Origin of the sequence: Wolbachia endosymbiont (group A) of Acrocera orbiculus, assembly GCF_947250015.1 — a bacterium.
In the GTDB taxonomy this organism is placed as follows: domain Bacteria; phylum Pseudomonadota; class Alphaproteobacteria; order Rickettsiales; family Anaplasmataceae; genus Wolbachia; species Wolbachia pipientis.
Window position 1 is genome coordinate 1,153,428 of record NZ_OX366272.1, and the last position, 57,671, is coordinate 1,211,098.

The window sequence follows — 57,671 nt, forward strand, 5'->3', positions numbered from 1 at the left end:
GAACAATTAGAAAAAGATTTCAGAAAAAATAATATTTTAAAAGATTCTTTAAATTTAGAACAAAGTGAAAAGAGTCAAGGAAAAGATAGATCGCACGAAGTGAGTTTGGAAGGTAGAAAGCAAAAGGAAAGTACTTTTGAGCTGCGAAAAGAAGAACAGCCGAAAGAAAAATTAGGTGGTAATCGCATGAGGCAAATAAAGCGACCAACAACAGCACCTCCGGCTGCTCCAGATTTGAGGAAGGTACGCTTTAAATCAGAAATATCCTCAGATGGAGAAAGCAAGGCAAAGTCTACATCTTCTTTACTAAAAGGAGCTAATAGTTTTAGTATGCCTGATGCTAAGGAAAATCCTTCTGAGGATTCAGGCTATGAAAGTTCATTAGATCAGGGGTCTGAATATGAAGACATATCAAATTATCAAGAGAAAAAGCAAAAGGAAAATCCTTTATATGAGCAGAGAGAAGATTTAGGCTATGAAAGTTCATTAAATGAAGAGTCTGTATACAAAGAGATATCAAATTATCAAGAGAAGAAGAGTAAAATTTTAATAGAAAATTCGCAGAGTTCAAAATCGCCCAAAGAAGAGCCAATTTATGCAACAGTTTCTAAAGAACATATAGAAGCAAAAAGAGAACGTAAGCAGAAACAACAACCTCAATCCCTCGTACCACCAAAACCACCGCAAGTGCCAAAAAAAATGTTTACTACTGGTCAAGAAGTTAGACAAGAATCGAAAGTGGTAATCAAAGATAAACCTGCAGTACCGCCAAAGCCTAAAAATCTAAGCCGTGCTAATCAAAAAGTAAGCACAGAGCCAAAAGTAGTAGGAGTAATTCTTAAAAAATCAGCTGAAAGAGTACCACTAAAATCTGAAAATCAAGACAATAGGAAATCAGCACAAAAAGCTGCTGGTAAGGCGATACCAAAAGTAGCAGCAGCTACTATGAAAGGAGGAGCTAATCGCGAGATGGGCAGTAAAGTAAAGGCATTAAAAGAAAAATTTGAGCAAAATCAAGCAAAAGGAAATGCTAATGTACAGCTTGCTGAAAGCAAAACCACTCCAGCAGCACAAGCGGATATCGGTGTGAAGAAAAAACAATCTCATTCATTTCTAACAGAGAATAAAAGATCTGCAACGAAACACGTAACAGCAAAATCTGATCCAAAATCTCATGTCAGCAAAAATTCCCTTCTCACGCATGCAAATGTAAAGGAAATGGTTGCACAAATTGAGAAAGGAAAAGGAGGAAGATAGTAACATTTGGGAAAAAAACATATGTGTCAAGTCAAGAGATTGTGAGCAAATTTAGGAAATTATAGCTAAACTGAATTAGATTTACCGACAATTTGAAAAACCGTCATTCCGCTAACTATAGTATTTTCAAAAGCGAATGATAAAGGTATAATATGTTTTTTTAAAGTAGGGAAAGCAATGGTATATAGTGTAGATTTAAGGGAAAAAGCAGTGTCTTTGGTAGAAAAAGGAAAGTCAAAGGTTGAAGTTGCAGAGGTTTTTGAGATAGGGATAGCAACACTATATAGATGGCTAAAAAAGAAAGCTACTGGCCAAGGTCTCAAAGCGGTAAAAAGTACTGGTTTTATTCGAAAAATAGATCCAGAAATACTCAAAGAATATGTCAAAAAACACCCAGATCACACACTAGCAGAAATGAAACAAAACCTTGGCTTTGGGATAAGTGCAATTTGGTATAGATTAAGACAGCTAAAAATAACCTTTAAAAAAAGTCACATTCTATCAAGAGCGCAATCAAGAAGATAGGCAGCAATTTATCGATAAAGTCTCAAAAATAGACCACTGTAGCATTTTATATATAGATGAAGCAGGAGTTGATAATAGACTATACCGAGAATATGCACGAGCTCCAAGAGGAGAAAAAATATATGCTGATGTTCCAGGAAAAAAGCGGGAAAGAGTGAGTATAATAGGTGGATGAGAAGTTTATTGCACCAATGACCTTCACAGGAGGGTGTAATAAAGATATATTTAATGTATGGTTAGAGCGAAGATTACTTCCACAATTACAGCGTGATACAACCATAGTTATGGATAATGCTACATTCCATAAAACTCCCAAAACAAAGTCATTAATAGAGTCTTTTGGCTGTCATTTGCTTTATCTTCCAACATATTCACCTGATCTAAATCCGATAGAGCATTGTTGGCACACCATCAAAAGTTGCCTCAGACCTCTAATGCATCAATGTACAGACTTACACCTTTTAGTTGGTAATACCATTTTAGACGTTTATCATTCGTTTTAGAAAATACTATAGTTGAAATAGCACAGTTACTCACCCCATAAATTTGGTGCTCTCTTTCAATCAAAGGTGTCTTGCTGCTTGAAATGTTTTCTTTGTAAAAATTTGGCTTATCTTTATATCATCTCATTCAAACAGCATTAACATAACTTATGCCTTTTTTAGATGTAGAAATTTTCTAGGAATTGTCTTTTTGAATTCTATGGTATTTTGTTTAACATTGAAACAAGAGGCCAGTGTCACGCACTGGCATGACACCCATTTGTTCCTATAGTTGTCTTTTCTCGTCTACCTTATTTTGCCACTCTGCTGAACAGATACATAAAGAAAGTGGAAAATTGGACATTCTCAACTCGGCTCCTGCAGATTAAAAATTAAGTTGAATAAAAATTGGATTTGACGCAGTTTTTTCCCATAGTTTAAGAAATTAAAAGTTTAACGATTAGAATTATAATTACAAACCACAATAAAAAATAGACTTTTCCATTTGATTTATTTTTAATTTGGATGTTTTCTAATTTTTTATCAGCTATTAGGTTTAATTTTTCTATAAGGCTAAATATCCCTTGGATTGTTTTTACAGGATAAGAACTTCTAATTTTTTCCCTATACCCTATTTTACTTTCATGTTGACTGCTTATCCACGCTTCAACTACTTTCCACATATTGATTTCTGGGTAGATCTTTCTACATGTCCCTTCCAGTAAAATCATAGTTTTCTGCAGCAATAACAATTGTGTTTGAACTTTCATATCAAAATCACCAGTTATTTTTAATAGCTGAGCAAGTAAACTAGCAAATGAAATCTTCTGTATAGGCTGCCCAATAATGGGTTCACCTATTGCCCTGCAAGCTGTGACAAAATTTCTATGCTGTGATGAAACGTAACCAGCTTTAAAGTGCATTTTTGCAACGTGATCATAATCCCGATTTAAAAAGCCTTTGAGTATCTCTATAACGTAATAGCATGTCTCACGATCTATTCTACCCATGATTCCACAATCCAGAGCAATAATATTGTTATTACTATCAACCATTAGATTTCCAGGATGCATATCAGCATGAAAAAAACAATCCCTGTATACCTGATTACAAAACGATTCTATAAGATTGATAGCTATTTGCTTATGATTATTCAGTTTTTCAACTTCGTATATTGGCGTTGCTTCTATCCATTCTAATGTTAAAACCTTTTTTGCAGTTCTATTCCAATCTATTTCAGGTACATAAAAACCTCTGTCATTTTTTGTGTTTTTCTTTAGTTCCGAAGAGTGAGCAGCTTCAAAACGTAGATCTAACTCTAATCGGCAAATTTCAGCAAAAGTTTTAACTAATTCAATTGGCCTCAGCCTTTTTGATTGTTCGCTAAATTTTTCTGCAATTTCTGCAAGCCAAGAAAGCATTTTTATATCTCTTGAGAATGTTTTCTCAATATTTGGCCTTAAAACCTTCACAGCAACTTCCTTACCCTCAGTTGTAACCGCTCTATGCACCTGAGAAATCGATGCTGCTGCAATTGGCTTTTCAGAAAAGCTTGAAAAAATGTCGCTCAATTTACAATTAAACTCACTTTCTATAGTTTTAACTGCTATTTTATGTGAAAATGATGGCAATCTATCACATATCAATAACAAGTTATTTGTTATATCTTCATTTAAAACATCAGTACGTGATGAGATAGACTGCCCAAACTTAATGAACACCGGACCTAATTTTTCAAGAGCACACTTTAGCTTGTGGCCTTGTATTTTATTTATTGATTTTTTTGATGGTGGAAGTAAATAAGGTAATATATTGTAACGCGTCAGCACCTTAGTTATGTGCAGAAGACGCAAAATATTTTGAATCATTTCGCTGTGTAACTGCTAAATATTTCATTTAGGGTTCTATTTTTCATAATCTCATCAGGCTTGCCTTGGCAATAGATAGTATTATTTATACAAATTATGTAATCTGAGGATGGTAGAGCAGAGTTAAGATCATGAGAAGTCATAAGAATCGATACCAATCGTTTTTTTGCTATTTTATTTATAATATCATAAAATTTAGCCCGCGCGTTAATATCCATTGCACTAACTGGTTCATCTAGAATGATCAAGTCAGGCTCTGCAATTAAACAACGTGCAAGTAGCAATAATTGTGTTTGCCCTGCAGAAATTTCTAACACTTGATTCTTCAAAATGTTACCGATACCAACCAACTCTATCGTTTCTGTAATAATGGATTGATTTTTCTTTAGTCTTTTCAAGGAGCTATTTAAAAGGAAATATTCAACTGTTATTGGCATCAAATTACTAATACTAAAATTTTGCGGCATATAGCCAATTTTTATGTTGTCAGCAAATACGATATTACCGGTACAGCTTTTATTTATGCCAGCAATTGCTTTCACTAAAGAGGTTTTACCTCCACCATTTGGACCAAGTATTGTAATTATGTCTCCTCTTTCCATGAACATATTGATATTGTCAAGGATTCTTTTACCATCATATGTGAGAGCAAGATTTTCTATTTTTAGAACACGATTATTGACATTATTCAATTTATTGACAAAATTTAACTTCTTCTCAACGTTTATATGAGACATTTACTGACTTTTTTTCTATTACTTTCATTTACACTATACTATAATATCGCCTTTTCATCCAATTTAAAAGTTGTAGCTACAATCAAACCTATCCACTCACTTGTAGCTTCTATTACAGAAGGGATTTTAGAACCGGAATTGCTTGGCTATGCAACATCTGCGCATAATTATATATTAAAGCCATCTGATGCGAGTAATTTAGAATCAAGTGACGTTATATTTTATGTTGACGATAACTTAGAGACGTTTGTTCAAACTTTCGCCAAAAATAATAAAGAACTAGTGCAATTGTCAAAGGCAATCAACCTACTTCCTACTCGGCCACATTCATTTTCTAGAAAAATTACTCACATTAAAGATGAAAAAGATTTACACATTTGGCTGAGTCCCGAAAATGCAAAGAGCATGATACTTTCTGTAAGTGCAACATTGTCTAACATAGATAAAGAAAATTCCCATCGATACAACTCTAATGCAACAAAAGCTATAAAAAAAATAGACCAAGAAGTAAAAGAAATCATGAAAGAACTGAATGATTTTAAAAATCAAAAATATATCGTCACTCACGATGCTTATCAATATTTTGAAAAATATTTTGGTTTAAATCACCCAAGCGCCATTCTTTCCATAGAAGAGGATTCTTACATAGGTATGAGGAGTTTAATGAAGCTAAAAAAGATAATGAAGGAAGAAAACGTTAAATGTATATTTGCTCATTCACAGGAAGACAGCATAAAGCCTAATGCTCTTTCTAATGACGCAAAAATGGTAGTTCTTGATCCTATTGGATCAGACATAGAGCCTGGAAAAGATGCATATCTAGCTATAATCAATAACATTGCACAAAATTTTAAGTCTTGTTTTGTTGAGTAATAAGTTCCCTTTTAGCTTACTGTTTTATTGTTCTGCATTTATTTGTCCTTTACATATTATGCAGGTTTAGAATTATGCTTTATTCTTACGTTTATGTCTTGGCCCAATACAATCAATAAGTTAAGCAAGTATTCTAAGGAGAACCCTTCGATTTTTGACCTATTGATTTGAGATACTTTAGGTTGATCTCTCTTTAGAGCGTTTGCTGCTTTTTTCTGTGTTGTGTACTTCTTACTTATTAATTGTGCAATGACCTTTATTAATTTCAGTTTTGTATCTTTCACATCCCCCAACTCTACTATTATAGGATAACTTAATTGTAAATTTTGCATAATAATAAAATCCCTTATAAAAAAATTACTTTAGTTTTTCTTCTTTAAATAACACATGCCTTCTGACTACTGGGTCATACTTCCTAAACTCCAGTTTTTTGGTAAGCTTTTTTGGATTACGCTTTTTTACATAAAAATAACCTGTTGATTTTTCTTCACCAGTTTTTGTTGTCTTGATTGCAGTGCTAACTAACTTAACGAGCAAAGAAGCATTTTTTTTCGCCATACTTATAATGATATAATAAATTCTATGCGAGTTTATTACGCAAAACACTAAAAGTCAACCGAATAATGCAGATCGTAAAATTCTTGACAATCAACAGTGCATTAAGTAGCATGAAGTTAACTTCAGAATGAAAAGCAAACGGTAAATAAGTGGTAAATAGTGGTAAAAGGTTATTATTGATAGAAAATTCCACCTGTTCTAATGAGGTAAGAGTTGCCTTGTCAGTTAATAATAAGGTTGTAGAATTTGAACAAGAATTCAAGGAAAAAAAACAATTAAGAGGTAATATATACGTTGCTTATATAAAGCGTATAGAGCCTTCTTTGCAAGCCGTATTTATCGAATATGAAAAAAATAAGCAAGGTTTTTTGTCTTTTTCCGAGATATCTCTAGATTACTTCAATATTCCAGAAAAAGAAAAGGAAACTATCTTTGAGAGCTACTCAAATGACGATTATACAGAAAAAGGGAACGATACCATAGCAAATGTCTCTTCAGATTCTGCAGCTAGTAAGAATGTCAACGAGTCAGGTAGTGGTTTTGTAAGAGAGGTACCTTTATATAAAAAATACAAATTACAAGATGTTATTTCAGTAAATCAAAAAGTATTGGTTCAGCTAACTAAAGAGGAACGAGGCAATAAAGGAGCTTCATTTACAACATACATAACTTTAGTGGGTAGATACTGTGTTTTCATGCCAAATTCCATGAGTAAAGGTGGAGTGTCTCGCAGAATTGAAGATGCTAATGTCAGAAAGCAGTTAAAGGAGATACTGAGTTCAATAAACTTGCCAAAAAGGTCAGGTTTAATAGTAAGAACTGTTGGTTCAGGAAAAAATAAGAAAGAAATTGAGCAGGATTACAATTACTTATCCTCATTATGGCAGAGCATTCAAAAAAATGCCTTCTCTGTAAACGTTCCATCATTAATTTACAATGAAGCAGATGTAATTATGAGATCTGTTCGTGATTTTTGTAGCGATGGTATAGAAGTTATAGTGTCTGGAAAGGAAGCTTTTGAGGCAGTTAGGCAATATGCTAACAATGCACTAAAAGGTAGTAAGTTGCGCTATAGATTGTATAGAGGTTATGCTCCGATCTTTACTTACTACGGAATCGAAGATCAAATTTCTGAGTTATATAGCAATAGAGTAGAATTGCCATCTGGTGGGTCTTTGATAATAACTTTAACTGAGGCGTTTGTTTCGATAGACGTGAATTCAGGAAAGATGACAGGAGAAGATAGCATAGAAGAAACAGCTTATAGAACCAACATGGAAGCAGTACCTGAAATATCAAGACAGGTGAATCTTAGGGGCCTATCAGGATTAATAGTAGTCGATTTTATTGATATGTTGAAATATCAGTATTGCAGAGCTGTTGAGTCTGCTATAAAGCAAGCGTTTAAAGATGATAAAGCTAAAGTTCAATTTAGCTACATAAATGACTTTGGTTTAATGGTATTTTCAAGACAAAGAATTAAACCAAACATACAAGAAATTAATACTACAGAGTGTTTACACTGCAAAGGTACTGGAAGAGTAAAATCAAACGAAGTAATTGTTTCATCAATACTAAGGGATTTACAATATATTGCTAACAAGAATCGAAATAAGTCTTTTGATTTAGTAGCACACAGTGCAGTTATAGCGCACATTTTTAATAACAAACGCAATACAGTTTCTACAATCGAAAAAGAGTTTAATATTACATTGAACGTTAGTATTGATAACAGTTTAGATATAAATACATTTGTTTTAAAACAAGGAGATGATGTTAATTTAAACGGTTATAAGCCATTACAGAACTCTGGATACCAAATTGGGGATAGCAGCAATGAAGAAGCTGATAATTCAAATAAACTACGAGGCAATTTTTGGCTGACTAAGTGGCTTTCGCGCCTTTTAAGTTCTAATAACTAATTAGAAACCTAAATTGGGCTTGTAATTAATGAGCCCTATACTTATATATTCTTATATAAGATAATATTTACAATGGGGTACTCATTATGGGAAGAGCAATAGGCATAGATCTCGGAACAACAAATTCTTGTGTTGCAATAATGCAGGGCAAGGATACAAAGGTAATAGAAAATAAAGAAGGGGCAAGAACTACTCCATCTATAGTTGCATTGACTTCTTCAGGAGAAAGGTTGATTGGTGCTCCAGCAAAAAGGCAAGCAACCACCAATGCAAGTAATACCTTTTTTGCTACTAAGAGATTAATAGGCCGTCAATATAGTGATCCTGAGATGAAAAATCTAAGTGTACCATACAAAGTATTTGCAGCAAAAAGTGGTGATGCATGGGTTAAAACAACTGATAATAAAGAATATTCTCCTAGTCAAATTGGTGCATTTATACTACAAAACATGAAAGAGGCAGCAGAAGCTTATCTTGGAGAGGAAGTAAAAGATGCTGTGATAACAGTGCCAGCATACTTCAACGACTCTCAACGTCAAGCAACAAAAGATGCAGGAAAAATTGCCGGATTAAATGTACTCAGAATAGTAAATGAACCGACTGCTGCAGCACTTGCTTATGGTCTTGATAAGAAACATGGGCACACAATAGTAGTATATGACCTTGGTGGTGGTACATTTGACGTTTCAATACTTGAAATAGGTGATGGAGTTTTCGAAGTGAAAGCAACAAACGGTGATACCCATCTTGGAGGTGAAGACTTTGATAATGGAGTAGTGAGTTATTTACTAGATGAATTCAAGAAAAGTAATGGCATTGATTTGAAAAATGATCCAATGGCTATGCAAAGAATCAAAGAAGCTGCTGAAAAAGCGAAAATTGAATTATCAAGTGCAATGGAAACGGAAATAAATCTACCGTTTATTACAGCTGATGCAAGTGGTCCAAAACACTTAAATATGAAATTAACGAGAGCAAAACTTGAAAGCTTAGTGAATGATTTAATCGAAAGAACTATGGCTCCTTGTAAAAAAGCTCTTGAGGATGCTGGTTTATCTGCTAGTCAAATTGGCGAAGTGGTTCTTGTTGGTGGCATGACTCGTATGCCAAAAGTCATAGAGAAAGTTAAAGAATTCTTTGGCAAAGATCCACATAGAGGAGTTAACCCTGATGAAGTTGTAGCAATTGGAGCTGCAATACAGGCGGGGATCATTCAAGGTGATGTAAGAGATGTGTTACTACTTGATGTGACCCCACTTTCTCTTGGTATTGAAACTCTAGGAGGAGTATTCACTCCACTTATTGAGCGTAATACTACAATTCCTACTAAAAAATCTCAGGTGTTTTCAACTGCAGAAGATAACCAAACAGCTGTTACAATTAAGGTGCATCAGGGTGAAAGAAAACTGGCAGTTGATAATAAGCTACTCGGTCAGTTTAGTTTGGAAGGGATACCTCCTGCTCCGCGCGGAAGGCCACAAATTGAAGTGACATTTGATATAGATGCAAATGGAATAGCACACGTTTCTGCAAAAGATAAAGCTACTGGAAAAGAGCAAAAAATACGCATTCAATCTTCAGGTGGTTTATCTGATGATGAAATAAATCGCATGGTAAAAGAAGCTGAAGAAAAAGCGCAAGAAGATGAAAAGCGCAAAAAGTTTATTGAAGTGAAGAATCAAGCGGATAGCTTAGTCCATTCTACAGAAAAGTCTCTGACAGAGTATGGTGATAAAGTTTCACCAGAAGATAGATCTGCTATTGAAAATGCAGTTAACGAATTAAAAGAAGTTAGTAAATCTGATAACATTGATGACGCTGATTCAATACAGCAGAAAGTCACTAATCTTTCTCAATTATCTATGAAACTTGGAGAAGCTATGTATCAAGCATCTCAACAAAATAGTGCTGAAAATGGCTTTTCATCAGAAGGAAATCCAAATGATAAAGAGGAAAAAGTAGTAGATTCTGATTATCAAGACATAGATAATAAAGAAGAGAATAAGTAATTGCGATTGTCATCCAAGTAGCTGATACTGGGATGACAAGAGGAGCATATTGTTGCTTAAAGAAACCATTATGGATATTATTAAAACAATAGAAGAAAAGATACGCGATTCGATAGATGTAATTGATATCAACATTATCGATGAATCAGCAAAGCATGCTGATCATTATTTTGCTTCATCTTCAACATTACCTTCGCACATTAAATTAATATTAATATCTGACGGCTTTATTGGAATGAGCGTTCTAAAAAGACACAAGTTGATTTATGAGTTATTGAAGGGTGAGATAGAGCTAATACATGCAATTTCTCTTCACTTGTATACGCAAGATGAGTACAATTTAAAAAATAAATAATAAAAATGTGAAGGAAGAGTCTATATTAGTTAAAGCAGGAAGAAAATTTAATGACTATAAAGGTTCCATGAACCCGCCAGTTTATCATTCTTCTACCATATTATTCCCTACTTACAAGGACTACTTAAATGCAGCAAATGGAGAAAGTATATACGATGTAATCAATGATGGTGTTGCAAGGGATTATAGCTACAGTAATGTTGGTACTCCTACTGTTCATTATCTTTCAAATGCACTGGCTGAAATTGAAGGGAGTGGACAAGCGCTTATTTATCCTTCCGGACTATTTGCACTTACTTTTGCTATTCTAACTTTCGCTAAAGCAGGCTCGCACGTTTTAATTCAAGATAATAGTTATTATAGGCTTAGGAGGTTTGCAGAAAATGAGCTACCAAAAAGAGGAACAGAAGTAACTTTTTATGATCCAACACAGGATATAACTGATTTAATTCAGAGTAATACTTCATTGATAATGATCGAGACTCCTGGTTCTGTAACGTTTGAGATTTCGAATATAGAGCATATAGTAAAAGTTGCTAAAGAACGTGGAATTGTAACCGTTTGTGACAATTCATGGGCCACTCCTTTGTTATTTAAGCCGCTTGATTATGGAGTTGATGTTGCACTATATGCGGTGACAAAGTATCTAGCCGGTCACTCAGATTTAGTGATGGGAGCTATGGTTGCTGAAGGTGAAACTTTTAAATTGCTTTATGAGAGCTATAAAAATTATGGAGTAACCATTCAATCGCACGACTGCTACCTTGCACATAGGGGACTAAGAACACTGCATGCACGTATGGCAAGGCACCAAAATACAGCAATGGAAGTGGCAAAGTGGCTAGAAAAACATTCAAAAATCAAAAAAGTTTTGTATCCAGCACTTCCCTCCCATCCTCAACACGAATTATGGAAAAGTTACTTCAAAGGAGCAAGTAGCGTATTCAGTATAATACTGGATAGAGAATATTCATGTGAAGAACTAAGCTGCATGGTTGATCATATGAAAATTTTTAGTATTGGTGCTTCTTGGGGAGGGTGCGACAGTTTGATATTACCAATAGATCGTAGATCTATGTCAAGATCTGTAATGAATTCAGATTATGGTGGAAGTTTCATGCGGATATTTTGTGGACTAGAAGATTCTGAGGATTTGATCTCTGATTTAAATGCTGCACTAGCAAGACTGCCATGTTTGAATATCAAAGCTGGCAGATGAAACTGAGAGAATTACTGCATAACATTATTGATGTTAACTTTGATATTGAAATCAAGGGCGTTACATGTAATCCCAAGAGAGTCAAGGAAGGTTATCTTTTTGTTTGTGTGTCAGAAAGGAGTAAAGAATACGCAACATGCGATACTGGAATCCATATCCTTCCTACTGAATCACAGTGTTACGTACACAACTGTGTAGACGTTGTGATACAAGGGGCCAAGAAAGATGTCATCCCAGTGCTTGACTACTTGGATCCAGAAAATTTAATTGCAAATGAGCACACTAGGCAATTGTATAATAAAAACTGGATTCCAGTGTCACGCACTGGAATGACAGATACTTCGAGCTTTGCAGTGCTTGAACACCCAAACCCTCAAGAAATATACAGCGAAATAGTCAGCAGGTTTTATCAATTCAAACAGCCCAAATATGTTGCTGCTGTAACTGGTACAAATGGTAAAACTTCAGTAGTAGAATTTTGCCGCCAGATCTGGCAAAACTCTGGCTATAATGCTGCGTCTATTGGAACACTTGGAACATGCATCAATAATGGCAGAAAAGGTAATAGCAACAGCCTTACCACTCCAGGTGCAGAAGACCTTTACGCAACATTGCGTGGTATAAGTGTAGAACACTTAGTGTTGGAATCATCAAGTCATGGGATTGATCAATACAGAATCCATGGATTAAAGTTGAGTGCTGCAGCTTTTACTAATTTCTCGCAAGATCATTTAGATTACCATAAAAGTCTTGGTGGATATTTAGAAACTAAAAAAAGGTTATTTTACGAAGTATTACCAGAAGGAAAAACAGCGATTTTAAATGCGGATATAGATGAATACGGCGCATTGCTTAAAATAGCTGAAAAACGCAGTAATAAAGTTGTGACTTATGGAAAAAAAGGCTCTGATATTACTTTATTAGAGCAAACATCAACCCCTAATGGTCAACATCTTACAGTAAAAATTGATAACCAAATTTACAATACATTTTTCCCAGTTTTAGGAAAATTTCAAGCATATAATCTGCTATGTGCAATTGGTATATCTGGATTAAATTACAGAGAAATATGCGTAGAAAAACTCGTTTCTCCACCAGGAAGAATGGAAAAAGTGCAACCTTTTGCATTCGTGGATTACGCTCATACTCCAAGTGCGCTTAAACAAGCCCTATTGTCTTTAAAATGGCATATCAACAAAAAAATAATTCTAGTTTTTGGATGCGGTGGAAATCGCGATCAGACGAAACGTTCAGAAATGGGCAAAATAGCACAAATGTATGCAGATAAAGTAATAATTACAGATGATAATTCGCGTGATGAAGATCCGGCAAAAATTCGCCACGATATTTTGCTACATTGCCCTGATGCACTGGAGATAGGAGGTAGGAGAGAAGCTACAGAGAAAGGCGTAGATATTGCCTATAACGAGGGTATGATTCTGCTAGTTGCAGGAAAGGGAAATGAGAAATTTCAAATTATAGGCAACCAAACTTTTGAATTTAGCGATGTTGAGGTTATTAAAAATCATGCCTTAACATACTGATTTTCGCAATGGGCTTACCTCCGCTAATGTGCGAATATTGAAGCAAAAGTGATGTCATGCCAGTGCGTGACACTGGGATGGCTTTGTTGCATCACACTTTATGAGATGGTGATTTATGGTAAATTCATGTAACTATCTCAAATTTAGCCATACCAATATCAGTGAATTTATTAAGCAAATAGCATTTGATTAGCAGTTCTTTTTCTCGATTTATCTCAGATTTATTCCTAAAACTAAATCCGAATATTTGCTTTAATCTTGAGAAAAACCCTTCAATATAAGATCTTTTCCCATAATTTACTTCTTTTTTCCATTCTTTCATGCCATCTTCACCGTATAATTTTATTAACCTAATAGCAGCATTCCTGTCAGACATATAATCTATTTCTGGATGTTCTGCCGCATTGTTTATTGGTGGAATTTTTGTCTTTATATCATATTTGTTACACAACTTATAAAACTTGTGCCTATCACATGCTCTATCTGCATATAGTGCTTTTATGGCATGCTGAAAATCAACTTCTTTTAGCAAATCACAAGCTCCATAGTGATCAGAGTAGACACCGTTACTGTATTTTACAGCTATGGCTTTTTTGTTGTTTATATTCAACATTACGTGCAATTTTCTCGTTTGCTCATAGCCACGATATTTTCTGTCAGTGCTATTTTCCTTGCTGTGACCAGGAGTGTTGTTGTATATACTAATTCCTGTACTGTCTATAGCAATTTCGATATCTTCCATATTATTTTTATCAATTCTGCAATCATTTATCTTAATATTAAGTTTCTTAAACCTTCTTGATGCTTGTGAATAGCTGATAACTGCCAAATCTCTTCCTATTTGTTGCAAATACCCTTTTATAAACCCGACTGTTTGTCTTAAACCAATTCTAAAGAAACTGACGATTATATGCACCAAAATCACAACTTTATCACTATAAATATAGTTGCCGCCCTGCATTTTTGGACAATTCTCGTACCAATTTTCTATGGCGTCATTGATATAACAAAAAATGCTTCCTCTTTCTTGGAGAAATTTGTTATATTCATGGCAGTTACTGACTCTCATTTTTTGTGGCATATTTTTTCTTCAACAGTTAAATGGCTATTTATAATGAATTTTGTCAGTAACTGCCAGTTCTTTTCACTTGAGCGATGCAACAAAGCCATCCCAGTGTCACGCACTGGGATGATAAGAAGAGGGTACTTGAATAAGAGGCATTGCCCTCCTGGTAGACTCAAATTGCAATGTTCGTGTAGTTATGGATTCATTCGCGGTATCTCATCCGCTAACAAGCAGCGGAATGACGAGGTCTTTCGATAGTAAATCTTACCTATGTTAGCTATACCAAAAAATCAAGAGTAAAAAAGTCGTGTAACTCTATTTATTCATTAATAAAATCTTTGTCTTCTCCTAAAAATTAGTTAAAATGTAGGATATTTTGTGTTATTAAGTTAGCACTTGACTTAACTTTAGTTGTTACTTAGACTGCTAAAGTGGAATTTTAATTTTTTTTACGAGGACAATTATGCATTATAAAAAGTTTTTTTCAGCAGCCGCTTTAGCAACGTTGCTAAGTTTATCAAACTCTGCTTTTTCAGATCCTGTTGGTCCAATAAGTGATGAAGAAACTAGCTACTACGTTCGTTTGCAATACAACGGTGAAATTTTACCTCTTTTCACAAAAGTTGATGGTATTACCTATAAGAAAGACAATAGTGATTACAGTCCATTAAAAGCGTCTTTTATAGCTGGTGGTGGTGCGTTTGGTTACAAAATGGACGACATCAGGGTTGATGTTGAAGGAGTTTATTCATACCTAAACAAAAATGATGTTACAGATGCAAAATTTACGCCAGGTACTATTGCAGACAGTTTAACAGCAATTTCAGGACTAGTTAACGTTTATTACGATATAGCAATTGAAGATATGCCTATCACTCCATATATTGGTGTTGGTGTTGGTGCAGCGTATATTAGCACTCCTTTGAAAGACGCTGTGAATGATCAAAAAAGTAAATTTGGTTTTGCTGGTCAAGTAAAAGCTGGTGTTAGTTATGATGTAACTCCGGAAGTCAAACTTTATGCTGGAGCTCGTTATTTCGGTTCTTTTGGTGCTCATTTTGATAAAGATGCTGCTGCAGGCAAAGACAAAGGGGAACTCAAAGTTCTTTACAGCACTGTTGGTGCAGAAGCTGGAGTAGCGTTTAATTTCTAGTCTATCTCAGTCTTGTTATCCCAGTGGGGTTTTTCTTGTCATCCAAGTAGCATGACACTGGGATCTAGAAAAAAGAAATGTGGATTCCAGTGTCAAGGCACTGGAATAACACTATTTGCTATGTGTTTAAGCTGTAACGTTTACCATTGTACTGGTAGAATATCATCTAAAGTTACATAATGTTATCCAATTAGCTAACACTGCGGCCTACTGTCTCCAAGAAATTAGATGAAAAATTTGTACTTTTTTCAAATCAAAGCTTGAATTTTTGCTGGAAAATCAATATATTATATGCATGAAGTTTTAATTTAAGTTGTTATGTTGACCCCAATGGCAAGCTTATGTGTCGATAGCAGAACCAATCTCATGCAATATATTGCTAGGGTGCAAAAATTTCCTATGCTGTCTCAAGAGGAAGAGGTACGATTAGCAAAAAATTGGAACCAATATAAGGATGTTTCTTCTGCTCATAAATTGATTACCAGCCATTTGAATTTGGTAGTGAAAATTGCAATGAAATTCAAAAATTATGGACTATTGTTGATGGACCTGGTCATGGAAGGAAATATGGGTTTAATGCATGCAGTGAAAAAGTTTAATCCTGATTTAGGGTTTCGTTTTTCAACTTATGCGGTGTGGTGGATTGAAGCTTCAATAAAAGACTTTATATTGAAATCTTGGTCGTTTGTGAAAATAGGCACAACGCAAGCACAAAGAAGATTGTTTTTTAGTTTACGTAAAATAAAAAAAAGAATTTTACAGTATACAAACAGGGAAACCTTAAATAATGAAGAAATAAAAGCAATATCTAATGAGCTTTCTGTATCCGAAGGAGACGTTCTGCAGATGAATTACCGTATGGCTTGTAAGGATCAGTCGCTAAACGATTGCATAAAAATAGGTGATGACTCTAAAAGGGAGCTACAAGATATGATCCCATGTAACTTGGTTAGTCAAGAAGTAACCTATCAGAATCATGAAGAAAAAGAATTAAAAGAAACAATTTTAAACAATGCACTAGCGAGCCTCAACGAAAGGGCAAGAGACATTTTTATCAGTAGATATTTGTCTGAAAACATTCAAACTCTGGATGAACTTAGTAAAAAATATTGTGTTTCAAGAGAAAGAATAAGGCAGTTGGCTGAGCAGGCGATGGCTAAGGTAAAACAATATATACAATCTGAAAGTTTGAAATTTGGTTTGCATGCGTAGTTTTTTTATATTTCTAATATTTTTTTCGATAGGCGCTTTTGCATCGGTTAGTGATGTACAATTGAAGGAAAAATATAAAGATTGGCTCGTGTATACTGCATTGGAAGATGGAGAGAAAGTATGTTATATTGTATCCTATCCTAAAAAAAAAAGCGAATATTATACAACCAATCGCAAGCCGTATGTAATGGTTAGTTATGTTGATAAAAAAGCAGATGAGGTAAGCGTTACCTCTGGTTTTCAGTATGATAAGGAGCCTGTAGCTCTCAATATCGACAAAAAAATTAAATATACACTGCCCATAATACAGGGAAGTTTTGCGTGGGCAGAGCATACAAAAATAGATCAAGATCTCATTCTAAAAATGAAGCAGGGATTATCAATGGTAGTTAATGGAAAAACAAAAACAGTGACCATTGATGATACTTATTCCCTACTTGGTTTTCAAAAAGCGTATCAAAAAATGCATGATTTATGCCATACAAAGTAAATTATTGTAACAGAATAGGTAATTTTCCAGTTGTAGTATAAAACAGACTGCCCTTTCGATAAATAGCACTTTACTTTATATGGGATGTGGATATCATTTAAAATATATTTTTGAGAGTTAGCAATGTCAGAGGTTGCAGGTGTAGATACAGAAATCAAAAAGCAAAATTCTGTGTGCGAGCAGATGCGTTTTAGCGTGAGCCGCACAAGTCTTTTAAATACATTATCCAGAGTAAGTGGAGTGGTTGAAAGGCGTAATGCAATAGATGTTTTGGCGTGTATAAATATCAAAGCACAACACGGCAGCATAAAATTAATGGCAACTGATCTTGACATTTCAATGTTTGCCTCACTTGCTGCAACCGTATTAACAGAAGGAGAAGTAAAAATTTCAGCGCATACTTTACATGACATAGTGAAGAAGTTACCCGCTGATTTGGATGTCAATTTTGAAGTAAACAACCAAGGAAAATTATTGATGTCTTGCGGAAATGCAAACTTTTCTTTACCGAATGTAGTTTCAAGCAGCTTTCCTGCTCTTGAAGAAGACAATTATAAACATGATTTTACTCTACTAAATACAGACCTGATAGACTTATTAACTAAAACAAAATTTGCTGTATCACTAGATGATACAAGGTATAATTTAAATGGAATATATCTACATACAGATGAGCAATTTCTGTACTGCGTTGCAACTGATGGCCATCGTTTATCATGTATAAAGAGGCCAAAGCCTGGGAACATCAATGGCGAATTTGGTGTGATCATTCCACGTAAAACTGTTATGGAGCTGTTAAAAATATTGGACGATTGTAATGAAATTAAAGTAAAACTCTCAGACAGAAAAATCAAGTTTACATGCGGTGAATATATTCTAATATCAAAATTAATAGATGGAACTTTTCCAAATTATAAAGCAGTTATTCCAGCATCTCAAGATAAGCATATGATTATTGAAAGTAAAAAACTTTCAGACGTTATAGATCGAGTTTCCGTTGTTGTATCTGATAAAGTAAAATCTATTAAATTCTCACTACAAGAAAAGCTGCTAACTCTGCATTCAAACTCCCAAGAGTGCAGTGATGCAACTGAATCCATAGAAGTGGACTACAATGAAGCCCCTATAGAAATAGGGTTCAACTCGCGTTATTTACTTGATGTTCTATCCTGCATAAAAAATAAATGTAAGTTTAGCTTAGCCGATGGTAATAGTGCTACAATTATCACTGATGAAGACGATTCAAGTGCATTATATGTAGTAATGCCAATGAGAACTTAAACTCGTCATCTTGCTGCTTGTTAGCGGAATCTGGAGATACCGTGGCGGTATGGCACTTATTTCACTAGCTTTTATTAAATTAGTAATCTATCTTTACCAAATATAAGCCAAAAGGTGGTGCAGTATAGCTCTTTCGATAAAAGTCCGGATGTGATAGGATAAGGATAGATGATGATAAGGAGGTTGAATGCCAGCAGCATATAGTTATGATTTAAGAAAAAAAGCAATGGAAGCGCTAGACGAAGGAGAAAGCAGAGAAACAGTGGCAGCAAGATTTAAGATTGGACGAACTACTTTATGGGAGTGGCAGCAAAGAAGAAAAGAAACAGGAGACTTTCAATCAAAAAAACTTGGAAATGGGGGTTACAATCACAAAATTACCGACTGGGATACCTTTGCCAAATTTGCCAGAGAACACGGAGGAAAGACTCTATCGGAAATGGCTAAACTTTGGAACAACGTTAGTATCCAAACGATCTATCGAGCCCTTAAAAAAATTGGATTTACGCGCAAAAAAAGACATATGGATACAAGGAAAGAAACGAAGAAAAACGTGCTGAATTTTTGAAAATTATAGCGACAAAAGAACCTAAAAACTTAGTGTATATAGATGAGTCTGGCATTGATAACACCGAAGACTACCCCTACGGATATTGCCAGAAAGGACGGCGGTTTTATGCCTTAAAATCTGGAAAGAAAACTCAACGAATCAGTATGGTTGCAGCCTTAAGTGGAAGAAAGATAGTTGTTCCGTTAACCTTTGAAGGCCACTGTATAGCATTTCTCATAATAGTCCAAACAGGTCATAGGAAGGCAGAATCAACAGCACGAAGAAAGGATTCGAATAGAGGAATGTTTTTCCTGGCTCTGTTTTTTATAGCAAACCAATGATGCTCAATTTTGTTGAAATCTGGAGAATAAGGCGGCAGATACAAAATTTCTGCACCAACCCCTTTAGCAAGCTCGATAATCTTATCAGACTTATGAAAAGTAGCATTGTCAAGAATGACAGTCTGTCCAGGTTCCAAGATCGGTGTCAAAAATTGCTCAAACCATCCATTAAAAACATCCATATTACAGTGGCCTTCAAAGGTTAACGGAACAACTATCTTTCTTCCACTTAAGGCTGCAACCATACTGATTCGTTGAGTTTTCTTTCCAGATTTTAAGGCATAAAACCGCCGTCCTTTCTGGCAATATCCGTAGGGGTAGTCTTCGGTGTTATCAATGCCAGACTCATCTATATACACTAAGTTTTTAGGTTCTTTTGTCGCTATAATTTTCAAAAATTCAGCACGTTTTTCTTCGTTTCTTTCCTTGTATCCATATGTCTTTTTTTGCGCGTAAATCCAATTTTTTTAAGGGCTCGATAGATCGTTTGGATACTAACGTTGTTCCAAAGTTTAGCCATTTCCGATAGAGTCTTTCCTCCGTGTTCTCTGGCAAATTTGGCAAAGGTATCCCAGTCGGTAATTTTGTGATTGTAACCCCCATTTCCAAGTTTTTTTGATTGAAAGTCTCCTGTTTCTTTTCTTCTTTGCTGCCACTCCCATAAAGTAGTTCGTCCAATCTTAAATCTTGCTGCCACTGTTTCTCTGCTTTCTCCTTCGTCTAGCGCTTCCATTGCTTTTTTTCTTAAATCATAACTATATGCTGCTGGCATTCAACCTCCTTATCATCATCTATCCTTATCCTATCACATCCGGACTTTTATCGAAAGAGCTATAACTTTCTCACCACTAAAATTAAATATAGCATTTTCTATCTTCTCCTGGATTGAGTTAGCAGAGTGTTGCTGTTTTTGCCAACCAGAGAAATTACTACCATTATATTCTACCGTTATTTTGTATCGCACTGCATTACATCAAGCTCTATCTAAAATAGTCATTTTCTATCTTAACATAATTTATGGTCAAGCCTACAGTGCTGCCACTCCCATAAAGTAGTTCGTCCAATCTTAAATCTTGCTGCCACTGCTTCTCTGCTTTCTCCTTCGTCTAGCGCCTCCATTGCTTTTTTTCTTAAATCATAACTATATGCTGCTGGCATTCAACCTCCTTATCATTATCTATCCTTATCACATCCGGACTTCTATGAAAAGAGCTATAAATCGTGAAAAAGAACTGCTCATTAAGTGCTGTTTGCTTAATAAATTTACTGACATTGGTATGGCTAAATTCGAAATGGCTACATGAATTTATCGTAAATTATTACCGTATAAGGTACGATGCGACAAAGCCATCCCAGTGTCAGCTACTCGGATGACACCGTCATAAAGGAACCAGTGTTAGCTACTTGGATGACAACCATTGTGCTTGAGGCAAAATTGACTATCACTTCTTTTTATAGAGCTTGCTCCAAACTTTGTTGTTAGTTAATACAAAAAACACTGTTAAAATTATAAAATACGCCACTACTTTTAATCCAAGTTTATGCCGGCGCTCTAATTCTGGCTCTGCTGCCCATTGTAAAAAATTTATCACATCATACGCCATATTTTCAACTGTGGCTTGCCTTGCACCATCATATTCCACCATTCCTTCAGAAAGTGGTGGCGCCATAGCTAATCTGCCTGTTGGAAAATACGAATTAAAATATAAATCATTTTCATCGTGTTCGCCGTTTTGATAGCCTGTTAACAATGAATAGACATAATTTGCACCATCATGCCTTGCTTTAATAATTAATGATAAGTCTGGTGGGACTGCACCATTGTTGCTTGCTGCAGCTGCTTCTTTTGTATCAAAAGGCGCAATAAAATAATCCGAAGGTACTCCAGGTCTGTCAAACATTTCACCCAAATCATTCAGACCATCTTTAACTTGATAAGAAGCTGCTATTTGTTTTACATCTTCTTCAGAAAAACCGACATCTTGCAAATTACGAAATGCTACCCTATTCATTGAATGACAAGCAGCACAGACTTCTTTATACACTTTATAGCCACGCTGAATTGACTCTCTATCGAAAGATCCGACAATTCCATCAAATTTCCAGTCTATTTTCTTATTTGGTGATGATTTAAATTCTTCTGCAGATATAAGACTAGATAGAAATAACATGCAGAAGATTGCAAATACATTAGATCCCATGCATAACCACTGTTTTAGTAAATTTCGAATTGATGTCATGCAAGTAGCTGACACTGGAATCCAGCTTATTTCATCACTGACATTATGGTTATCATGCACTCCTAGAATCTGTTGTCCATTGCATGATTTGTAAGTATTTTTATACCTGGATCCCAGTGTCAAGCACTGGGATGACAACGGAAGATAGTGGAATGACACTGTGTGTTGTATACAACGTTCATACAATTGTGTACATGATGCTGGAATCCATTTATTTTTTTTCTGGATCCCAGTGTCAAGCACTGGGATGACAGAAGAGAGCTCTGGGATGACAGAGAATTTTGTAAGAGATCTGCTTTGAATTGACATCACCTCATCTCCGGCACAGAATCACTTAAGGTTTTTGGTGGTTGTTTTGGCTTTTCATACTTACTAAGCAGTGGTAAAACTATCACAAAGTATGCAAAGTAATAAAGAGTAGATAGCCTACTCATAGTGATGTAAGGCTCTTTTACCTCTTGTCCTCCAAGCCAGGCAAGAAGTACAAAATTTATTGCAAAAACCCAAAAAAATTTCTTAAACACCGGGCGATAAGCACCACTTTTAACTTTTGATTTATCAAGCCAAGGTAACAAAAACCACACTAAAATAGACGCAAACATGGTAAGCACACCAGTAAGTTTATCTGGAATTGAACGTAGCATTGCATAAAAAGGTAAAAAATACCACTCTGGCACTATATGTACCGGAGTGACCATAGAATCAGCTTCTATATAATTGTCTGGATGCCCAAGATAATTGGGAGCATAGAAAACAAATGCGAACAAAACTACAAAAAACAGACCAAAAGTTATGCAATCCTTGACTATATAATAAGGATAGAGAGGGATGGTATCCTTATCTGATTTTACCTCCACTCCACTTGGGTTACCAGAGCCAAACCTATGCAGAGCTGTCACATGAAGCATAGCTAAAGCAATAATAACAAAAGGCAGAAGATAATGCAGAGCGAAAAAACGGTTAAGTGTTGGGTTATCCACTGAAAAACCACCCCATAACCATATAACTATTTTATTGCCAATTAAAGGTATAGCAGAAAATAAGTTGGTTATAACTGTTGCACCCCAGAAACTCATTTGTCCCCAAGGCAATACATATCCCATAAAGGCAGTTGCCATCATTGCAAAAAATATAAATATTCCAATAAACCACACCATCTCTCTCGGTCTTTTATAAGATCCGTAATATAATCCACGCATTATATGAACATAGACTACCATAAAGAAGAGCGATGCTCCAACAGCGTGAGTGTAGCGTATTAACCACCCGTAATTCACATCTCGCATTATGCGCTCTACACTATTAAACGCATAATCAACATGCGGAGTGTAGTGCATAGCAAGAAATATACCTGTTATTATTTGTAAAATCAGCGCTATACCAGCCAAAGAGCCAAAGTTCCAAGCATAATTTAAGTTTTTTGGCACTTGGTAAGAAGCAGTGTGTCTTAGAAAAGAAAATATAGGCAATCTATATTCTATCCATCCTAATATGCCTTTTTCTTCTTTTATTGTTTCTTTTTTGTTATCTTCCTGCATAACTTAAACCTTTCTGAACACATGTCCATTGCTACTTTTATCTTATTTTTTTATTGTAGCAACTTATCCTTTACGCACAAATAAAAACTTTAAAGCAATATTAATTACCTCTTCAGCAACCTGTCACGTGCTGCGTTTAATTTTTGTGCAAAATATTCCGAGCCTCCTTTATCTGGGTGAACTAATTTCATTAAATTTTGATATGCTTTATTGATTTCATTTTGGTTCGCTCCAGAATCTATTCCTAGCACTTTAAATGCTCCATCTCTGAACATGTTACTACTACCAGACTAGTATGATTTTGTCTTGTAAATTTATTCAACAACCCTATTCTAACTATATAATGAAAAATTATCTACAAAGTGTTTATGAAGATGGTATGAAAATCCAACTATCTAAAGTCAACAAATATTTATTAGTTTTACTGATTACTGTCTCAGCATTTCTCATATCTGGGCAAGTATCCAGTTCAAGCAATATCGAGAATGATTTTCAAGATTTACAAGAAAAATTACCATTATTGAAAGATCAGGATTTGTTATTTTTAGATCCAGCTTCAGCTTTAAATTATGGTGATAGGGCAGGTAAAAAAGTGTTAATGGTTATAGTTCACCATACTGAAACATCAACACTAAAAGGTACAAAAGATACGCTGAATGCTAGAGGATTGTCAGTTCATTTTATTGTCGATAGGGATGGCAGCATCACCTTAATGGTTCCATTAGAGAAAGAAGCATGGCATGCTGGTATTAGTTATGCAAGAGTTAAGGTAGATAGTAAGCTTGAAGAGTTACGGAAGCTTAACAACTATTCTGTAGGTATTGAAATTGTAAACACAGGACTTGAGCTTTTTCCGGAAGAGCAAATGAGATCTGTTAAAGAGCTGATTTTATACCTTATGGAGCGTTTTAAAATTAAAAGGGATATGATATTTAGTCATTCTGAAATAGGAACTATAGTGTATGATCCAGAGCTTGGCTATACAATGCGTAAACCAGATCCACACAAATTGTTTGATTGGGAGTTATTAGAGAAAAATGAAATTGGATTGCACATAAGTGACAGAATAAACCCTAAAGATGCTAAACACAAAATGGGCAAAACATTGTATAAAGCAGGTGATAGAAATGAAGGTATTTTGAAATTAAAACAAAGGCTGAACAGATTTTTCTATAAGATAGAACCTTGGAATGATAAGAAAGGTAATGTAATTTTTCCTGATAATAATGCTGATTACTCAGATGAGTTTGATGAGAATTTTGTATGGGTTATTTATCAGTTTTCAATACATAATTTACCAAGAGAAATTAGAAAAGATCTACCTCTTAAACTAGAACAAGCAGATATATTTCCTGAATTCTTTAGTGAATATAGTCATGGCATTTCTTCTAGTTATCTAACCTTTAGTGAAAAAATTAAATCGACTCTACAACCATGTTTAAGCAAAGTAGATTATGAGAATTTATTATCTTCTCTTGCACAATATGAGAATAACATTTCTCCTGATGCATCTACCACTTTAATGTACAAAATTAAGTTATACTATGATTCTTATTTAAGATATCGCATATGGTCTTCACTCTATAAACCATTTAAGCTTAATGTATTGGAAGAGTTAGAGATTTTAAAGAGTGGAGTGTTATCTTTAAAATCACTAGATAGCTCTAAAGCTGCAGAAGTTTCCAGTTTAATTGATAGCTTTAAAGTAGATATTTCTTTAGAATTTCAGGGTTTTGAAAAACAGTGGTTTCAGGAGTTTAAGAATGCTTGGAGACAAGAATTTATACCTTCCCTGGAAGAACAGATAACATGGACTGCACTACATGAAGCAATATTGGAGTATTTAGAAAAAGCAAAGGAAGAAATTCGTTAAACGAAAACTTTTTTTAAGATCACTTTTTTAACAATTTATCACGTGCCGCATTTAGCTTTTGCGCAAAATATTCCGAGCCTCCCTTATCTGGGTGAACTAATTTCATTAAATTTTGATATGCTTTATTGATTTCATTTTGACTTGCCTCAGGATTCAGCCCCAGTATCTTTAATGCTTCATCCTTGGACATGTTATCACCAGTGTAATTTTCAGTATAACTTCTACTGCTACTAAATTCGTTCAAAAACTTACTCAATATAGAGTTCATCATGAAACTCATATTATTTTTTTTTGTCAGGAAAAGAAAAAATATAACAACGCTAGGCAAGACAAATGTAATTACTATGAATACTAAAAAAAGAAAAAAGATGAATGACATGTATATTTTTTTATCATTTTATGATTAAATAGTAACAATTATAATTGTCATGGTAAATAACATGTTCATCCAGATTGAAGAAACACCAAACCCAAATACGCTAAAATTCCTTCCTGGATTTGAAATTTTAAACGAAGGAGAAACGGCTGATTTTTCAAATGCAAATGAGATAAAAAATTCTAAACTAGCAGCAAATCTTTTTCAAATAGAACATGTGGTAAGAGTGTTTTTTGGTCATGATTTTATTTCAGTAACAAAATTGGGTGGAATTAATTGGGATACATTAAAAGTAGAAATTTTAACTACAATCATGGATCACTTTACTTCAGGTGGAAAAGCACTAGATAAAGAAGGAGTAAATGATAATAATATACCGGATGAAGAATTTTTTGATAAAAATGATATAGAAATTGTAAATAGAATAAAAGAATTAATGGAAAGTTATATCAAACCTGCAGTTGCTCAAGATGGTGGCGATATCAAATTTCGTGGCTATAAAGACGGGATAGTTTATGTTGAGCTACAAGGAGCTTGCTCTGGATGCCCAAGTGCTGCAATTACTTTAAAGCAAGGAGTGCAGAATATGCTGAGCTACCACATACCAGAGGTTGCAGGTATAGAGACCACACTATGACTAATCAAACGGTTAGAGGAACAAAAGATCTCCTGTTTGATGAATGGTACAAGTTTAAACACATAGAGCAAACAGCAAGCAGAATCTCAAGTCTATATGGCTTTTTGCCTGCTCAAACTCCAATATTTGAATATACGGAAGTTTTCACAAAGACTTTAGGTGATAGCTCAGACATCATCACTAAAGAGATGTACACCTTTAATGATAAAGGGGGAAAGAGCATAACTTTACGTCCTGAGTTCACTGCAGCAGTTGTCAGGCTACTCATTGAAAAAAAACTGCAAACGCCGATAAAATTATTTTCAACAGGGCCTGCATTTCGTTACGAAAGACCGCAAAAGGGAAGACAGAGGCAATTTCATCAGATAAATTTTGAGGTTTTTGGTGTAGAAGATTCAAAAGCCGATGTTGAATTGATATCACTCGCTCAGCACTTACTAACTGAATTTGGCATCAATAAAAATGTAAAGCTGGCAATCAACTCTCTGGGTGATAGTGAAACAATAACTAAGTATAGAGAAGCTTTGATCTTATACTTTACAAAGTATCAAAATGATCTATCAGAAGATAGCAAAAATAGGTTGATCAAAAACCCACTCAGAATACTGGATTCCAAGGACGAGAAAGATAAATCAATAATTTCTGATGCGCCCAAAATCAGCAATTATTATACGAAAGAGTCCTCAGATTTCTTTGAACAAATACTAAATGGATTAACAATTCTTGATATACCTTATACCGTAAACAATAAACTAGTTCGAGGTTTGGATTATTATTGCCACACAGTGTTTGAGTTTGTTACAGAGGATTTAGGTGCACAAGGGGCAGTTTTTGCCGGTGGAAGATACGATAATTTAGTATCTTCAGTAGGTGGAAAACACACTCCAGCAATAGGATTTGCAGGGGGTATTGAGCGCATAATGGAGTTAATCAATTATTCTCCGAAAGAAGAGCGACCTATTTACCTAATTCCAATCGGTAGAGAGGTTGAAGAATATACCCTAACACTTGCGAATGAATTGCGCAGAAATGGTTTATATGTAATCTATGAATATAGCGGAACGCTCAGAACCCGAATGAAAAAAGCAAATCAAGCAAATGCTAAAGCTGCTTTAATCTTTGGCGATGAAGAATTGAGTAGTAAAACTTTAAAGATTAAAAACATGGATACAGGTGAAGAAAAAATAATTGCTCGCGATAACACAATAGGAAATATCTATTAGGAGCAATGCAAATGTTTTTCTCAGTCAGCTATAGAAGAAAATTCGTCTGCACAAGAATTTTTCATAGTATTCAATGTATCATAATCTGTAAAATCTAATTTTACCGGTGTAATAGTAATAAATCCTTCTTTTATTTTATTTATACTACCACTGCCTGAGTGCTCTCGAGACCAATTTAAGCTAAAAGAGCCATTCGAATTTTCAGTAAAAGTTAAATCCCCATCAATGTTATATTCACCTTGTTCAGCAAATTCTACTCCTTTTACTTTTTCCGTAGCAGGAAAATTTACACTCATCACTATGTTTTTAGGCCAACCAACCTTAACTAGCTTGGCAATAACCTTTGGTGCAAAAACCTTTGTATTGTGCCAGTCTATTTTATCATGATAAACTTGGCTTAGCGCAATAGAAGGTATAGACCTTGCAGCACCTTCCATTACAGCACCAATTGTTCCTGAATAACAAATATCGTCCCCGACATTTGATCCAATATTTACTCCGGACAATATTAAGTCTGGTTTTTTATTCATAACTTTATTTAGCGCAATAATGACACAATCTGCAGGAGTACCAGACACACTAAATTCCCTTTCACTATGTTGTTTTATTCCAATAGATTGTTTCACTGGATAATCAAGAGATCTTGCAGCTCCGCTTCTATCAGTATCTGGTGCCACTATCCATATTTCTGGCGCAAAATTCCGTGCAATCTCTTTGAGTAATTTTATTCCTTCACTTCCAAAGCCATCATCGTTTGTTATCAATATTATCATATACAATACTCAGCTATACAGTTCCAAATTATGTAAACCACTGGCTGTAAATAAACTCATGAGGCTTTAAGTTTCTTTGCATAACTGTGGACTGTAACAAAGAACCTGCTGTAAATCAATAGATTTCTTGCACAGGCCATAACTGTCATTACAATAGAAACGAAAAAACTTGCTTGACAAACTCCGCCAGCCCCCTTATCATAAACACTGAAGCTATTTATTTATCTTCTCTGTACAGATTAAATGACAAAAAAACTCACGTATCTGGCGTCTCATGTTTAATTTTTTGCACTATGTGCACCTTATGTCTTTATCAAACTTCTACCTACATAAGCTGAAACGCGCTTATAAAGCGTTTAAAACATAAAAAAACGCCAACTTAAAAAATGGATAGTGAATAACTAGCTACCCTAGGGTTTCTTTTGCCTTTTTCTCTGTTTAGTAAATTTCTTAAACATTTATAGCTAAGGTTAGTTGCATTTAAAAGCAGCTGAGTCGCGGTTATTAAGCGTTTAGAATAAAAAAACGCCATACTTGAAAGTATAATGTAAGTAATTAGCCAACTACGGGGCTTCTTTTGCCTTTTTTTCTGTTTAGTAAATTTCTTAAATATTTATAGCTAAACGACAACCGTCATCCCGCTGCTTGTTAGCGGGATCTAGAGATACCGCGAATGAATCGCGGTATGACGTAGGACTGCTGTCATTCCAGTCTGGAATCCAAAAAAAAGGATGATGTCATCCCAGTGCCCTGACTACTTGGATCCAGTTTTCTTTACAAATTCACAAAAAGTGCTTCATTCTATAACGCAAAACCCATACTCACCAAACCCAATGCATTACTTGCAATTAAGTTTCCTGGATCCAAGTAGTCAAGCTACTCGGATGACACCCTTTTGGATGGAGACCAGTGTCAGCTACTTGCATGACACCATTCTTTTTCCTGGATCCAAGTAGTCAGGGCACTAGGATGACAAGAGAAAGAGGCTACTGGGATGACAGCTACCCTGACAATCGTCATCCCACTACGTGTTAGCGGGATCTAGAGATACCACGGCGGTATGACGGTTCGCAGCGGTATAGTAACTCGTCATCCCGCTGCTTGTTAGCGGGATCTCTTGTTAGCGGCTGAGATACCGCGAATGAATCGCGGTATGACGTGTTGAAACAATCCGATAAGGTAAGCCTCGTCATCCCGCTACGTGTTAGCGGGATCTAGAGATACCGCGGCGGTATGACGTGTTGCTTGGGTCAGCTATAGTATTTCTTAAAATTAATAATAAATTTCTTGGCTAGCAAGAAGCTGTAAATTTTTTTGCGAGACCTAAGCCGGCTTTTGATATAGCTAAAGGTAAGGTCACTTACTTTCTGCTTAGCATATCCATCAAATCAGATTCTTTGAGTTTACTATGGTCAACTTTACTGAACTTATTTACCATAGAGCTCATTTGATTATACTGCTTAATCAGAAGATTAACGTCAGTTACACTTGTTCCGGACCCCTTAGAAATTCTAAGTCTTCTTTTGCCATTTAAAATATCTGGATTTTGCCTTTCTTTTTCAGTCATTGAGTTTATGATGGCTATATATTTTTTCACTTTATTGTCATCTGGCACACTGCTACTTAGCTTTTTTGTAAATGAACTAGGAATGAATTTCATTATGTTGCTAATGCCATCCATTTTACTCAGAGTTTTTAACATTCCCACTAGGTCGTTTAGGTCGAATTTACCTTTTTTCACTTTCTTTTGTAACTTATCAATTTCTTCCTGACCAACAATCTCAGCAGCTTTTTCAACCAATGATACAACATCACCCATGCTAAGTATCCTTTTTGCAATTCTATCGGGATAAAAATCATCGAGGTCACTTAATTTTTCACCACAAGCAATAAATTTAATTGGACAATTGGTGATCATTCTCATAGAAAGAGCAGCACCACCACGTGCATCACCATCAATACGGGTGAGAATAATACCGGTTACACCTATTATCTCATTGAATGATTTGGCAATGTTGACCGCATCCTGGCCTATCATTGCGTCGGCTACTAAAATAACTTCTGCAGGTGAAGCTATTTCCTTTACGGCTTTCAACTCATTCATCATATTATTGTCAATATGAAGCCTGCCTGCAGTGTCTAGTATTAATACATCATAATTATCGTTCTTTGCTATTGCTATTGCCCTTTTTGTAATTGTAATGGGCTTCTCATCTATTACTACAGGTAAAGTTTGCACATCTATTTGTTTACCTAGCACTTCAAGTTGTTTCTGGGCAGCAGGCCTATAAATGTCTAAAGAGGCAAGCATCACTTTTTTCTTTTGCTTTTTTAGCTTGAAAGCAAGCTTTCCTGAGGTAGTTGTTTTACCTGCACCTTGTAAGCCCACCATCATAATTACAGCAGGGGGTTTAACTGCTAGATTTAAGTCACTTTTCTCTGATCCGAGAACTGCAACTAAATTATCCTGCACAATTTTAATTATCATTTGTGCTGGAGAAACACTTTTTATGACTTTTTCCCCAATTACTTTATCTTTAATGTCGTTGATGAATTTTTTTGCAACTTCAAGTGAAACGTCAGCTTCAATTAAGGCTATGCGCATTTCACGCATGGCAAGATTAAAATCATCTTCAGAAATGATTGACTTTCCTCTCAGTTTACTAAATACAGAATTTAAACTTTCAGTTAACGATTTAAACATAATAGCATTAGTAGAATACTCATTAAAAAGAGAGAAGAAGCTGAAACAAAACTCACTGAGTTATAACTCAGCACTTCTTTAAGTTTAGTAATATTATTAAAGTATAAACCAACAAGTGGATTAGTCAAGTTTTGCACTACGCTGGCAAACATTTCTCTAGTTTTAGAGACTAACTGATTGAACAACAAGACAATATAGGGTATGAAAGCTCTAAAAATCCAATCAACATCCATTTTAAAATTTACTCTCGGGTAAAATAACTTGCGTAAAGGAATAAACAATAAAGTGGTACATAGTAACAAATTAAATTGCGACAAAATATTTTTTGTGTTGTACACAAAATCGAAAATCGAAGGTTTATTGTAAATAGGTAAGTAAGGATTGCCAGCGATTACGCATATAAATGCTAAAATAATCATAGTCATTTTGCCTCCTCTCTCTGCTAAAGGTTTTGACTTACTTTTTGCAATAAATAAGTAATAAAGAAACTTTAGCCCCACGCTTAAATGAAGCAGCAAATTTAGAAGCTTATATAAATTTTTATACCCTTTTAAGGCAACAGTGTTCATTTCAATTTCAGCTGTGATATATGATTTACTGATAAATCCAACGGTTCCAGGAAATGCAGCCATTGTAAGTATTGCGATTATAGCACACATGCCTTCCACTGACATCAGTTTACCCACTCCATTAAAACTAATTGTTTTTGTTTGTGAAATAATCGAATTACTGACCACAAACAATAATGATTGATAAACAAGAGAGAAGATTATATGCAGTATCAAAATTGGTATTGCTTTTTCCGAAGGACTGAGCAAACTTCCTGCAATAATCAGCAAGCCCATTTGTCCTACAACGTTATAGCATAAAAATCTGCAAATATTTTGCTCAAGAGAAGCAAATATAATGCTGTAAATTGCAGTGATGGCGCCTACAAGCGCTAATATTTCAGTACAATCTTGCCATAGGTTATAAGTGTGTAAAAGCATCACTAAAAAAGAGACTTTAGTGGTAAATAAAGAGAGATATGTGGTGCCATGTAGCGATGCAGCAGGATATGCATCAACAACCCAAAATGAAAAAGGAAAACAAGCGCAGTTTATCAATAAACCCAAAATTATCAGGTTAGTGCTTTGAAGTGCCAATCCTGCTATTAATATAACTCCAACGAAAAAGTGTACACAAGCGTACCTTATTGCAGGTCCACTATCTCTACAGCTAGCTGCGATAATAAAAAATGCACTGATGGTCATTAATTCACAGAATATTATAACCAATATCATATGTTCAGATAAAACTGCATAAAGTGAACTAATAGTGTAAGCAGCAAAAGATAGCATCTCTGAAAAAGTCAAATTTTGTGCTGGTAGAACAGCTAAAAATGCAACTGATAAAAAAGATATTAGTATGGTACGAAAAGATAAATCAAAATCTAGAATTGGGAGAGACCAATTTACTGCAATGCTCAAATTTTCAGGTAATTTTAGGACTATAACTATTAATACAGTCAGTAGAAGTAACAGTGACGATTTATAAAGTTGCACAATAATTAAAACCAATATGGTTTATGCTATCTCAATATATGAATAAAATCAATTTGCATATTAACCACTAATTAAACTAATTATCATATAATTATATCAGAGTTTAGAGGGTATAGAGAAACCGGTCAGATTAGGTTTTTAATCTAATCTGACCGATAGCTTTAATAGTGAGGTAAGCTTTAATATAGCACTCCTAATTCATAACGCTACACTCGTGCATAATTTATTTTTAATTTGTGCACGAGCGTTAGTAAGTTATTTACTTTTTGAAATAAAATTTGGCATCACTTTAATATTGAGACTTAGTAAACCTCAGTAGGTCTGCCAGTTGGGCCCATAAGAATTATTTGCTCGCCTTCTCTTAAGTGTCTGCATAAATTAGTGGAGCCGCCGATTTCCAGCACAATAGTGGAAATAATTCCTTTTTTTTTGTCTACTTCAGTGCCGGTTACGGCTATACCTTCCATAGCAAGGTTTGTATTATTGGCTTTTCTGCCATTGGTTTCAAAATTTTGCAATCTAAAGAATTGCCCAGGCTTAAAATTCTTTGCCGCAAGTGGTGCTTTGATCACTATTTCCACAACTTTGTCTGTTAAATATTGAACTTTTATAACCTTTGCAGTGAATTGCTCTTTGATTCTATTAAATAATTCTTTATTAGCCAGGTCTTCAACACTTGACCACGCATTTTTTTTCTGGCCCACAACATCACACACTGGAATGACAGAAACGAAGCTATTAACTCCACTCAAAAGCTGAGAAATAATAGGGTAGCCGTTCTTAGCACTTGCCATAGCTTTCACGACGCTGCCACTATACGAAGGGTGAAGATCACCAAAAAAGCTGATTGTTTTATTGCCTTGCTTATACACTAATATTCTATCTTTATTTTGCATTTTAGGAGAAAATATTGGGTCTATTTCTTTTCCCAATGAATTCAATTGAGTAAAATACCCATTACTTAATTTAAAATGCTTTTCATCTTCTGTTGCAATAACCGTATTTGGCTCAGTACCTGCTGCTATAAAAATAGAACGTGCTTTTATACGTTTGATTTCGCCGGATTTTGTGTCTATCAGTTTTATTGACTCAGCATGGTTATATTTATCCGTCACAACTTCAACTGGCTCTAAGTTTTCAATAAAGTAAATTCCTTCTGACAGTGCATTTTGCACCTCTTCGCTATTTAATCGATAACTCGGTGAATCTTTTAGCTCTTTTCTATATATAACTTTCACTCCCCCGAGGCTCTGCATTAACTCTAATATTTTTATTTCTCTATTCTCTTTTTTTGCTAACTTTTGCTTTTCTCGGATCAATTGTGCGTGCGATATAAACTCATTCGCAATTTCGCGCTCTTCTTCTGTCCAATCTTTTTCAACACAGTCCTTTCCATACTTATCAACTAATATCTCATAACGAAGAAGAAATTTTTCTACTTGAATTGGATAATACGCTAAAGCTTCAGTGGCAGTGTCAATCGCAGTAAGCCCAGCCCCTATTACAACTATCGGCATACGAACTTGCAGATTTGCTATAGAATCAAATTTAAGAGCGCCAGTCAGTTGTAACGACATAAGAAAGTCAGATGCCATACGCACTCCACGAGCTAGTATATTCTTTATTTTGATCATTCGTGGCTTGCCAGAGCCAAGTGCTAGGGCGATGTGATCAAAACCCGAGTTGAACGCGTCATCAACATTAATCGTGCCACCAAAACGAATGCCTCCATAAAGTGCGAAATGCTCACGTCTTTCCAGCAGTAATCTAATAATCTTTAAGTAATTCTTATCCCACCGAGAAGTAATACCATATTCTGCCACCCCACCAAACCCTCCTGCCGTGCGTTCACTCAATTTTTCGTGTTTGAAATCTTTAATTAGCTGGAAATTATCGATCAAAGGTTCAATCTTTAGTCCATCAATGGTGATAACGTTATGCCCATCGTTCAACAAATGATGAGCTAAATTAAAACCAGCAGGACCAAGGCCTACAACTAGAACGTTTTTTCCGGTGTTTTCTCTTGGCAATGAACGCTGAAAATTTAAAGGATTCCAACGGCTGAGCAGAGAATATATTTCAAATCCGTACGGTAAACTGAGCACATCATCCAGAATCCTTGTTTCAATTGCTGGCACATTTACGGGTTCTTGTTTTTGATATATGCACGAATTCATGCAGTCATTGCATATTCTGTGCCCAGTGGCTGCACATAGCGGATTATCTATCATCACAATTGCAAGACTTGCTATGCTGTACCCTTCGCTTTTCACCAGATTCATTTCTGATATTTTCTGCTCTAGTGGGCAGCCGTGCAGTTCAACTTTTAGTGGAGATTGTTTAAAAGTATTGTCGTTATTAATTAGCCCCTTTGAGCAGCTGTCCTTACTTTGCTTATGACAAAATATGCAGTAGTGAGCATTATCTAGTGCTTTATTCAAACTCACCTTTTTGCTTGTTAGATCAAAACCGTATCGTCTTTTTACTTCATTTGAATACAGCACTTCAACTTTGTCCACTTCCTTTTTAGAAAATGGTATGAGGTTTTCGTGGTCGATTTTTTTATGAATACTGAATAATATACTCTGTTTATTTTTTACTCTCCACACTGCATATTGTGCTGCAAGTTCTATTTCTTCTTTGTGATTTTCTTTATCTTCAAACCAATGCATCACCTGCTCAGCAAAATTTTTTTCTGTTGTTGGCAAAGTGAGAAAATGACTTAGTTTGTTAGTAATATCTATATTCGCCACATTAGTGTATTTCTTCAATGCATAGCGTTGGACAAATAATCTTTTGCACTTATATATTACAGCAAAGTCGTTGTGCTTTTTCTTTAGCTCCTCTATTTCTTTTTCAATGTTGAAAAGTTTTGCAATAAATTCATCAAGTAAGTACGAAAGGTCTATAATGAGCTGGCTATCTGTCATCCAAGTAGCTGACCGTCCTTCTTGTTTTCTAGATCCCAGTGTCAAGCACTGGGATGACGGGGGGTGACACTGGGATGATGGGAAGTGACACTGGGATGACATCGAAGAAGAAGCTGCTTTTTCTCTTGCTTCAATTAATGAACAAAACAAGCTCTCATCACATGATTTAATATAATTCAAAAATGTCTCATCTAATTTTATTAATCCATTGCGAGTATATAGATTCGAAAATGAGATTTTGAAATTCAGCTTCATTGCTATACTATAAAGTGTACATGCTGTTTCTTACAGATGAAGATTTTATTTATTTTGCAATACTGCTGAGATTGTTGCTTCTGCAACTTTTTCTTCGCTAACAGATGCAATACACCTAAATTTGTGTACACCTAAACACACACTTTGAATGGTAGCTTGAAGAATCAATGTGTCCCCTGGAGTAACTAGCTTTCTGAATTTTGCATTTTCAATGGATCTCAAGTAAACAACTTTATTTTCTATTGTTTCTTTACCTAGAACACATATAGCAGATGCCTGAGCTAGAGATTCAATTATCAAGACTCCTGGCATTATCGGATGACCAGGGAAGTGGCCAATAAAAAATGGCTCATTGAAAGTCACATTTTTGATTGCTTTTATACTTTTACCAGGATCACACTCTATAACTCTATCTACTAAGAGAAACGGATAAGAATGTGGTAATATTTTTATAATATCACTGATATTAAATTGCATAAGCCTACTCAATGCCTTTCAAAGCAAATTCAGGTATTTTCTTGTTTATATTGTTTAATACCACATCTGATAAATCAACTTCATCCATGGAGTATAAAACTTGGTTCTTTTTTGAAATAAATAGTACCAAATCTATGTTGTTTTTTTCTGCCGTTTTTTTAGCGACTTCTTTTATCTTGTTAAAAACACTCTCTACTGCGTCTCTATAGCTTTCTTCTAAATGTAACATTTTTTTAGCGTAATTATCTCTAGTATTTACAGTGTGCTTATTAAACTGTTCTGTCTTTTCTTTTTTTGCTTCTTCTGACAAAAGTTCAAATTCTTCTTTTGATGGCTTAAGTTTTTCTAACTCACTTTCAAATTCTTGTTGTAATCTAGAATTCTGCTCCTTTATTTGTTGTTGTATGTTTTGCAGAGCAAGAGATTCATTGATAACTTTATCACTATCAATAATGGCAGCCTTTGTGTTCTGAGGTTGATATCCTACAAACTTATACCCCACAAATAAGGAAATAATTAAGGCAATAACTGATATAAATAACTGTATATATTTCATTCAAATCCCCGCTTCAATAGAAAATTTAACATTTGGTGATGGTATTATATCATAAGATTCCTTTACTAAAGGAAACCCGAAATCCAATCTAAGTCTACCAAAAGGAGAAAGCATTGAAAAGCCAAAACCTGGTGACACTCTCACAGGCTTGCTATCATAGTATTTCCCTTCATACTTCTTATTTTTATCATCTAAGCCAAAAAGTGTCGCATAGTCAACAAATAGTGAGCCTTTGATACCAGCATAGTCATATAGTTTTGGTAGAGGAAAATCCACTTGCTGTGTTAGATTAAAATAAGTTTTGCCTCCCAATGAGCTTTTATTTTTGTCTTCTGCTCTTGGTCCAATACCGGAAAGGTCAAACCCTCTAATCTCATTACCCCCTTTAAAAAAGTGCTGGCCAATGTTTAGATTTTCATCAGTATAAGAAAAAATATGACCTGCCGCCATCTTAAAGCGTAGCGTTATATCATCGTCAATTTTGCTTAATATAGGGTGCGTATAAAAAGATAAGAATTCAGATTTTAGGAAATTCACGTTTCCTCCCAATCCTGAAATATCCTGACTTAAGCGCAGTAAATACCCTTCTTTTGGAGCATATAGATTATCCAGTTTATTATATGCCAACGTGTATCCCACTGATGAAATCTGATGTTTACCTTTTCGGTCCAGTATTATTTCAGAGATATCGGTGTCTTGTCCACCCTTATTATCCATGTGTATATGATTATACTTATAAGAATAGCGAAGGGAATTAGTTAAGTTCTCTGTGACTTTATATGATAACTTTGTAAAAAATCCCATATCGCAACTATCAAAAGTAGTGTTTGGTTTATCTTGTTTTTCATAAAATACACCCATGCCTAGTGACGTATCAGAATCGTTAAAATTATTTTCAACAAACTCTAAATCAGTAGAAAATACGTATTGACTTTTTTCAAGAGCAAAAGAGAGCTCTTTTCCAGTACCAAATAAATTACGGTCTTTGAGGTCAATTTTAATCAATGCTCCACCAGGAAGAGACACACCGCCTCCCAAATACAACGAAGTAGTGTTTTTTTCTTTAACATTTAAGTCAAGATTTACTGTATTGTCATTAACTGCGTAACTATTTACTTTCACTGTTTCAAAAAAATCACTACTCATTAGTTTTTTACGTGACTTTTGAATCTCAGATATATTGTATGCATCACCTTCTGCTACACTTAGCTTACTTCTGATCACTTTATCTAAAGTGCGATCGTTACCATCAATTGTAATTTGATTTATATAAATCTTTTTACCCGGCAGCACTCTGTAGGTTACATCTACAACGTTGTCACGTTGTGCATACTCTGGATTAACTTTTGCAAATATGTATCCTTTTTCATTTAAATATTTGTTTATTTTTTCTACTGTATTATTAATTTTAACTCTATTAAATATCTTATCGTTTTCCTCTGTTATAAAATCCAATATTTCTTCTTTTAGGCTCAAATCCTGAATTTCAGTTTCAATATTAACCTCATTATTTCCAAACAAATACTGCTGTCCTTCGTCAATCAAAAAAGTTAACTCTGTTTGATTGTTATTATCAACCTCAACAATTGGTTGAATATTATTTTGAATATATCCCTTAGACGAATAAAAACGATCGAGCAATTCTGTGTTAACCAATAGATATTGCGGTGAATAATGATTTTCGCCTTTAAAAATGGCTCTAAATAACTTACTAAATATGTCATTACTATGTCTTTTAATAACTTGCTCTAGCTCATTTTCAGAAAAGTTTTTATTGCCTATAAATCTTATATCCTTAATTTTAGAGGTTTTGCCTTCTTTTATTTTGAAAATTAGATTGACCCTATTACTATCGAGCTTCTCCAACTCATATTCAATTTTAACGCCAACCTTACCGTTATTTCTATAAGTAGTGATTAAATTCATTAAATCGTTTTGCAATTTTGTTTCAGTGAAAATAGTTAGCGATTTTGACTGAATCACATTATTTAGTAACTCTTTGCTATTAAATAACTTATTACCCTTTAATATTATCTTGTTAATTAGTGGATTTTCTTGAATTTTTATTACTAAATTTTTTTTATCATCTATGTAAGCATTAACACTAGCAAATAACTTTGTTTTATATAGATCTTTTATAATTGAGTCTATATCATCGTCGTTTATATAATCACCAGATTTTAGTTTTATATAGAACCCTATTGTCTGGTTGCTTACCCTCTCATTACCAATACATTTGACATCTTTCACCTGCACTTTTTCCGCAGTTCCTAAAGCAACAAGCAGGGCAGGAAAAGAAATAAAAACCACTACCAGTATATAAAATAGCTTTTTCATATTTTATTTCAAAAAAGATCCCTAATATCATTTGACATTCCAGTTGCCATAAGCAAAAACAACACTAAAGCACCAAAAATAGCTGCATATTTTTGACATTTCAAGCTTAAATCCCTACGTATAACCGCTTCTATGATATAATGAAATAAATGCCCACCATCTAGCAGTGGTATTGGCAGCAAGTTAATTGCAGCTAAATTAGCTGAAATGATTGCCATAAAATATAGAACCATAATAAATCCCTTTTTAGCTGATTGTCCTGAATATTTTGCGATTTTTATTGGCCCACCTATTTCATTGATACTCCTTTTACCAACAATAATGTGAAAGAGAGCTTTGATCGTTAAGCACATAGTGTGGTAAGTTTCACTTACTGATAAGCTCACAGCCCCAAGAAAAGACGACTGCTTTAATGTATTGACTGAAATAATCCCTATAGTTTCTCTTTCTATTGTGTTGCCAAAAACGTCTTTGTCCTTGATTATTAATGGAGTTAAACTGGTCCTGTGCTTCTCATTATTTCTGCTATACTCAATCTCCATTCTTGTTTTAGGATTCGACATTATCACACGTGAAATATCTTCAAAGTATTTTATTTTATGCTCATTGATTTGTGTAATAGTGTCACCTGGCAACAAACCAGCTTGCTTAGCTGCACTACCTTCGATTACATTTTCAATCACCGGTGGAGTGCGATAATAACCTGCTATGCTAAAAAATATTGTAAAAGCTATAACAGCAAATACCATGTTTGCAAAAGGCCCTGCAAAAACTACTGCCGCTTTTTTATGACGCGGTTTTGTATGAAATGAATACAATTTTTCTTCTTCCGTTAATTCTTGTTGATCAGCTGGGACACTCGCTGCATTAGTATCTCCTAGCATTTTAACATAACCACCCAATGGAACAACGCTTAATTTCCATCTAGTTCCAGACTTATCGTTAAAACCAAAAATTTCAGGACCAAAACCTATAGAAAAAGATTCAACTTTAACTTTGCATGCTTTGGCAACAACATAATGCCCATATTCATGCACGAATACTATGACAGAAATTATTAAAGAAAATGATAAAAAATAATATATTCCATCGCTAAATTGATGGATAAGATTAGAAATTAATTCCACCTGTATATTTAGATCTTAACAAAATGTTAAGTATATTAAAATGCGCCTCGCTTGACAAGTATTTAGTTTAACTTTTAAATTAAAAAAAGTTTAATTGTAATGACAGATACCTCACTACTCAGAAGAAAATTAATATATAGAAGCTGGCATAGGGGTTGCAAAGAAACCGATATACTTTTAGGGCATTTCGCATTGAAATATCTTGATAAATTTTCCTTAAGCGAACTAATCGAATACGAAAAAATAGTTGATCTTGATGATTACGAATTATATTGTTACATAACTCGTAAGACAAACCTCCCTCCTGGCTTGAATAGTCAGATAGTCAATTTAATTGCTTGCTTTATTGAAGCTAATCCTTTATGCACTCAAGATTAGTGATAATCTTATTTACCTTATCTAGTACCTCAGTATATTCTATTCTTTTCTCGTTTCTATACTTTTCGCGCTCTTGATTTACTTCATCTAATCGCTTTGTTAATTCTAAAATTTTATCCTCAAGAATTAGTGCTGCAAGTAAGAAATTTAATGCATCCGAACCCTTACCTCCAGTTTTTTGAGATACAGAACTAACTAACTTGTCAAAACTATTAGCAAGGCGTAATAAATGATTCCCCTTCCCACTTTCGCAAGATATTTTATATGTGTTATTACGTATAACTATTTCTACTACTTGCATATGGTGCTAAAAATTTCTATCGTACAGTATAAACTCAAACCCCTACTTTCATCTTATTTATGGTATAAATTTTTATTCATTTATCAAATCAGATAATTTTTTACTGCTACGAAAATATGTTTTAAAGTATTGATTCTTTGTAAACTTCTGTAACATTAAATGGCTTGTTTCTTTCAAGTTATAACTTCTAACTGAAAAAGAACCAAACCCCCTAATTTCAACTCTATTATGATGTTTCAATGTGCTTGAAAGTATCCCAAAAAATCTATCAACTATAGCTGCTATAACAATCTTATCTAAAAAAGGATGTCTTTTTGCTACCCTCGCTATTATATCAGACTTTGTTGCCATTTATATGAAGCCAAAATAAGTAAACCTTATCACTTAGCAGATAATGCTATGTTATATTCTTCAACACCCAATACTTCAACTTCTATTTTTTCTGATATAGAGAATTTTTTATTCTCTGGTAAATGCTCTTGATCTATTAGAAGGGTTACATCGTTCTCAACTTCAACGACTAGTCCATTATCTTCTCTCTTACCTACAATAACCTGTATTTTATCACCTACCTTAACTTTCTTTATCAGTTCTTCAAGAGGATCATACTCTATTTGTTTTATTCCAAGATAAATTCTTGCCCGATTCACGTTAGCCCTTATTACTTTTGCTTCTATTTTATCACCTACATTATACTTCTTTATCTCATCTGAACCATTTTTAGACCAACTAAAATCTTTCACATATATTGTCCCTTCTACGTTCTCATCTATTTCAGAATCACCGAAAGCAACAGATACATATGAGCCGGTATTATTCTTCACTTCACCAGAAACAATAGAACCAGGAGGATATTTATTGATAAATACTTGCCAAGGGTTGTCTACACACCTTTTCATGCTTAAACTCATCCTACTCTTAGCAATGTCAATACTGAGAATTTTTACATATACTTCTTGTCCCCTTGTTACGAGACTACTAACTGGTAAATTACTCTTAACCCAAGTTATTTCTGACGAGTGCACTAAACCTTCAATTCCAGGTCTAAGCTCAACAAATAATCCATAATCTTCTATGCTTGTTACATAACCCTTATGCACACTATCAACTGGATATTTTGACTCTGCATCTTGCCAAGGGCTATCTTCTAGCTGCTTCACACCCAAGGAAATTTTAGCATTTTCCTTGTCTATTTTTATAATTTTAACTTTTATAGTCTGACCACAAGTAAAAACTGCAGACGGATGACTTACCCTACTCCAAGAGATATCTGTAATATGTAACAATCCATCTATAACTCCCACTACATCTGATTCATGAATACCGACAAATACACCGTAATGAGTGATACTTTTTATTTTCCCTTCTATTATATCGCCTTCATTTAAAGATTCTAAAAATTTAATTTTTTCACCAGCGTGCAATTTTTCTAACACCAGCTTTCTTGATACTACAATATTGCCCTGCTTCTTATCCATTTTAAGCACGATGAACTTTTGTTCAGTTTCAATAAGGTGCTTCGCATCTTTTACTTGCTTCAAATCCACATGACTCAGCGGTAAAAAAGCGCTTATTCCGTCACCAAGATCAACAATAAAGCCACATTTAATTGAGCGTTTAATAACTCCGCTTACTTCAGCCCTTGTAACTGTATCTTCTTCCAACTTATTCCATTTTTCGTCCCTAATTGCTTTTTCACGACTAAGAACAACATTACCATGATAATCTTCAATTCTTTCCACATAAACTCTGATTTTCGAGCCAATAATGACCTCATCATTACAACCGAGTTCCTTGATCAGAATTCTCCCGTCAGATTTTAAACCAATATCAACCACAACGTCGTTAGGGTTTATTCTTGTAATTACACCTTCTACCACATCTCCTTCTTTAATTTTGTTAACAAAAGAATCTTCAAACAAGGTATTATCTTGATCCTCAAATTGGCCTTGACATATCTCTTCTATAAATTTGTTTGATGATAGCTTTCTGATAGTAACCGGTAGATTTACGACTGGATTATTATTATTCATACCTTTAACTTAAACTTTATTAGAACTCATATATTATATAATATTAACAATTATTGACAAGTAATTTTTCATTAACTCATTTCGAGAATTGTTTAAGCTATATAAAATATAGTGAGAAAATTATATATGTATCAAGAATATGCTATTTAAGAATAGCAAGTGGATTAGATCGTTCTCCAGAAGGTCCAGGCTAAAACCTGATGTTGATGAAATATTGGAAAAATATTCTATTCAAAACAGCAAGGAATCTATAGAGAAAATTGTAAATTCACAAAAAAGAATATGGGTAGAAATAGGCTTTGGAAACGGTGAAAATATGCTTTACCAGGTGCTCAATGAACCTGATCTATTATTTATAGGATGTGAGCCCTACTTAAAGGGGGTTTCTCGCTTGCTGACAAACATAGAAATACAGAACATAAAAAATATTTTAATGTGGACAGAAGATGCAAGAGAATTGATTGCAAATTTTCCTGATAACAGTGTTGAAAGATTCTTTATTCTCTTTCCAGATCCATGGCCAAAAAGAAGTCACAATAAAAGACGATTAATTAATACGGAATTTTTAAATTTATTAGCAAAAAAAATACTTATAACAGGGGAAATATTCATTGCAACCGATCATCAGGACTATGCAGAGTGGATAGCATCACATATAAAGCAGTGTAACTCTTTAATCTATAGGGAAGACGATTTCACAAGTTATACTCTTACAAAATACCACAGAAGAGCGCTCAAAGATCAGCGTAAAGTGAGGTTCTTTAAAGTAAGTGTTATTAATAATTTGCAGACTATGGATCAATAGAGTTTTTGCATATCTCTTTTACGTTAACTATAGATTAAAAATAATAAAAAAAGAGGGAGAAATAGAGTAAATTCCTTTAACTACTTCTCCTTATGAAGGAATAGACTTCTTGCATAACCCAAACTAAGTAGAAAAAAGGTATCATCCAAGTAGCCCCTTTCTCGTCATGCCGCTGCGAATCGTCATACCGCCGCGGCGCTAACACGTAGCGGGATGATGAGGCTTATCGTCATGCCACCGCGAACCGTCATACCGTCACGGTATCTCTTAGCCGCTAACAAGTAGCGGGATGACGGTTGTCAGGTTAGCTGTTATCCCAGTTTTTGACACTGGGATGACAACGAAGGGCTACTTGGATGACAGGAAAGGATGCTGGAATGAAGGTTTTTCAAATTGTCGATAAACCTAAATCTATAATAACTATTTGCCTTTTTTCTAGGTTATGCAAGAAGTCTACTGAATAACAGTAAGATTTTTCAATCCTGTTCCACAGCAAATTTTAGTGCCATGTGAGTAGTTATGGTGCTGTTAACAATCAAAATAACAAAAACTAAGATGGTGATTAGTAGTGTATAAATATTCAAGGATAAATTTTCAAATTGAGTTAGCATTTTAAAATACACAAAGGTTGGCATTATCATTGGCAAAACAAGAATTTGCGATACTCCTGATGCTAAGTTGTTTCGACCAATCATCAATGCATTTCCAGTAGCTGAAATATTAATGATTATCAGCGTATTAAATAATAAAGACACTCCAACTGCTATTGAGTGTTCAATACTATTGCCTAGAATTGCAAAGCTGAATATGGAAGAAATTACTGAAATCGGTAACCCAAATAATAACCAGTGAGCGAAAATTTTATAAGCAACTATAAGCCTAGAAGAGAGTGGCTGTACAAAGATTTGCTCTAATATTCCATCATGATAATCAGATGTAAACAAATTATTTGTAGAAATCTGCAAAACAAATGTAGCACATATCCATGTTAATGTTAACATAACTTCTTGTTTATTGTTGTTTTTAAGTGTAAATGAAGATAAACTTAACATTATGATAAAAATACATACTATATAGGTAAAGTTCTTATCATCTATTACTAATTTTTTTACTGAGTCGATCATACTAGGCTTTTAAATGTTTATTATAAATTATAGTGTTTACTTTGAGGTAGTATAATTTTTTGTTCATAAATTATATAGGTTTTATTATTTTTTTGATAATGCAATTATGGAAAAGTTACTAAAAATAAAGTCACCAGAAGATTACACTCCTTCAGAAGATGAAGAATATATGAGCGTAAAACAACTGGAATACTTCAGCTTAAAGTTACAATCAATACTCGCTGAGTTAGAGAAACAAGAACTAGAAGATAATAGTATTGATACATACTATTCTGATGAAGATAGTGGAAACGAGGAATTAATCAAGCGTCGAAAAGATAGAAAAGAAAAAATTAAGGAGGCGTTAGAAAAAATAAAATTAGGCACTTATGGTTACTGCGATGGAACAGGAGAAGAAATAGGAGTCGAAAGACTTAAAGCTAATCCGCTTGCTATATATTGTATTGAAGAGCAAGAGAGAGTAGAAAAAGAAAAGAACGTGTACAACATTAACGATTAATTTACACATAAGTGGTGAGCCCATTGGACTTCAAGAGGAGCAAGAGGCGCTGAAGTATGTTATGCTATAAAGAAAGTGGAAAATTGGACATTCTCAACTTGACTCCTGCAGATTAAAAATTAAGTTGTATCCGTTCAGGCAATGGCGTCAACTTAAGGAAAAATGTCAGAGATTGTGTATAAAATTTCTCTCTAAATTTTTTATCATTAAATTATCCAAAGAGTGCAAGGGACAGCACTTTTGTTTCTGTTTTATTTCAACAAAGAAGTCTAAAATGTGTCCTTTTTAGGTGAAATATGCAAAAAGGAAAAAACCTTATTCTACAAATTATAGCATTTCTCATAATAGTCCAAACAGGTCATAGGAAGGCAGAATCAACAGCACGAAGAAAGGATTCGAATAGAGGAATGTTTTTCCTGGCTCTGTTTTTTATAGCAAACCAATGATGCTCAATTTTGTTGAAATCTGGAGAATAAGGCGGCAGATACAAAATTTCTGCACCAACCCCTTTAGCAAGCTCGATAATCTTATCAGACTTATGAAAAGTAGCATTGTCAAGAATGACAGTCTGTCCAGGTTCCAAGATCGGTGTCAAAAATTGCTCAAACCATCCATTAAAAACATCCATATTACAGTGGCCTTCAAAGGTTAACGGAACAACTATCTTTCTTCCACTTAAGGCTGCAACCATACTGATTCGTTGAGTTTTCTTTCCAGATTTTAAGGCATAAAACCGCCGTCCTTTCTGGCAATATCCGTAGGGGTAGTCTTCGGTGTTATCAATGCCAGACTCATCTATATACACTAAGTTTTTAGGTTCTTTTGTCGCTATAATTTTCAAAAATTCAGCACGTTTTTCTTCGTTTCTTTCCTTGTATCCATATGTCTTTTTTTGCGCGTAAATCCAATTTTTTTAAGGGCTCGATAGATCGTTTGGATACTAACGTTGTTCCAAAGTTTAGCCATTTCCGATAGAGTCTTTCCTCCGTGTTCTCTGGCAAATTTGGCAAAGGTATCCCAGTCGGTAATTTTGTGATTGTAACCCCCATTTCCAAGTTTTTTTGATTGAAAGTCTCCTGTTTCTTTTCTTCTTTGCTGCCACTCCCATAAAGTAGTTCGTCCAATCTTAAATCTTGCTGCCACTGTTTCTCTGCTTTCTCCTTCGTCTAGCGCTTCCATTGCTTTTTTTCTTAAATCATAACTATATGCTGCTGGCATTCAACCTCCTTATCATCATCTATCCTTATCCTATCACATCCGGACTTTTATCGAAAGAGCTATAATATACAATCCAAGTGTCATTTGAACACTCCCAAACTTATCACTTTATGCCACTGGTCTTCATCTAAAATTTCTACACCTAATTCCACTGCCTTTTTATATTTGGATCCTGGTTTTTCTCCTGCAATTAGGTAGTCAGTTTTAGCAGAAAGATGTGAGCTGACCTTTGCTCCTAGAGTTTTGGCTCTTACTTTTGCCTCTCCTCTACTCATAGCAAGTAGCTTACCAGTAAACACTATAATTTTATTATTTAAAACAGAGTTACTAGAGTTGGAGCTCACAGGAAGAATTTGAAGACAAGCAGTAAGATCATTTAACATTTTGATGTTATGTTCCTTAGAAAAAAATGATTCCAAAGATTCAGCCACTTTTTTTCCTATGCCGTCTATACCCACTAGCTCAGTATTATCTGATGACAGTTCAATCATCGAATTATACCAATTATCATAAGAAACATAATAATCTGCAAGCAATTCTGCTGCAACTTGGCCAATAAATCTAATACCTAAAGAAAATATAAACCTATCTAGAGTTATTACCCTTCTGCTTTGTATAGCATTTAATAAATGAGCTATTGATTTCTTGCCCCAACCAGACTGTTCTTCCAGATTAAATTCATCCAATCTTTCTTCTAAAGTAAAAATATCGGGAATTTGTTTTATCAGACCAAGGTCGTAAAAAAACTCTATCTGCTTATCACCAAGGCCAACAATGTCAAATGCATCTTTCGATACAAAATGCTTTAGTTTTTCTATTATTTGAGCTTTACAGGCAAATTCCTCAGGACATCTTACTGCAGCCTCTCCCTCAACCTGACGTACTTTACTACCACATTCAGGGCATACTTCAGGAAACACAAATTCAGGTGTATTTGGAAGACGAGAATCTCTGCTTACTTCAACGATCTGGGGAATTACATCCCCTGCCCTTTTGATTGTTACAATATCTCCCTCTCTTATGTCTTTACGTTTTATCTCATCTTGGTTATGCAGACTTGCTCTACTAACTAGCACCCCACCAATATTGACTGGCACTAAATCTGCAACTGGAGTTAAAACCCCTGTTCTGCCCACCTGTATAAATATCTTATTTAACTTTGTTTTTGCATAAACCACAGAAAACTTGTATGCAAGTGCTGAGCGCGGTGCTTTGTGAGTATTCCCTAGACGATTTTGTAGTACCAAATCATTTACTTTATAGACTATTCCATCAATATCATAATCCAAGTTATAGCGACAGTTATAGACTTCGTTATAGAACTTCAGCATTCCATCCAAACTACTCGTTAAGGACTGATGATCATTTACGCAAAAACCAAGTGCCTCAAGCTTATTTAGTATTTCACTTTGACTTTTCTCTGCTCCACCAATTAAAGAATAAGCAAAATATCTAAGTGGTCTACTTGCTGTAATGTTTGCATCCAATTGCTTTAAAGAACCAGCGGCTGCATTTCGAGGATTGGCAAATTCATCGTTTTCATTTAACTTTAAAAAGTCGCTGTTACTGATGTATATTTCACCTCTTACTTCTAGTCTTCCTTGCACACCTTGCAAAAACTTAGGAAAGCCTTTTATTGTTGCAACATTGTGAGTGACATCTTCCCCTACAAAACCATCACCTCGAGTTGCAGCTTTAACAAATCTTCCATCCTCATAAATTGCAGAAAACGACAACCCATCAATTTTTGGTTCACATAATATCTCTATTTTGTCCTCAATTAAAAACCTCTTTATTTTAGACAAAAATTTCTCTACACCTTGTTCATCATAAGCATTCTCAAGGGAAAGCATAGGTTCTTGATGTTCCACCTTAGAAAACCTCTCATCAGGTGGAGCACCAACACTATCTTGTGTTGCATAAATTTCTGGCTCTATTTCAGCTAACTTTTTCTTCAGTTCATCATATTCAGCATCACTTATTTCTGGCTTATTTTTTTGGTGATACAAAACATTATGATAATTTATTTGATCTTGCAGTTTTTCTCTCATCTTTTCTAAGTTAGTCATGATACCAATATAATGCTACATTAGCCTTTGTCGTCAAGCTGTGAATTTTCTTGAATTTATCATATGGTCTTAATCCATCAAATATCAAAGGTGCCACAATGCTATAGCCATACTTATTCTTCTCTTGCTCAATTGTATTAGCAGATCTCGCTTGCTCTAGCCATATATTTATATAAAATTAAAATAAATTAGAGTAAACAATATTGCTATTTAAATGCTAACAAGATTCGCTCCAAGCCCAACTGGCTACCTCCACGTAGGAAACGTACGAACTGCCTTGGTTTGTTGGATGTACACACGCAATCAAAATGGAAAATTTTTACTCCGTTTTGATGATACTGACCTTCAGCGTTCAGATGTCAAATATATAAATGATATCATACAAGATTTGAAATGGATTGGTATCAATTGGGATGCAAGTTTCAAGCAATCAGAGCGCTTTGAGCGTTACAATGAGGTGTTTTTGCAGTTAATAAAAGAAGGGCATATTTATGCATGCTATGAAACAAGAGAAGAGTTAGACATTAAACGAAAATTGCAGTTAAAACAAGGACTTCCCCCTGTATATGACAGAAGCGCGTTACTTCTAACTGAGCAAGAGAAAATTAGTTATGAGCAAGAAGGAAGAAGACCACATTTTAGATTTAAGTTGGATAGAAATGAAGTTGTTAAATGGAATGATGAAGTTAAAGGTGAAATAAATATTGCAACAAGTCACATCAGCGATCCTGTGGTAAAAAGAGAAGATGGAATTTACACATACATGTTACCTTCTGTTACTGATGATGTTGACTTTAATGTAACTCATATTGTACGCGGGGAAGATCATGTAACTAATACCGCAGTGCAAATCCAAATGATTAAAGCATTAAAAGCGAAAATCCCTACATTTGCTCACCTTTCTCTGCTACATTTTGATGATAGCAAAATATCCAAGCGAACCGGCGTGCTGGACATTAAATCTATAAAAGAAGATGAAATTGAACCGATGGCACTAGTTAGTTATTTAGTGAAGCTTGGAACATCCAATCCAATTGAAGCTTGCGCCTGTATGCAATCTTTGATTGATTCATTTGACATTAAAAAATTTAGCTCAGCATGTACGCAATTTAGCTTGAGTGAAGCATACAAGCTAAATAGCAAAGTGCTGCAACAAATGCCATTTGAAATTATACAAGAACGTTTAAATCAAATTGGAGTGGACTCCTCAGAGTTTTGGTATTTTATAAAGAACAATATAGAAAGGTTTTCTGAGGTGGCCAAGTGGTGGAAAATATGCAAATCCGATATAGAGCCTGTTATTCTTGATAAGGAGCTTATAAAAATTGCGTTCAATGCATTGCCCCAAGGTGATTGTAATGAAAACACGTTGTCAGAATGGGTCAAAACTATTCGACAAACAGTGGATATAAAGGCAAAAAACCTATTTACGCAGTTGCGTTCAGCTTTAACAGGAACAGAAACAGGACCAGAGCTCGCTAAACTATTAATTTTTATCGGCAAAGAAAATATCATTGCAAGGTTAAAAGAAAAGTGAAAACTAAAGAATTATAGCTAATGCAATCCCTACGTCATACCGCGATTCATTCGCGGTATCCCTTAGCCGCTAACAAGCAGCGGGATGACGGTTGTCGTTTAGCCATAAACATTAAGAAATTTACCAAATAAAAAAAAGGCAAAAGAAGCCCCGTGGTTATTATCCGCTTTAAAATATTGGCGTTTTTTATGTTTTAAACGCTTGACAAGCGAGATTCAGCCGCTTTTAATTGCAACTAACTTACGCTGCAAATGTTTAAGAAATTTACTAAGCAGAAAAAAAGACAAAGAATCCCCGAGTTAGCTAGTCTTTTACTATCTCTGTCGAGTATTGGCATTTTTTGATGTCTTGTAACGCTTTATAAGCGCGTTCAGCTTATTTAGATAAAAATCTAGATGTAGATGAAGTTTTGTAAAGACATACAGTATCTATATACTGCAAAAAATTGAACATAAGACGCCGATACATTAAGTAATCCTTACCTTTTAATCTGCAGATTGGCGAAAGCAAATACAATAGCTTCATTATCATGATAAGGGAGCTGGCGGAGTTTGTCAAGTAAGTTTTTGTATTTTAATTTTAGAATTTTATAGGCTTTTGTTCTCATGAAAATTATGTTCTCATGAGTAAATTAATGTTATCCTTTTTTGTTGATCTAAAGTTTCTTATGTTCATACACTTACGTGTTCATAGTGTTTATTCGCTGCTTGAAAGCTCGGTTAAAATTGAGGAGCTGATCGGCCTTTGTTTGCGAAATAAAATGCCAGCGGTTGCAATTACTGATTCAGGTAATTTATTTGGTTCACTTGAGTTTGCAGAATATGCGGCAAGTAGGGGAATACAGCTAATAATAGGATGCAATATTATAGTTAAACATTCAGAACAAAATTTACCTATATTATTGCTTGCAAAAAATGAGCAAGGGTACACTAATTTAGTCACTTTGGTGAGTGAGTCTTTTAGAAAGCGCAAGAATAACAGCGATATTCCTTACGTTGATTTTGATGAGCTATTGAATTTAAGTACGGGTCTGATCGCTTTAACCGGTGGATGTTTGGCTCAACCATTGTTGGGGCAAGATAAAGAAACGGTTGAAAAACTGCTTTCAGCATTCAATGGTCATTTATATGTTGAATTGCAGCGTCATGGGCTGAATAAAGAGCTAGAGCTTGAAGAAGCTTTGATAGACTTTGCTTATCAGCGCAATATACCACTAGTTGCAACGAACGATGTGTTTTTTCCAAATAGGTCTGACTATGAGGCTTATGATATATTAACGTGTATATCGGAGGGGAGTTATGCCCTGGAGAATAACAGAAAGAAGTTAACTACCGAGCATTACTTCAAGTCTGTGGCAGAAATGGAGGAGCTGTTCAGCGACATTCCCGAAGCAATTCATAACACTTTAGTGATAGCTAAGCGGTGCTCTTACATGCCAAGAAGCAGGCAGCCTATTTTGCCTAAATTTCCTTGTCGAGAAAATAAAACTGAGAATGAAGAACTGAGGGAGCAGGCAGTTGCAGGATTAGAATTCCGTATTGCGAATGAGACAGACATAGACCTTAAACAATACTACGATCGGCTGAATTACGAACTGAGTGTGATAACTTCGATGAACTACGCTGGCTACTTTTTGATAGTTTCTGATTTCATTCGTTGGAGCAAAGCAAATGGCATTCCAGTTGGTCCAGGAAGAGGCTCTGGTGCTGGATCAATTGTTGCTTGGGGCTTGCAGATTACAGACCTTGATCCAATAAAGTTTGGCCTAATATTTGAAAGATTTTTGAATCCTGATCGTGTATCGATGCCTGACTTTGATATCGATTTCTGCCAAGAGAAAAGGGACCTGGTTATTGATTATGTTCAGAAAAAGTACGGTTATGTTGCTCAAATAATCACTTTTGGAAAATTGCAAGCAAGGGCAGTATTGCGTGATGTTGGTAGAGTATTGCAAATGCCTTACTCTCAAGTGGATAAAATATCTAAAATGGTTCCATTTAATCCAGTAAATCCTGTAACTTTATCACAAGCGATAGAGTTTGATCAAAACCTGCAGAAAGAGCGGGATAGTGATGAGGTAATTGCAAAGCTTCTTGATATATCGCTAAGGCTCGAAGGAATATATCGTCACGTTTCAACTCATGCTGCTGGAATTGTAATATGTGATCAAAAGTTGGAAAATTTTGTTCCTGTGTACTACGATCCAAATTCGGCTCTGCCAATCACTCAATACAGCATGAAATATGTGGAGAAAGCTGGGCTAATAAAATTTGATTTTCTTGGGCTTGGTACGCTAACGCTAATAGATCATGTATGTCGTTTAATTAATCGTGATAGACAAAAGATCGATATTTCTTCAGTTCCTTTAGATGACCAAAAAACCTATGAGATGCTCTCAAGCGGTGATTCAATTGGAGTGTTCCAGCTTGAAAGTTCGGGAATGAGAGAAGCTTTAATTAAACTAAAACCGGACTGTATTGAGGATATTATCGCTTTAATTTCCCTTTATCGTCCAGGACCTATGGATAACATTCCAACTTACGTTGCAAGAAAGCATGGACTTGAGAAGCCAGATTATATTCATCCGTTACTTGAGGAAGTATTAAAAGAGACATTTGGGGTAATAATTTACCAAGAACAAGTGATGGAAATAGCCCGTATTCTTTCCGGGTATAGCTTAGCGGAAGCAGATTTGCTGAGACGTGCTATGGGTAAGAAAATCAAGGAAGAGATGGATAAACAACGTGAACTTTTCATCCAAGGGGCAACGAAGAATGGCGTTGATTACGACAGGGCAAGTTATATCTTTGACCTTGTTGCAAAATTTGCTGGTTATGGGTTCAATAAATCTCATGCTGCAGCATATGCGGTGATATCTTATCAAACGGCTTACCTTAAAGCTAATTATCCATTAGAATTTTTTACAGCACTAATGAATCTGAATATTGATGATAGAGATAAACTGAATTTATTTTATCATGCAGCAAAGTTTAGTGGCGTTACCGTTCTTCCACCTGATATAAACAAGTCTCAAGCTGAATTCTCAATAGAGGATGAACGCATACGTTATGGTATTGCTGCCTTGAGGAATGTTGGTTTTTCTATAGCGGAAGGAATAGTGAACGTACGTTCAAGCGCTTGTAAGGACATATGGGAATTCATTCAAAATTCAGGTCATATAATAAATAAGAGAGCGCTAGAAAGCCTGATTAAATCCGGAGCATTCGATAGCGTGCATAAGAACAGAAAGCAGCTATATGAGTCAATGGACACGCTGATTTACTTTGCAAATAAAAACAAACAGGATAGAGAATCAAGTCAAGCTGCTTTGTTTGGTAGTCTTGATGTCCTCAAACCGAAACTTGAGAATGTGGAAGATTTTGATGAAGAGGAAAAATTAGAACATGAGTTATTTTCACTAGGATTTTATTTAACTAATCATCCGCTTGAAAAATTTAGAACTCTTCTGGAAAAGTTAAATATTGGGTTTATCGGAGAAAATAGAACAGCAAAAACTGCTGGGGTAATATTAAATGCACGTATGAGAACTTCAGAGCGTGGAAGGTTTGTTATCCTCACACTTTCTGATCCCCATAACGTTTCTGAAATAGCATTCTATAATAATGAAATAATAGAAGAAAAAAGAGATTTATTTTCACCAGGAACATTTGTGATAATTGATCTTGAAGCTTCGGAAAATACAACAAGATTAGCAGGCAAGGATATATCTGAGTTTACAAAAAGAGTCACTTCTACAATAAAAGAATTAGTTCTCACCACTGAGTGCACGGATTCGCAAAAAGCCGCTATGGAATTAAACACAATATTGAAAGATGAAGGCAGAACCAAAATAATGCTAAAACTTCTTCTCGAAAAACATAAAGTGAGCATCTTATTACCAGGTGCATACTCAATTGCTCCTCAAGTAATTTATGAAATATCTAATTTAAGCTGGATTAAAGGCGTAGAAATTAATACAAATAACTTGCTTATATAAAAAAGCTTTATATAATGAAATATTTAATCGGTATTAAAGGAAGATATAGTGAATCTTTATGAATTTACTTTTATAGCACAACAAGGATTGTTACAGCAAGAAGTAGAGGAGATGGTCCAAGAGCTAGCTGTTTCATTGAAAAATATTAAAGCAGATATTATGTTCCAGCAAATCAGGGATATTCTGAAAAAAGGAAATGACAAGCTTACAAAACAAGAGTTAGAAGTGCGTGCTGAGGACATTAAAGAAAGTCTAGTTGCTTACTCTGATTTCTTGGAAGATCTTACAAAAATTTTATGGGTTGAATTAGAAGAAGATCTTTCAAATTTGAAAGAAGTGAAGTCAAAAATCGATAAAGAGTTGAAAGATGACCTAAAAGATTTAGGAATAACGCAAGATTTTACAAAATTTCTAGGAGGCAGTACTAAAAGTGCGTTTATCCATAACGCAGTAAATGCTTTGAAGAGAAATATTTCAGAACATCTAATAAAGATTTTTCAAGATATTTTGAAAGATTTTAGAATAAACGGTCCAACTCAATCGAGCAAAGCGTTGGAAATGCTTTTGAAAAACATTGAAGCATCAGGATTAATCAAGTATGAACATTGGGGTCTTTTGGATTTTGCATATCACAAAAATAAAATGAAGAGCGGTCATTATTGTATAATGTGCATAAGTTCTACTGCAAGCATTCTGGATGAATTTATGCGTAGAATGAAACTTAATGAGAACGTTATTCGCCACTTTCCTGTGCAGGTTGATAAAATTTTTGAAGGTAAATCTCATATGATGAATAAACAAATTGAGGAGCAAAGCGCATAATGATGAAAAGACGAAATAGTTTTAATAATTCTTACGTATCTGTAAATAATAGGACTGGCTTTAGGCGTTCTAAAGTTTGCCCTCTTGCTGCGTCTAAAGATGAAGACATAGATTATAAGAATATAGATTTATTATCCAAGTTTACCTCTGACTATGGTAGGATATTACCTAGAAGATTAACAGGCGTATGTGCAAAAAAACAAAGGAAGTTACGCTTAGCGATCATAAGGGCACGTTTTTTAGCTCTTATTCCTTACTGTACTAAAAAAGTTTAGGTAATTTATGTTGATAATTTTAAAGGAAAATATAAGGACTTTAGGTAAGCTTGGTGAAGTTGTCAAAGTTAAACCAGGTTATGCACGTAATTTTCTTTTTCCACAAAGAAAAGCGGTGAAAGCTACCAAGGAAAATTTAACAAAGCTAGAGGAGCAACGTTTATTACTGGAAGAAGAGAATATAAAAAGATTAAATGTAGCAAAAGAGCTTGCGTTGTCACTACATGATAAGTTTGTGGTATTAATAAAGCAAGCTTCAGAGGATGGTAAAATTTTTGGTTCTGTAACAACACGTGAAATTGCGAAAATTTTACTACAAGAAGGACATGTGATAGATCACCGTAGTTTATCTTTTGGTGGAGTAAGCATCAAAAACTTGGGTGAATACCAAGTAAACGTAGAATTACATAGTGAAGTAGTAGTACCAATTACTATATACGTCGTGAAATCCGAAACAGATGTAAATGAGCTAAGGCAAGTAAAATTGCAAAATCAGAAGTCTGAGCAACAAGAGGCAGAGCAAGATGCGAATAAAGAAGCTACTGATGGTGATGATAGCTGATCAAAGATGATCCCTTGTTATAGTCGTAAAGAAATGTCTGCCATGGCTAAGCTGGTGTCATCCCAGTGCTTCCCTCATGTCATCCCAGTGCGTGACACTGGGATCCAGTTTATTTCATCATGGACATTATTTTATGCTTCTAGAATCCGTTGTCCATTGAATAATTTGCAAATACTTTTATACCTGGATTCCAGTGTCACGCACTGGAATGACACCATTATTGGAGTAAATCAAAAATGATCCCCCGCTATAGCAGAAAAGAAATGTCTTCCATTTGGGAGGAAAATAATAAATTTAATATATGGCTTAAAATAGAAAAATTAGCGTGTGAAGCTCAAGCAAAGTTAGGAGTGATTCCGAATAATATTGCTGAGAACCTCTCTGGTGCTATTGAATTTGATGTTGAATGTATCAACGAAATTGAATCCATTGTAAAACATGATGTTATAGCTTTTCTGACATATATTGCTAAAAAAGCGGGAGTTGATGTTCGTTATCTTCATTATGGAATGACAAGTTCTGATGTTTTGGATACATGCCTTGCGGTGCAACTGAAAGAGTCCTGTGATATTTTGCTCGAGAATCTAAAAAATTTACTTGCAGCATTGAAAAAAAAAGCTGAGGACTATAAAGATATTGTTTGTGTTGGACGCAGTCACGGAATGCATGCAGAACCAACAACTCTTGGAATAAAATTTGCCAGATTTTATGCTGAATTTAAACGCAATTATCAGAGATTAATTAGCGCGCAAAAAGAGATCTCAATTTGTAAAATATCAGGTGCAGTAGGCAATTTTGCAAATGTTGATCCGTTTGTTGAAGAATATGTAGCGAAAGAAATAGGACTCATACCTGAAATCATATCGTCTCAAGTCATTCCTCGTGATAGACATGCTATGTTCTTTTCAGTTTTGGGAGTGATTGCAAGCTCAATAGAAAATGTTGCTGTTGAAATTCGTCATTTGCAAAGAACTGAAATCGGCGAAATTTCTGAGCATTTTTCCACTGGGCAGAAGGGAAGCTCTGCTATGCCACACAAATGTAATCCTATTTTAAGTGAAAATCTGACTGGACTCTCACGTTTAATACGCAGTTATGTTTTTCCTGCGTTAGAAAATGTTGCATTGTGGCACGAACGTGATATATCACACTCGTCTGTGGAAAGATGCATTGCTCCTGATGCTTGTATAACAATGGATTTTGCTTTAGTGCGATTAACAGATTTGATAGATAAATTGGTGATCAATAAGGAAAACATTGAAAAGAACTTAAATTCTTCAAAAGGTTTAGTTTTCTCACAGCGTGTATTGCTTGAGTTAGTAAATAGTGGTTTGGCGAGGGAAGAGGCGTATAAAATTGTTCAGAGCAATGCAATGAAAGTGAAACAAAACAACAGTGATTTTCTGGCCGAATTGAAACAAGATAAACCCTTACTTAAGGTTATTAACTCGGAAAAACTTGAATCTTTGTTTGATTTGAAGTATTATACGAAACATATAGATCGTGTGTATAATAAGGTTTTTAATTAGGCTGAGTAGCTCAGTTGGTAGAGCAGGAGGATCATAATCTCTTGGTCGGGGGTTCAAGTCCCTCCTCAGCCACTCGAACTAAACTATGTTTAGCAAAGCAGTGCTATTGGTGAAACCCAGTGTCAGTTACTTAGAATGAGTTGTATATCCACTCAGGTGAGGAGACAATGGATAAGAGATTGTGAAAAGGGTTTAGCTTTTGGCCTATGATCTCTTTAAATGACAGAATTTCACTACAAAACTTAACTTTCTTCTATGCAGTTAGCTAAGTCAAGAAAGGTGAATCTATCTCTTGTTGTAAACGCAAGATCGACCACTTTACAATATTGTTCTTTATTCCAACTGAGGTGCTCTGGTAAGTGTGGAATTGATAGATCTTCAAATATTTTTTGCAGGTGTTTTGCAGGTAGTAAATTTTGCTTAATTAAACTGGAAATATTATGCCATTCTTTACAAATAATCTCTTGGATTTTTTGCTGCATAATTTGCT

Annotated in this window: 49 protein-coding genes, 1 tRNA gene and 5 pseudogenes (2 of these 55 cut by a window edge); 28 read left to right on the top strand and 27 right to left on the bottom strand. The window is 34.8% G+C overall.

What is annotated here, in order from left to right:
* The 3 genes from OOL03_RS05730 to OOL03_RS07035 all read left to right on the top strand — a co-directional run.
* Window positions 1–1,257 carry the 3' portion of a hypothetical protein gene (locus OOL03_RS05730; RefSeq protein WP_264707260.1) on the top strand. The gene continues 357 nt to the left of window position 1, outside the view, so only the last 1,257 of its 1,614 coding nucleotides appear in the window; its start codon lies beyond the left edge, outside the window; it ends in the stop codon at window positions 1,255–1,257.
* A gap of 177 nt (window positions 1,258–1,434) precedes the next feature.
* Window positions 1,435–1,782 (top strand): IS630 transposase-related protein, encoded by a 348-nt coding sequence (locus OOL03_RS05735; protein WP_022626382.1) that lies wholly within the window; start codon window positions 1,435–1,437, stop codon window positions 1,780–1,782.
* Between the two features lie 191 nt (window positions 1,783–1,973).
* Window positions 1,974–2,285 carry a transposase gene (locus tag OOL03_RS07035; protein ID WP_022626381.1) on the top strand — a complete coding sequence of 104 codons (312 nt, stop codon included), beginning with the start codon at window positions 1,974–1,976 and terminating at the stop codon, window positions 2,283–2,285.
* Window positions 2,286–2,701: 416 nt separating this feature from the next.
* On the opposite strand, the gene ubiB is transcribed toward OOL03_RS07035, so the two are convergent.
* Complete coding sequence (gene ubiB, locus OOL03_RS05740) at window positions 2,702–4,132, bottom strand: 2-polyprenylphenol 6-hydroxylase (RefSeq protein WP_264707261.1); 1,431 nt, start codon at window positions 4,130–4,132, stop codon at window positions 2,702–2,704.
* Entirely contained in the window at window positions 4,129–4,869 is a 741-nt protein-coding gene (locus OOL03_RS05745; protein WP_182319579.1) for a metal ABC transporter ATP-binding protein, read from the bottom strand. The genes ubiB and OOL03_RS05745 overlap by 4 nt, the downstream gene beginning before the upstream one ends.
* Here OOL03_RS05745 and OOL03_RS05750 point away from each other — a divergent pair.
* Entirely contained in the window at window positions 4,861–5,742 is an 882-nt protein-coding gene (locus OOL03_RS05750) for a zinc ABC transporter substrate-binding protein (protein WP_012673303.1), read from the top strand. The two genes, OOL03_RS05745 and OOL03_RS05750, sit on opposite strands and share 9 nt — an antisense overlap.
* Before the next feature lie 56 nt (window positions 5,743–5,798).
* Here OOL03_RS05750 and OOL03_RS05755 read toward each other — a convergent pair whose 3' ends face one another.
* A complete protein-coding gene (locus tag OOL03_RS05755) occupies window positions 5,799–6,074 on the bottom strand; it encodes a helix-turn-helix domain-containing protein (RefSeq protein ID WP_264707262.1) in 276 nt (91 codons plus the stop codon).
* Window positions 6,075–6,099: 25 nt separating this feature from the next.
* Complete coding sequence (gene rpmG, locus OOL03_RS05760; protein ID WP_015589280.1) at window positions 6,100–6,300, bottom strand: 50S ribosomal protein L33; 201 nt, start codon at window positions 6,298–6,300, stop codon at window positions 6,100–6,102.
* Window positions 6,301–6,449: 149 nt separating this feature from the next.
* Here rpmG and OOL03_RS05765 point away from each other — a divergent pair, with 149 nt between their 5' ends.
* The 5 genes and pseudogenes from OOL03_RS05765 (at window position 6,450) to murE (ending at window position 13,349) form a co-directional block, all read left to right on the top strand.
* Window positions 6,450–8,222, top strand: coding sequence for an Rne/Rng family ribonuclease (locus OOL03_RS05765; RefSeq protein ID WP_264707263.1), 1,773 nt, complete (start codon window positions 6,450–6,452; stop codon window positions 8,220–8,222).
* A gap of 86 nt (window positions 8,223–8,308) precedes the next feature.
* Window positions 8,309–10,231 carry a molecular chaperone DnaK gene (gene dnaK / locus OOL03_RS05770; protein WP_012673300.1) on the top strand — a complete coding sequence of 641 codons (1,923 nt, stop codon included), beginning with the start codon at window positions 8,309–8,311 and terminating at the stop codon, window positions 10,229–10,231.
* Between the two features lie 70 nt (window positions 10,232–10,301).
* Window positions 10,302–10,586 carry a BolA family protein gene (locus tag OOL03_RS05775; RefSeq protein WP_077188332.1) on the top strand — a complete coding sequence of 95 codons (285 nt, stop codon included), beginning with the start codon at window positions 10,302–10,304 and terminating at the stop codon, window positions 10,584–10,586.
* Window positions 10,587–10,593: 7 nt separating this feature from the next.
* Window positions 10,594–11,827: pseudogene (metC, locus tag OOL03_RS05780) on the top strand (cystathionine beta-lyase).
* Window positions 11,802–13,349, top strand: coding sequence for a UDP-N-acetylmuramoyl-L-alanyl-D-glutamate--2,6-diaminopimelate ligase (gene murE, locus OOL03_RS05785; RefSeq protein WP_264705678.1), 1,548 nt, complete (start codon window positions 11,802–11,804; stop codon window positions 13,347–13,349). Before metC ends, murE begins: the two are co-directional and overlap by 26 nt.
* A gap of 124 nt (window positions 13,350–13,473) precedes the next feature.
* On the opposite strand, the gene OOL03_RS05790 is transcribed toward murE, so the two are convergent.
* A complete protein-coding gene (locus OOL03_RS05790; protein WP_253303014.1) occupies window positions 13,474–14,430 on the bottom strand; it encodes an IS5 family transposase in 957 nt (318 codons plus the stop codon).
* 448 nt (window positions 14,431–14,878) lie between these two features.
* Here OOL03_RS05790 and OOL03_RS05795 point away from each other — a divergent pair, with 448 nt between their 5' ends.
* The 5 genes and pseudogenes from OOL03_RS05795 to OOL03_RS05815 all read left to right on the top strand — a co-directional run.
* Entirely contained in the window at window positions 14,879–15,568 is a 690-nt protein-coding gene (locus tag OOL03_RS05795; protein ID WP_264707264.1) for an acyloxyacyl hydrolase, read from the top strand.
* Window positions 15,569–15,886: 318 nt separating this feature from the next.
* Window positions 15,887–16,780 carry an RNA polymerase factor sigma-32 gene (locus tag OOL03_RS05800; RefSeq protein ID WP_174515941.1) on the top strand — a complete coding sequence of 298 codons (894 nt, stop codon included), beginning with the start codon at window positions 15,887–15,889 and terminating at the stop codon, window positions 16,778–16,780.
* Window positions 16,773–17,270, top strand: a complete 498-nt coding sequence (locus OOL03_RS05805) for an invasion associated locus B family protein (protein ID WP_006279310.1) — start codon at window positions 16,773–16,775, stop codon at window positions 17,268–17,270. The genes OOL03_RS05800 and OOL03_RS05805 overlap by 8 nt, the downstream gene beginning before the upstream one ends.
* A gap of 123 nt (window positions 17,271–17,393) precedes the next feature.
* A complete protein-coding gene (gene dnaN, locus OOL03_RS05810; protein WP_038199350.1) occupies window positions 17,394–18,551 on the top strand; it encodes a DNA polymerase III subunit beta in 1,158 nt (385 codons plus the stop codon).
* A 187-nt stretch (window positions 18,552–18,738) separates the two neighbouring features.
* Window positions 18,739–19,325: pseudogene (locus tag OOL03_RS05815) on the top strand (IS630 transposase-related protein); the annotation flags it as partial.
* A gap of 29 nt (window positions 19,326–19,354) precedes the next feature.
* On the opposite strand, the gene OOL03_RS05820 reads toward OOL03_RS05815, so the two are convergent.
* The 3 genes and pseudogenes from OOL03_RS05820 to OOL03_RS05830 form a co-directional block, all read right to left on the bottom strand.
* A protein-coding gene (locus OOL03_RS05820; RefSeq protein WP_264707019.1) for an IS630 family transposase occupies window positions 19,355–20,214 on the bottom strand; the annotation gives its coding sequence in 2 pieces (ribosomal slippage) (window positions 19,355–19,890 and window positions 19,890–20,214; 861 coding nt in all).
* Window positions 20,215–20,289: 75 nt separating this feature from the next.
* A pseudogene (locus tag OOL03_RS05825) lies at window positions 20,290–20,406 on the bottom strand (tRNA pseudouridine(38-40) synthase TruA); the annotation flags it as partial.
* Between the two features lie 71 nt (window positions 20,407–20,477).
* Window positions 20,478–20,600: pseudogene (locus OOL03_RS05830) on the bottom strand (IS630 transposase-related protein); the annotation flags it as partial.
* Between the two features lie 47 nt (window positions 20,601–20,647).
* Here OOL03_RS05830 and OOL03_RS07200 point away from each other — a divergent pair.
* A pseudogene (locus OOL03_RS07200) lies at window positions 20,648–20,746 on the top strand (IS5 family transposase); the annotation flags it as partial.
* A gap of 138 nt (window positions 20,747–20,884) precedes the next feature.
* Here OOL03_RS07200 and OOL03_RS05835 read toward each other — a convergent pair.
* From OOL03_RS05835 to OOL03_RS05845, 3 genes are all read right to left on the bottom strand, one after another.
* Window positions 20,885–21,643 carry a cytochrome c1 gene (locus OOL03_RS05835; RefSeq protein WP_264707688.1) on the bottom strand — a complete coding sequence of 253 codons (759 nt, stop codon included), beginning with the start codon at window positions 21,641–21,643 and terminating at the stop codon, window positions 20,885–20,887.
* A 347-nt stretch (window positions 21,644–21,990) separates the two neighbouring features.
* On the bottom strand, window positions 21,991–23,220 hold the full coding sequence (locus OOL03_RS05840; RefSeq protein WP_264707267.1) for a cytochrome b: 1,230 nt from the start codon (window positions 23,218–23,220) through the stop codon (window positions 21,991–21,993).
* Between the two features lie 104 nt (window positions 23,221–23,324).
* Entirely contained in the window at window positions 23,325–23,471 is a 147-nt protein-coding gene (locus tag OOL03_RS05845; RefSeq protein ID WP_244663040.1) for a J domain-containing protein, read from the bottom strand.
* A 92-nt stretch (window positions 23,472–23,563) separates the two neighbouring features.
* On the opposite strand from OOL03_RS05845, the gene OOL03_RS05850 reads away from it, so the two are divergent.
* Entirely contained in the window at window positions 23,564–25,093 is a 1,530-nt protein-coding gene (locus tag OOL03_RS05850; protein ID WP_264707270.1) for an N-acetylmuramoyl-L-alanine amidase, read from the top strand.
* 19 nt (window positions 25,094–25,112) lie between these two features.
* Here the strand turns inward: OOL03_RS05850 and OOL03_RS05855 are convergent, their stop codons facing one another.
* Entirely contained in the window at window positions 25,113–25,364 is a 252-nt protein-coding gene (locus OOL03_RS05855) for a J domain-containing protein (RefSeq protein ID WP_223823149.1), read from the bottom strand.
* Between the two features lie 169 nt (window positions 25,365–25,533).
* Here OOL03_RS05855 and OOL03_RS05860 point away from each other — a divergent pair, with 169 nt between their 5' ends.
* Together OOL03_RS05860 and hisS are read left to right on the top strand one after the other, a co-directional pair.
* Window positions 25,534–26,106: a NifU family protein gene (locus OOL03_RS05860; protein ID WP_264707689.1), complete on the top strand. Its 573-nt coding sequence runs from the start codon at window positions 25,534–25,536 to the stop codon at window positions 26,104–26,106.
* Window positions 26,103–27,329, top strand: coding sequence for a histidine--tRNA ligase (hisS, locus tag OOL03_RS05865; protein WP_264707271.1), 1,227 nt, complete (start codon window positions 26,103–26,105; stop codon window positions 27,327–27,329). The genes OOL03_RS05860 and hisS overlap by 4 nt, the downstream gene beginning before the upstream one ends.
* A gap of 20 nt (window positions 27,330–27,349) precedes the next feature.
* Here hisS and surE read toward each other — a convergent pair whose 3' ends face one another.
* The 8 genes from surE to rseP form a co-directional block, all read right to left on the bottom strand.
* Window positions 27,350–28,102: a 5'/3'-nucleotidase SurE gene (gene surE, locus OOL03_RS05870; RefSeq protein ID WP_007550279.1), complete on the bottom strand. Its 753-nt coding sequence runs from the start codon at window positions 28,100–28,102 to the stop codon at window positions 27,350–27,352.
* Between the two features lie 1,360 nt (window positions 28,103–29,462).
* Complete coding sequence (gene ffh / locus OOL03_RS05875) at window positions 29,463–30,806, bottom strand: signal recognition particle protein (protein ID WP_264707276.1); 1,344 nt, start codon at window positions 30,804–30,806, stop codon at window positions 29,463–29,465.
* Complete coding sequence (locus OOL03_RS05880) at window positions 30,791–32,350, bottom strand: proton-conducting transporter transmembrane domain-containing protein (protein ID WP_264707277.1); 1,560 nt, start codon at window positions 32,348–32,350, stop codon at window positions 30,791–30,793. The genes ffh and OOL03_RS05880 overlap by 16 nt, the downstream gene beginning before the upstream one ends.
* 302 nt (window positions 32,351–32,652) lie before the next feature.
* The gene (locus OOL03_RS05885) at window positions 32,653–35,535 is read right to left on the bottom strand and encodes an FAD-dependent oxidoreductase (protein ID WP_264707279.1); all 2,883 of its coding nucleotides are present in this window, start codon (window positions 35,533–35,535) and stop codon (window positions 32,653–32,655) included.
* 45 nt (window positions 35,536–35,580) lie between these two features.
* Window positions 35,581–36,012, bottom strand: a complete 432-nt coding sequence (gene fabZ / locus OOL03_RS05890) for a 3-hydroxyacyl-ACP dehydratase FabZ (RefSeq protein ID WP_264707690.1) — start codon at window positions 36,010–36,012, stop codon at window positions 35,581–35,583.
* A gap of 4 nt (window positions 36,013–36,016) precedes the next feature.
* The gene (locus OOL03_RS05895; RefSeq protein WP_077188197.1) at window positions 36,017–36,568 is read right to left on the bottom strand and encodes an OmpH family outer membrane protein; all 552 of its coding nucleotides are present in this window, start codon (window positions 36,566–36,568) and stop codon (window positions 36,017–36,019) included.
* Window positions 36,569–38,905, bottom strand: coding sequence for an outer membrane protein assembly factor BamA (bamA, locus tag OOL03_RS05900; protein WP_319803716.1), 2,337 nt, complete (start codon window positions 38,903–38,905; stop codon window positions 36,569–36,571). It abuts the gene before it with no gap.
* An 8-nt stretch (window positions 38,906–38,913) separates the two neighbouring features.
* Window positions 38,914–40,032 (bottom strand): RIP metalloprotease RseP, encoded by a 1,119-nt coding sequence (gene rseP / locus OOL03_RS05905; RefSeq protein WP_264707283.1) that lies wholly within the window; start codon window positions 40,030–40,032, stop codon window positions 38,914–38,916.
* A gap of 99 nt (window positions 40,033–40,131) precedes the next feature.
* Between rseP and OOL03_RS05910 the strand changes: the two genes are divergently transcribed.
* Window positions 40,132–40,410: an FAD assembly factor SdhE gene (locus OOL03_RS05910; protein ID WP_006279484.1), complete on the top strand. Its 279-nt coding sequence runs from the start codon at window positions 40,132–40,134 to the stop codon at window positions 40,408–40,410.
* Here OOL03_RS05910 and OOL03_RS05915 read toward each other — a convergent pair.
* The 3 genes from OOL03_RS05915 to OOL03_RS05925 all read right to left on the bottom strand — a co-directional run bounded on the left by OOL03_RS05915 (window position 40,385) and on the right by OOL03_RS05925 (window position 42,744).
* Complete coding sequence (locus tag OOL03_RS05915) at window positions 40,385–40,711, bottom strand: cell division protein ZapA (RefSeq protein ID WP_010082086.1); 327 nt, start codon at window positions 40,709–40,711, stop codon at window positions 40,385–40,387. The genes OOL03_RS05910 and OOL03_RS05915 overlap by 26 nt on opposite strands.
* A 72-nt stretch (window positions 40,712–40,783) precedes the next feature.
* Window positions 40,784–41,062: an HU family DNA-binding protein gene (locus tag OOL03_RS05920; RefSeq protein WP_010963035.1), complete on the bottom strand. Its 279-nt coding sequence runs from the start codon at window positions 41,060–41,062 to the stop codon at window positions 40,784–40,786.
* A gap of 29 nt (window positions 41,063–41,091) precedes the next feature.
* A complete protein-coding gene (locus OOL03_RS05925) occupies window positions 41,092–42,744 on the bottom strand; it encodes a 30S ribosomal protein S1 (RefSeq protein WP_012673366.1) in 1,653 nt (550 codons plus the stop codon).
* Window positions 42,745–42,883: 139 nt separating this feature from the next.
* On the opposite strand from OOL03_RS05925, the gene trmB reads away from it, so the two are divergent.
* Entirely contained in the window at window positions 42,884–43,549 is a 666-nt protein-coding gene (gene trmB / locus OOL03_RS05930) for a tRNA (guanosine(46)-N7)-methyltransferase TrmB (protein ID WP_012673367.1), read from the top strand.
* A gap of 476 nt (window positions 43,550–44,025) precedes the next feature.
* Here trmB and OOL03_RS05935 read toward each other — a convergent pair whose 3' ends face one another.
* Window positions 44,026–44,673 carry a heme exporter protein CcmB gene (locus tag OOL03_RS05935; protein WP_151808123.1) on the bottom strand — a complete coding sequence of 216 codons (648 nt, stop codon included), beginning with the start codon at window positions 44,671–44,673 and terminating at the stop codon, window positions 44,026–44,028.
* Window positions 44,674–44,779: 106 nt separating this feature from the next.
* Here OOL03_RS05935 and OOL03_RS05940 point away from each other — a divergent pair, with 106 nt between their 5' ends.
* Window positions 44,780–45,172, top strand: a complete 393-nt coding sequence (locus OOL03_RS05940; RefSeq protein ID WP_264707284.1) for a TraR/DksA family transcriptional regulator — start codon at window positions 44,780–44,782, stop codon at window positions 45,170–45,172.
* Between the two features lie 358 nt (window positions 45,173–45,530).
* Here OOL03_RS05940 and OOL03_RS05945 read toward each other — a convergent pair.
* Window positions 45,531–46,390 (bottom strand): IS630 family transposase gene (locus tag OOL03_RS05945; protein ID WP_264707019.1). Its coding sequence is split into 2 segments (ribosomal slippage): window positions 45,531–46,066 and window positions 46,066–46,390, totalling 861 coding nucleotides; the frame shifts between segments, so codons are not numbered across the junction.
* A gap of 80 nt (window positions 46,391–46,470) precedes the next feature.
* Window positions 46,471–48,459, bottom strand: a complete 1,989-nt coding sequence (gene ligA, locus OOL03_RS05950; RefSeq protein ID WP_264707285.1) for an NAD-dependent DNA ligase LigA — start codon at window positions 48,457–48,459, stop codon at window positions 46,471–46,473.
* Window positions 48,460–48,673: 214 nt separating this feature from the next.
* Between ligA and gltX the strand changes: the two genes are divergently transcribed.
* From gltX to OOL03_RS05985, 7 genes are all read left to right on the top strand, one after another.
* A complete protein-coding gene (gene gltX / locus OOL03_RS05955) occupies window positions 48,674–49,996 on the top strand; it encodes a glutamate--tRNA ligase (protein ID WP_264707287.1) in 1,323 nt (440 codons plus the stop codon).
* 667 nt (window positions 49,997–50,663) lie between these two features.
* Complete coding sequence (gene dnaE, locus OOL03_RS05960) at window positions 50,664–53,993, top strand: DNA polymerase III subunit alpha (protein ID WP_264707691.1); 3,330 nt, start codon at window positions 50,664–50,666, stop codon at window positions 53,991–53,993.
* Between the two features lie 48 nt (window positions 53,994–54,041).
* A complete protein-coding gene (locus tag OOL03_RS05965) occupies window positions 54,042–54,815 on the top strand; it encodes a 30S ribosomal protein S6 (RefSeq protein ID WP_010082465.1) in 774 nt (257 codons plus the stop codon).
* Window positions 54,815–55,090, top strand: coding sequence for a 30S ribosomal protein S18 (rpsR, locus tag OOL03_RS05970; RefSeq protein WP_007548890.1), 276 nt, complete (start codon window positions 54,815–54,817; stop codon window positions 55,088–55,090). Before OOL03_RS05965 ends, rpsR begins: the two co-directional genes overlap by 1 nt.
* Before the next feature lie 7 nt (window positions 55,091–55,097).
* Window positions 55,098–55,652, top strand: coding sequence for a 50S ribosomal protein L9 (rplI, locus tag OOL03_RS05975; RefSeq protein WP_264707288.1), 555 nt, complete (start codon window positions 55,098–55,100; stop codon window positions 55,650–55,652).
* Between the two features lie 236 nt (window positions 55,653–55,888).
* Window positions 55,889–57,181 carry an adenylosuccinate lyase gene (gene purB, locus OOL03_RS05980; RefSeq protein ID WP_012673216.1) on the top strand — a complete coding sequence of 431 codons (1,293 nt, stop codon included), beginning with the start codon at window positions 55,889–55,891 and terminating at the stop codon, window positions 57,179–57,181.
* A tRNA-Met gene (locus tag OOL03_RS05985) sits at window positions 57,181–57,253 on the top strand. Before purB ends, OOL03_RS05985 begins: the two co-directional genes overlap by 1 nt.
* A gap of 170 nt (window positions 57,254–57,423) precedes the next feature.
* Here the strand turns inward: OOL03_RS05985 and OOL03_RS05990 are convergent.
* Window positions 57,424–57,671, bottom strand: the 3' portion of a protein-coding gene (locus tag OOL03_RS05990; protein WP_264707289.1) for an iron-containing alcohol dehydrogenase. The gene runs 1,009 nt beyond the window's last position; the window shows 248 of its 1,257 coding nt (coding positions 1,010–1,257); its start codon lies beyond the right edge, outside the window; the stop codon is at window positions 57,424–57,426.

Coding starts and splice junctions, on each gene's coding strand:
- OOL03_RS05735 (WP_022626382.1), top strand. CDS start 1,435: ATGGTATATAGTGTAGATTTAAGGGAAAAAGCAGTGTCTTTGGTAGAA.
- OOL03_RS07035 (WP_022626381.1), top strand. CDS start 1,974: ATGACCTTCACAGGAGGGTGTAATAAAGATATATTTAATGTATGGTTA.
- ubiB (WP_264707261.1), bottom strand. CDS start 4,132: ATGATTCAAAATATTTTGCGTCTTCTGCACATAACTAAGGTGCTGACG.
- OOL03_RS05750 (WP_012673303.1), top strand. CDS start 4,861: ATGAGACATTTACTGACTTTTTTTCTATTACTTTCATTTACACTATAC.
- OOL03_RS05745 (WP_182319579.1), bottom strand. CDS start 4,869: ATGTCTCATATAAACGTTGAGAAGAAGTTAAATTTTGTCAATAAATTG.
- OOL03_RS05755 (WP_264707262.1), bottom strand. CDS start 6,074: ATGCAAAATTTACAATTAAGTTATCCTATAATAGTAGAGTTGGGGGAT.
- rpmG (WP_015589280.1), bottom strand. CDS start 6,300: ATGGCGAAAAAAAATGCTTCTTTGCTCGTTAAGTTAGTTAGCACTGCA.
- dnaK (WP_012673300.1), top strand. CDS start 8,309: ATGGGAAGAGCAATAGGCATAGATCTCGGAACAACAAATTCTTGTGTT.
- OOL03_RS05775 (WP_077188332.1), top strand. CDS start 10,302: ATGGATATTATTAAAACAATAGAAGAAAAGATACGCGATTCGATAGAT.
- murE (WP_264705678.1), top strand. CDS start 11,802: ATGAAACTGAGAGAATTACTGCATAACATTATTGATGTTAACTTTGAT.
- OOL03_RS05790 (WP_253303014.1), bottom strand. CDS start 14,430: ATGCCACAAAAAATGAGAGTCAGTAACTGCCATGAATATAACAAATTT.
- OOL03_RS05795 (WP_264707264.1), top strand. CDS start 14,879: ATGCATTATAAAAAGTTTTTTTCAGCAGCCGCTTTAGCAACGTTGCTA.
- OOL03_RS05800 (WP_174515941.1), top strand. CDS start 15,887: ATGTTGACCCCAATGGCAAGCTTATGTGTCGATAGCAGAACCAATCTC.
- OOL03_RS05805 (WP_006279310.1), top strand. CDS start 16,773: ATGCGTAGTTTTTTTATATTTCTAATATTTTTTTCGATAGGCGCTTTT.
- dnaN (WP_038199350.1), top strand. CDS start 17,394: ATGTCAGAGGTTGCAGGTGTAGATACAGAAATCAAAAAGCAAAATTCT.
- OOL03_RS05835 (WP_264707688.1), bottom strand. CDS start 21,643: ATGGGATCTAATGTATTTGCAATCTTCTGCATGTTATTTCTATCTAGT.
- OOL03_RS05840 (WP_264707267.1), bottom strand. CDS start 23,220: ATGCAGGAAGATAACAAAAAAGAAACAATAAAAGAAGAAAAAGGCATA.
- OOL03_RS05850 (WP_264707270.1), top strand. CDS start 23,564: ATGAAAAATTATCTACAAAGTGTTTATGAAGATGGTATGAAAATCCAA.
- OOL03_RS05855 (WP_223823149.1), bottom strand. CDS start 25,364: ATGATGAACTCTATATTGAGTAAGTTTTTGAACGAATTTAGTAGCAGT.
- OOL03_RS05860 (WP_264707689.1), top strand. CDS start 25,534: ATGTTCATCCAGATTGAAGAAACACCAAACCCAAATACGCTAAAATTC.
- hisS (WP_264707271.1), top strand. CDS start 26,103: ATGACTAATCAAACGGTTAGAGGAACAAAAGATCTCCTGTTTGATGAA.
- surE (WP_007550279.1), bottom strand. CDS start 28,102: ATGATAATATTGATAACAAACGATGATGGCTTTGGAAGTGAAGGAATA.
- ffh (WP_264707276.1), bottom strand. CDS start 30,806: ATGTTTAAATCGTTAACTGAAAGTTTAAATTCTGTATTTAGTAAACTG.
- OOL03_RS05885 (WP_264707279.1), bottom strand. CDS start 35,535: ATGAAGCTGAATTTCAAAATCTCATTTTCGAATCTATATACTCGCAAT.
- fabZ (WP_264707690.1), bottom strand. CDS start 36,012: ATGCAATTTAATATCAGTGATATTATAAAAATATTACCACATTCTTAT.
- OOL03_RS05895 (WP_077188197.1), bottom strand. CDS start 36,568: ATGAAATATATACAGTTATTTATATCAGTTATTGCCTTAATTATTTCC.
- bamA (WP_319803716.1), bottom strand. CDS start 38,905: ATGAAAAAGCTATTTTATATACTGGTAGTGGTTTTTATTTCTTTTCCT.
- OOL03_RS05910 (WP_006279484.1), top strand. CDS start 40,132: ATGACAGATACCTCACTACTCAGAAGAAAATTAATATATAGAAGCTGG.
- OOL03_RS05915 (WP_010082086.1), bottom strand. CDS start 40,711: ATGCAAGTAGTAGAAATAGTTATACGTAATAACACATATAAAATATCT.
- OOL03_RS05920 (WP_010963035.1), bottom strand. CDS start 41,062: ATGGCAACAAAGTCTGATATAATAGCGAGGGTAGCAAAAAGACATCCT.
- OOL03_RS05925 (WP_012673366.1), bottom strand. CDS start 42,744: ATGAATAATAATAATCCAGTCGTAAATCTACCGGTTACTATCAGAAAG.
- trmB (WP_012673367.1), top strand. CDS start 42,884: ATGCTATTTAAGAATAGCAAGTGGATTAGATCGTTCTCCAGAAGGTCC.
- OOL03_RS05935 (WP_151808123.1), bottom strand. CDS start 44,673: ATGATCGACTCAGTAAAAAAATTAGTAATAGATGATAAGAACTTTACC.
- OOL03_RS05940 (WP_264707284.1), top strand. CDS start 44,780: ATGGAAAAGTTACTAAAAATAAAGTCACCAGAAGATTACACTCCTTCA.
- ligA (WP_264707285.1), bottom strand. CDS start 48,459: ATGACTAACTTAGAAAAGATGAGAGAAAAACTGCAAGATCAAATAAAT.
- gltX (WP_264707287.1), top strand. CDS start 48,674: ATGCTAACAAGATTCGCTCCAAGCCCAACTGGCTACCTCCACGTAGGA.
- dnaE (WP_264707691.1), top strand. CDS start 50,664: ATGTTCATACACTTACGTGTTCATAGTGTTTATTCGCTGCTTGAAAGC.
- rpsR (WP_007548890.1), top strand. CDS start 54,815: ATGATGAAAAGACGAAATAGTTTTAATAATTCTTACGTATCTGTAAAT.
- rplI (WP_264707288.1), top strand. CDS start 55,098: ATGTTGATAATTTTAAAGGAAAATATAAGGACTTTAGGTAAGCTTGGT.
- purB (WP_012673216.1), top strand. CDS start 55,889: ATGATCCCCCGCTATAGCAGAAAAGAAATGTCTTCCATTTGGGAGGAA.